The sequence below is a fragment of the Cupriavidus sp. FW305-27 genome (genome assembly GCF_058787995.1).
The window spans coordinates 54911-111245 of record NZ_JBYTAG010000007.1 but is presented as its reverse complement, the minus strand read 5'-3'; the positions used below and the strand labels follow the sequence as shown (position 1 = coordinate 111245).

Genomic DNA, 56335 nt, shown 5'->3' with positions numbered 1-56335 from the left:
CGCCACGGAACTTCTTCACATACTTGACGCCGACACCCACGCCGACACCAGCAGCCGCCACCAGCACCAGCGGCAGAGTGAACTTGCCAATAGTTGCGAGGGTGTCTGTCTTCGCCTGCGCAATAGCCGTGTCAATATCGGTGGCCTGTGCAAACGCAGCAGGAGCGCCGGACAGAGCCAGCACAGCACCGATGCCAGCAGCAGCAGCGGTCTTCTTGAGTTTCGGCGCAATGGCCTTGATGCGAGCTTTCATGATTTCTCCGTTGTGATGTCGCCCTGGCAGTGCATTGCAGATGGGCGACCGATCTGCAATTCGAAAAATCTCCGCGCGCGCGGCAGCCTGCGTTGAGGTCGAGACCTTTATCACTTCACACTCCGTGCCTTCGCTCACTCCGCTCCGCCGCTCGCTTCGGCCCTCCGGGTACTCCCGTTCAGCGCCGAAAGTGAGCCTCCCCCTGCGCTGCACTACGCTCCGTTCCGCTCCACTCCGTTCCGGCGCGGAAAAGTCGAGGAAAAACCGGTAAAACCCTCGCCCCTTCGGGGCGGCTCCGCCTCCAGCGTGGATAACTCCGCCCTCCGCGCATGGACAAGGCATTGACAGGCATGGACAACAACCAGCGCGTTGCCCACACCTGCCAACCCCTTGCCCACACGCTACGGACCCCCGCGAAGTTACCCACCCCTCCGGCTCCGCTCGACAAGCAAGAGACATTTTCCCCTTGGGAAAATGGCGACTTTTCCGCGCCTACACTCCGTTCCGCTCCACTGCGCTCCGTTCCGCTCCGGGTACTCCCGTTCGGCGCTGAAAGTGAGCCTCCCCCTACATGCCTGCACTCACTCTGTCACTTCGCTCCCTACGGCCCTACGCGTGCCCCGCTAATCAACGCTCGCACCTAATGCAGGATCGCGCGCGCGTCAGGCAACATCCTCAAATCGACGCATGTTGCGAATCGCAGCACCCAAGCCGTAGCCGATGAAGAACGAGAGCAGCACGACACCGATAACCGCCGTCATCGCAACACCCCCGCCACAACACCGACAGCAAACGCAATCGCGCAGCCCACATACAGCACCGTAGTGCGCAACTCCCGAACAGCCTCGACAACAGGGTCAGGTGCAGCCTGTGCCATGACAGACGAGCACAGGAGCAAAAGGCTGGTAGCTATCAAGGTCTTCATGACCCGTACCCCAAGCAAGCCACACACACATTCCGAGCGTCACCAGTGCGACGGTCAACGCTTCGGAAACATCCCGTCCCCGGAACATGACCGGTCGCCGGAGCGTCGAGACACATAGGCAAATCAACCCGAGTAGTACGAGCATCAGGAAGACTTGCATATGCGTCCCACAAAAAAACCGCCCCGCCGCCGACCGTGAGGCCAACGAGCAGGGCGAGGAAGTTAAGAGCAAAACGATTCACAGCAAAATTCACGCAGCCTTGGACTCAGCAGCGGGACCAGCACCCGGTTTCGGCGTAGCCTGAGGCGCGACGCTGCGCAGGGTACTGATACGGGCAGCGACAGTGTTATCGCGGCCCTGAATGAGATCGAAATCCGCCTCATACAGACCGGGAGGCGTTTCCTTGAGGTGATTGGCCAGCGTCATCACGCCGACGAACGGAGGGAGCGGGGCACCGGTTTCCTGATCCAGTCCCTTCGTTTGCACGATGCACTGTGCCTGGAACATTTCGTAGGCGTTGCCGGTCTTCCGGCTGGTGCCACGAATGGGGATGATCGAGATGATCTGCAGCGTTTGTTGAGCCTTCATGGTTTTTCCTCATGCGCTATCGACGCGAGATTTCGTTACAAAGGGCCCGGTTTACGGGGTGTTGTTTACGGCCTACACTTGCACTCACTCTGAGGTGGAGTATCACTCAGAGTGAGTGTGATCGAAGAATAGCAAAGGGACTCAATATGAGTGTAAAAGAGGCGATTGAATTTATTAAACTGCGAGGCGGGTTCAATAGCTACAAGGCATTGGCCGAGGCTGCAGGCGTTGACCTGCGCCGCATCGACAACGCCGTGGGCCGAGGCTCCGCACTCAATGCATCGGAAGAAATCGCACTGGGCCAAGCCGCAGGCATGAAGCCGATGGAAGCCATCCAACTGCTAGAACTGGCCTACGATCCGGCACGGGAGGCATTGCTCAAGGGTTTCCGAGGGCTGCTTAACGCCATGAAGAGGGGTGTCAGCTTGGCTCGCTGATGCTGCGTTAAGCAGTCTCAGGAGGGGTTCAAAAACGACCCTCTCCGCCAAAACAAGAAGCTGTCGGAATCGACCACCGGCAGGCAACAACAGTGTAGTAAAACTCAGGCCGACGCCCACGACAGTGCGCGTCGGTTTTGTTTTTTCCGCGGCCGGTTTTTCATGCGGCGGGCATGGGCCGCGGCACTGGCCCGCGTACCGGACGCGCTGCCGGGTGCACTATCATGGCGATCCGCAACGCAGGATGCCGCACCATGACACAGCCACCCGCCAGCCAACCCCCAGCACCGGCCTTCCACGGCGATCCGGCCGAACTGCCGGCCGACCCCAACCTGGTCGCCGGCATGCCGTACCGGCACTACAAGGGCGGCGCCTACACGGCAGTCGGCATCGGCCGCTTCGAGGCCGATCTCGCGCCCGTGGTGGTCTACCGCGCGATGCGCGATCCCTCATTGCTGTGGGTGCGCCGCGCCGATGTGTTCAGTGAACCGGTGGCCGCGCCGCAGGGCGAGGTGCCGCGCTTTGCGCCCGCCTGGCCCGCGGCGCTGGCGTGCCTGGACTTCCTGCCCCGCCAGGCGGTGCTCGATGTGCTGGCGCTGCACGATACGCCGTACCGGCACTACCACGACCGCCGCCATATCCTGGAGATGTTCGAGACCGCCCACGCGCGCGGCATTGCGCTGGACCGCGCGCAGGCGCTGGCGGTGCTGTGCCACGACGCGGTCTATGTGGCGGGGTGCGGGCACAACGAAGCCGCCTCAGCCGCGCTGATCGAAACGGTGGCGCCCGGCGAGGACCGCGCGGTGCTGGATCGTGCCGCGCAGATCGTGCTCGATACGCGCGGCCATGGCCCGAGCATTGCCGGCGCCGACACCGTGCTCGATCTCGACCTGCTCAGGCTGGCCGCGGCTTCGGAAATGTTCGATGCCCACAGCCTGGATGTGTTCGCCGAGAACCGCGCCATGCTGGCCGCCCGCACCGGTCTCCAGGGGGAGGCGCTGGAGACTGAATTCATGCGCCGCCGCGCGGCGTTCCTGGGCAAGCTGGCGCAGCGCCCGCGACTATTCCTGACCGACGCCTTTGCCGACTGCGAGGCGCCGGCGCGCGCCAATATCGCCCGCATCGTCGGCGCCGCGGGTGGGTCCCGTGATTGACGTGCCGGCAGGCGCGAGCGCCTTCGCCGAGGCCTGGCTCACGCCGGGCACGGCGCTCGGGCTGCTGGCGCTGTTCACGCTGGTGACGGTGCTGCTGCTGAGCCTGGTGCCGCTGCTGGTGGCGCTGTTGCGGCCGGTGGTGCGCTGGCTGGACCGGTGGCGCGTGTGGGGGGCCGGCGCACTGTCCGCGCGCGTGGCCGCACAGCCGCGCCGGCTGAGCACGCTCACGCTGCGCATGCTCGAGCGCGACATGGCCGAGCTGCTGGTGGTCCTGCTGGCCGGCGCCGTGCTGCTGGCCTGCGGCAGCGCCCTGTTCTGGCTGGCCGGCGAGGTCGCAGAAAGCGGGGGCGTGGTGCGCATCGACCAGATCGTGTTTGCATGGCTGCGTGCCCTGCGCACCGACTGGCTCGATATCGCGATGGTGGCAGTGACCGAACTGGGCGGCGCGCGCATTTCCCTGACGGTGGGCGTGGCGGTGTTCGCGTGGCTGTGCTGGCGGCGCGCCTGGACCGTGGCCCTGTACTGGGCCGCCGCGCTGCTAGGGGCGCGCGCCTGCGTGATGGCGCTCAAGCTGGGCATGGCGCGCATGCGCCCGGCCAGCATCTACAGCGGCCTGGAATCGTATTCCTTCCCCAGCGGGCACGCCACCAGCAGCATGGTCACCTATGGCTTCCTGGCCTTCCTGATGTGCCTGCGCCAGCCGTGGCGCGTGCGCATCCCGGTGCTGGCACTGGCCGTGGTGGCGGTGGCGGCGATCGGGGTATCGCGGCTGTACCTGGGCATGCACTGGCTGTCGGATGTCGCTGCAGGCTATGCGCTGGGGCTGGCATGGATCGCGCTGCTCGGCACGGCTTACCGCACGCTGCACGTGCCGGCGCCGAAGGAATCGGTGGCGCCATGGCGGCTGGGCGCGGTGGCGGCGGCAGCGGTGGTGGTGGCGTTCAGCTATGTGGCGTGGTTCCGGCTGCCGGATACGCAGGAGCGCTACCGGCAGGCCGTCGCGCCTACGCCAGCCGTGGCGGCGCTTCGGCTTCCGGCGCCTGCGGCAGGCGCGACACCAGCAGCTGGTCGATCTTGTGATGGTCGATGTCCAGCACTTCGAAGCGATAGCCCGCCACGGTGATCGACTCGGATTTCTTCGGGATGCGCTTGAGCGAATAGATCACCAGCCCGGCCGCGGTGTCGACATAGTCCTCGCCGGGCAGGGTGTCGAGATCCAGCGCCTTCTTCAGGTCCACCAGCGGGGTGAGGCCGTCGACCAGCCAGGAGCTGTCGTCGCGCCGCACGATCTGCTCGTCCTCGCTGGAATACAGGATGTCTCCCATCAGCGCGCCGACGATATCGTCCAGCGTGACGATGCCCACCACCAGCCCGTATTCGTTCATCACCACGGCAAAGTTCTGGTGCATCTCGCGGAAGCGCGTGAGCGCCTCGGACAGGGTCAGCGTGTCGGGGATCACCAGCACGTTCTTGTCGTGGTGGCGGCCGATATTGTTGATCACGGTGGCGCTCTCGTCGGCCAGCAGCAGCTGCAGGATGTCCTTGGAATCGATATAGCCCTGCACGTCGTCGAGGTCGTGCCCGCACACCGGGTATTGCGCGTGCGGCTGGTTGACCAGCTTGCGGCGCACGCTGTCGGCGGGTTCGTCGAGACTCAGGTAGACCACGTCGTCGCGCGGCGTCATGATCGCGGTAATGCTCTTGAACTCGAGCTCGAACACGTTTTCGATCAGGTGGAGTTCATGCTTGTGCAGCACGCCGGCTTCGGCGCCGGCATCGACCATCGCGGCGATGTCCTCGGTGGTGATCTGGTCGACCGGCTTGGTCGGCAGGCGCAGCAGCCGCAGCGTGGCATCGGCGGCGGCGTTGAAGATCCAGACCAGCGGCTTGAGCACGCGCAGCAGCGTCAGCATCGGGTCGATCACCGCCACCGCGCACCGCTCGGGGAAGGTCATGGCGATGCGCTTGGGGATCAGGTCGGCAAACTGGATGAACAGCAGCGTCACGATCAGGAACGAGCCGATATTGGCCACGCGCTGGGCGTGGACCACCTGCATATAGGGCGACAGCGTTTCCAGCAGCAGGTCCGATACATGCTTCTCGCCGAGGATACCGGCCAGGATGGCCACGCTGTTGACGCCGATCTGCACGATCGTGAAGAAATTCCCGGGCTCTTCCTTGAGCCGCAGTACGCGCGTGGCGCGGCCATCGCCGCGCTCCGACAGGACTTGCAGCTTGGTGCGGCGCGCGGCGGTCAGCGCGATCTCGGAGACCGAGAAAAAGGCGCTGACAAGGACAAGGGCGATCAGGGTCAGGACGAACATAGGCGGTTTGGCGCACGCAGGTTGTGCCTGCAGGCGGCTTGATGATGGTGCACGCCGCGCGCGGCTGTCAATCGGACATCAGTCAGACATCAGGCGGACCTCGATCGCGGCTCCGGGGCGTGGCGTCAAAGCTGGCGGCTGGCGCTTCCAGCCGCTGCGGCAGCGTTGCGGCCAGTTCCGCGGCGGCCAGCGCAAACTGCGCGCGCAGGTCGTCGGCCAGGCTGGAGCCGGCGCGATGGCTGGCGCGCAGCATCTGGACCTCGAACGGCAGCACTGGCGCCACGTCGTGCAGCGCGACCCGCTCGGGGCTGGCGCTGAGCGCGGTGTACTGGTCCAGCAGGGTCACGCCCAGCCCCGCATCGACCAGGGCCAGCGCCAGCGAATAGGTCTGCACCTCCAGCGTCGAGCGCGGCTCCAGCGCGTGCCGGGCCAGGGTCTGGCGCACCAGCAGCCCGAGCGAGCTGTTGTCGTCATAGCCGATGAAGGCGCGCTCCATCAGCCGCTGCATCGGCACCACCTGGCGGCGCCCGCCGGCGGGCAGCGGCTGGCCGCGCGGCACCGCCAGCAGCATGCGGCCGCTGGCCACCGGCTCGCTGGCGATGGCCTCGTGGCCCGGCGGCGCAAAGGCAAAGCCCAGGTCGATCTGGTTGGCCAGCAGCGCCCCGACGATCTCGTCGGTATGGTGGGTCAGCACCTGCACCTGCGTGTCCGGGTGGCGCGCGCAGAAGCGCCGCACCGCCGGCACCAGCAGCGGGTTGGCCAGGCTGGGGGTGGCGGCCACGCGCAGCCGCCCGGCGCCCTTGTGGCGCAGGCTTTCCGAGACCCGGCGCACGCGCTCGATCTCGCCATATAGCCTTTCGACATCGCCATAGAGCGCATTGGCCTCGGGCGTGGCCTGCAGCCGACCGCGCACCCGCTCGAACAGGCGAAAGCCGAGCGAGGCCTCGGCGTGCTGCAGCACGCGCGTGACCACCGGCTGGGACACGTGCAGCAGGCGCGCGGCCTCGCTGACGGTGCCGGTCAGCATCACGGCGCGGAAGACTTCGATCTGGCGCAAGCGCATGGCAATCCGGGAAGCGGGCAGGCATCCATAGCCTGATGGCATATTCTGGCACGTATTCGCATTGGGCAATCCGCGCCGCCTGCACTACGCTTTGCCGGATCGGGAAAAAGCAATCAAGGGATGGCAATGCAGGTAGTGATCGTGGGCGCCGGCGTGGTCGGCATGACGACGGCGTGGCGCCTGGCCGAGGACGGCCACCAGGTGATGGTGCTGGAGCGCCACGACGGGCCGGCCGAGGAGACCAGCTTTGCCAATGGCGGGCAGCTCAGCTACAGCTATGTGGCGCCACTGGCCGGGCCGGGCGTGATGGCCAAGGTGCCGGGCTGGCTGCTGCGGCGCGATTCGCCGATGCGCTTCCGGCCCGCGGCCGACCCGGCGCAGTGGCGCTGGCTGGCAGCCTTCATGGGCGCCTGCAATGCCGCCACCAGTGAAGCCACCACGCGCAAGCTGCTGCGGCTGGGGTTCTATTCACGCGACCTGATGCAGGCGTTCGTGGCCCGGCACCAGCATGACGATGTTGGCGCCGGTTTCGATTTTGCGCGGCGCGGCAAACTGGTTGTGCACCGCGATGCGGCGGCGTTCGATGCGGCCTGCCGGCTGCTGGACTACCAGGCCAGCCTGGGTTGCGAGCAGCAGGCGCTGGACCGCGATGCCTGCGTGGCGCTGGAGCCCGCGCTGGCCGGCATCCGCAACGAGATTGCCGGCGCCATCTACACGCCGAGCGAGGAAGTGGGCGACTGCCACCGCTTCTGCCTGTCGCTGGCACGGTTGCTGCAAGACGGGGCGCACGCCGGGGTGTCGATGCGCTTCGGCACCGTCGTGCAAGAGCTGGTGCAGCAGGGTGGGCGCGTGACCGGCGTGCGGACCGCCAGCGGCGTGGTGCCGGCCGACGTAGTGATCGTGGCCGGCGGCATCGGCAGCGTGCCGCTGCTGCGCCCGCTGGGCGTGCGGCCGATGCTGTGGCCGCTCAAGGGCTACAGCATCACGGTGCCGCTGGCCAGCGGCACGCGCGCGCCGCATATCAGCGTGACGGACTTTGCCAACAAGATCGTCTACGCGCGCATCGGCAATACACTGCGGGTGGCGGGCATGGCCGACCTGGTGCGCGGCGGCACCCGCATCGACCCGGAGCGGGTCGGCACGCTGGTGGCACAGACACGCGCGCTGTTCGAGGGCATCGTGCCCGAGCTGCCGCTGGCGCAGCTGCAGCCGTGGGCCGGGCTGCGCCCGGCCACGCCGGACGGCCTGCCGCTGGTGGGGCCGTCGCGGGTGTCCGGGCTATGGCTGAACCTGGGCCATGGCGCGCTCGGTTTTACGCTGGCGATGGGCAGCGCCGGCCTGCTGGCCGACCGGCTGGCAGGGCGCCGTCCGGCCATCGAAGCAGAGGATTTTGATGCTGCGTGCGCCTAGCGTCCTGTCCCGCTAGCGCCGCAGGCAAGTGTTGGCTCATGCCGTACCCGTGCGTCCGCAAGCCACGACGCCGTCCACGAAACATGCCTCAATGACCAAGCCCCACTACAAGGAGCGCCACATGCAATCACTGCACCCCCACCGATCCGCCACCCGCCGCGCGCTTGCGGCCGCCACGCTGCTGCTGGCCGCCGGCGCCGCCCATGCCGCCGATGGCGACACGCTGAAGAAGATCAAGGACAGCGGCGTGATCTCGCTTGGCTATCGCGAATCGTCGATCCCGTTCTCATACACCGACGGCAAGGAGGTCATGGGCTATTCGCACGAGATCCTGCTGCAGATTGTCGACAAGGTGAAGAGCGAACTGAAGATGCCCGGCCTGCAGATGCGCCTGACCCCGATCACCTCGCAGAACCGCATCCCGCTGGTGCAGAACGGCACCATCGACATCGAATGCGGCAGCACCACCAACAACCTGGAGCGCCAGAAGCAGGTGGCGTTCTCGAACAGCATGTTCGTCTACGGCATCAAGATGCTGACCAGGAAGGATTCGGGCGTGAAGGAGTTCACCGACCTGAAGGACCGCAATGTGGTCACCACCGCCGGCACCACCGGCGAGCGCCTGCTGGTCAAGATGAACGGCGAGAAGGCCATGAACATGAACCTGATCAGCACCAAGGACCACGGCCAGTCCTTCCTGATCCTGGAGACCGGCCGCGCCGCTGCCTTCGTCATGGACGAGCCGCTGCTGTACGGCGAGCGCACCAAGGCCAAGAGCGCGGCCGACTGGGTGGTGGTCGGCGCGCCGCTGCAGACCGAGAACTACGCCTGCATGTTCCGCAAGGACGATCCCTCGTTCAAGAAGCTGGCCGACGGCGTGATCGCAGACCTGCAGACCAGCGGCCGTGCCGAGAAGCTGTACAACAAGTGGTTCATGTCGCCGATCCCGCCGCGCGGCATCAACATGAATTACCCGCTCTCGGCCGACATGAAGGCGCTGTTCGCGGCGCCCAACGACAAGGCCTACCAGTAAGGGCAGGGCGCCACGGCCGGGCCGTATCAGGTCCGGCGGTTATTTAGCCATAATGAATCAGTATTTAGCGCTCGATAGTGTTTGCGGTAGTGTTGAGCCCGATATAGGCTCATAGCAGCACAACTGGCCGGCGGCCCTCACAAGCGGCCTCCGGCGCTGTCTGCCCCCCACACTGCTTATCCGCATCCACTGGAGAACATATGCGATCGATTCGTACTGGCTGGCTCAAATCCCTGCTGGCTGCCTCGCTGCTTGCCGGCGCCGGGCTGGCGTCCACCGCGGCGCAGGCCGCCGACCTGCTCGATACCGTCAAGCAGGCCGGCGTGCTAAAGATCGGCCTGGAGGGCACGTATCCGCCGTTCGGCTTCCGCGGCGCGAAGAACGAGCTGGAAGGGTTTGACGTGGACGTGGCGCGTGCGGTGGCGGGCAAGCTGGGGGTGAAGCCGGAGTTCGTCACCACCGAGTGGAGCGGCATCATTGCCGGCCTGCAGGCGGGCAAGTTCGACGTGATCGTCAACCAGGTCAACGTCACGCCTCAGCGCCAGCAAGTGCTGGACTTCTCCACGCCCTACGTCTACTCGGATGCGCAGCTGATCCAGCGCAAGGACGACAAGCGCCAGTTCAAGTCGCTGGAAGACCTGAAGGGCCACAAGCTCGGCGTCAGCCTGGGCAGCAATTTCAACGACCTGGCCAAGTCGGTGCCGGGCATCGACGTCAAGACCTATCCCGGCGCGCCTGAGTACCTGCGCGACCTCGCGGCACAGCGCGTCGACGCCGCGCTGAACGACCGGCTGATGGTCGCCTACCTGGTCAAGACCGCCAACCTGCCGCTGCGGCCGGGCGCGATCGTGGCGGGTGCCACCACGCAGGTGGCCATCCCGTTCCGCAAGGACAACCCCAAGTTCGCGCAGGCCATCAACCACGCGCTGGATGACCTGGGCAAGGACGGCACGCTTGGCAAGCTCTCGGTGAAGTGGTTCGGCACCGACGTGACCAGGCCCGCCGGTAAGCCAATCAAGTAAGCCAGTCAGGTAAGCCGGCCAGCAAGCCGGGCGGTATCATGTCGCGGCGCCGCGGTCTGCATGGCTGCCGCGCCGTTTTCTTTTTCATTCTTCTGCCGCCGCCACGCCCATGTCCGCTCTCCAGCTTGTCACCGATTCCCTGCCAGTGCTGCTGCAGGGCACGCTGCTGACCATCAAGTTCGCGTTGTGGTCGATGGTGTTCGGGCTGATGCTGGGCACGGTGGTGGCGCTGATGGGCATCAGCCATAGCCGCGTGCTCAAGGCGGCGGCGCGCACCTACGTCAGCATCATGCGCGGCACGCCGCTGCTGGTGCAGATCTTTGTCGTCTACTACGGGCTGCCGGGCATCGGCATCGCGCTGGAGCCCACGCCCGCGGGCGTGCTGACGCTGAGCCTGAACGTCGGCGCCTACCTGTCCGAGAGCATGCGCGGGGCCATCCTGGGCGTGTCGCGCGGCCAATGGCTGGCAGCCTACAGCCTGGGCCTGACGCCGGCGCAGGCACTGCGCTACGTGATCGGCCCGCAGGCGCTGCGGCTGGCGGTGCCAAGCCTGTCCAACAGCCTGATCAGCCTGATCAAGGACACCTCGCTGGTATCGGTCATCACCGTGACCGAGCTGCTGCGCACGGCGCAGGAGGTGATCGCGGCCACCTACCAGCCGCTGCCTCTGTACCTGGCGGTGGCGGCGATCTACTGGGTGCTGAGCACGGGGCTGTCGGGGGTGCAGCATATGCTGGAGCGGCGCTTGTCGCTGCCCGGGCGCCACTGATCGGCGCGCAAAGAAAAAGGCCAGCTCTGCGGAGCTGGCCTTTTTTTATCGCCGGGCCGGTCAGCCCTGCGCGATGCGGCTGGCGATATGCCCCAGCGCCTCTTCCACCTGGTCCACCAGGACCAGGCACAGGTCGCCCGGCTGCAGGTGCGACAGCGCGGTATCGATGGCGAGGAACTCGCCACGGATCTCCTCGACCTGGCCGGCGCGTTGCGCGCCCTGCAGGCCTTCGCGCAGCAGCGCCAGCACCTCGCCGTCGGCGCGGCCGCGCTGGCACTGGTCCTGGTACAGGATGACTTCATCGAACACGCCGCCCAGGATCTGGGTCTGGCGGCGGATGTCGTCGTCGCGGCGGTCGCCCGCGCCGCTGATCACCACCATGCGCCGCTTGGCCGGGATGGTCTCGACAGCGTTGCACAGCGCCAGGATGGCATCCGGGTTGTGGCCGTAGTCGGCGATCAGCGTGGCGCCGCGGTAGTCGAACACGTTGAAGCGTCCCGGGGCGGTCTGCGCGTCGTTGACGAAGGTGGCCAGGCCGCGGCGGATGGTCGGCCAGTCGATGCCCAGCGCCCACGCGGCGGCGATCGACGACATCGCGTTATCGACCTGGAAGCCGATGGTGCCGTTGCGCGTCAGCGGGATCTCGGCTACCGCGATGCGCACTTCAGTATCGCCTTCGGACGCCACGATGTCGGCGCCGTCCACGAACACCACGCGCTTGCCCTGCGCGCGGTGCGTGGCCATGGCCGGCTGGTTGGGATCGTGGGCGAAGAAGGTGACGCTGCCGGGGCAGGCGTCGGCCATGCGCACCACCATCGGGTCGGCTGCGTTCAGGACCGCCATGCCGTGCGGCGCGACGTTCTGCACGATCACGCTCTTGAGCACCGCCAGGTCTTCCACCGAGTTGATGTAGGACAGGCCCAGGTGGTCGCCTTCGCCCACGTTGGTCACCACCGCCACGTCGCAGCGGTCGAAGGCCAGGCCTTCGCGCAGCAGTCCGCCGCGCGCGGTTTCAAACACGGCGGCGTCCACGTCCGGGTGCAGCAGCACGTTGCGCGCGCTGCGCGGGCCGCTGCAGTCGCCGGTGTCGATGCGCTCGCCCTGGATATACACGCCGTCGGTGCCGGTCATGCCCATGCGCAGGCCGCTGGTGGCCATGATGTGGGTGATCAGCCGGACCGTGGTGGTCTTGCCGTTGGTGCCGGACACGGCCACCACCGGGATGCGGCCATCGTCGCCATCGGAGAACATGGTCGAGACAATGGCTTCACCGACCGCGCGGCCCTTGCCGTACGACGGCTGCAGGTGCATGCGCAGGCCCGGCGCGGCGTTGACCTCGACGATGCCGCCGGCCTGTTCCTCGAACGGCTTGAGCATGGTCTCGCACACGGCGTCGACGCCGGCGATGTCCAGGCCCACCATCTGCGCCGCCGCCACGGCACGCGCGGCGATGTCCGGGTGGACGTCGTCGGTGACGTCGGTGGCGCTGCCGCCGGTGGACAGGTTGGCGTTGTTGCGCAACACCACGCGCGTGCCGTTGGCCGGCACGGAATCGGCGGTCAGGTTCTGCTTGGCCAGCGTGGCCAGCGCGATGTCGTCAAAGCGGATCTTGGTCAACGAGGTCGCATGGCCTTCACCGCGGCGCGGGTCGCGGTTCACTTCCTCGACCAGCTGGCGCACGGTATGCACGCCGTCGCCGATGACCTGCGGCGGGTCGCGGCGCGCGGCCGCCACCAGCTGCTTGCCGACCACCAGCAGGCGGAAGTCATGGCCCGGGATATAGCGCTCGACGATTACGTCCGAGCTGATGTCCGAGGCGACCTCGTAGGCCGTCATCACTTCCTCGCGGGTGCGGATGCGCACCGCCACACCCTTGCCCTGGTTGCCGTCGCGCGGCTTGACCACCACCGGGGCGTCGATTTCCTGCGCTGCGGCCCAGGCCTCTTCGGCGCTGCGCACCGAGCGGCCCAGCGGCACCGGCACGCCGGCGGCGTGCAGCAGGGTCTTGGTCAGGTCCTTGTCCTGCGCGATCGATTCGGCCACGGCGCTGGTGCGGTCGGTCTCTGCGGCCTGGATACGGCGCTGCTTGCTGCCCCAGCCGAACTGCACCATCGAGCCCTGCGTCAGGCGCCGGTAGGGGATGCCGCGCGCCACGGCGGCGTAGACGATGGAGCCGGTGCTGGGCCCCAGGCGCACGTCCTCGTCCAGCTCGCGCAGGCGGTGCAGCGCGTCTGCCAGGTCGAACGGGGTGTCGTTGCGCGCGGCGCGGCACAGGGCCTCGGCCAGCTCGAACGCAAGCCGGCCGACTTCTTCCTCGCTGTATTGCACGATCACCTGGTAGGTGCCGGGCTCGACCGTCTGCGCGGTGCGGCTGAAGGTGACCGGGCAGCCGGCGGCGGCCTGCAGGCGCAGCGCCGTTACTTCCAGCACGTGGGCCAGCGACAGCTCGCCCGATTCCTCGTCCGGGCGCAGCGGCCCGATCTCAGGGAAACGGGCGCGCAGCCGGTCTTCAAAACCGGGCAGGGCCGACAGCATGTTGGTGGCATCCTGGCAGGCCACGATCGCCTCGATGGCGGTGTGGCGGCACCACAGGTTCGGGCCCCGCAGGGCCCGGATACGTGAGACTTCCATAGAACGGTTTCCGTGTCTTCTATGCGCGGTTGAGCTTGGGGCCGCGTCAGGCGCGGCGCGCAGGCTGGCCCATCCAGTGGTGCACCAGGTCGACGGTGGCGCCGGTGGCGGCCTCGTCGCACTGCAGTACCAGCAGGTCGCCCGGCACCAGCTGGCTGAGCGCGGTTTCAATGGCGCTGGCGCGCGTGCCTTCGTCGATGATCTTGGTCACGCGCCGGCCTTCGTACAGGCCCTGCTTGAGCAGCGCGCGCGCCTCGGCATCGGGCAGGGCGCGCTTGACGCTGCGGTCCTCGCACAGGAAGACGCGGTCGAAATGCTGCCCCAGCGCCATGCCCTGGCGCACCAGGTCTTCGTCGCGGCGCTGCATGCCGGCGCCGTAGACCACCATGCGGCGCTCGGCCGGGAAGCGCTCCAGCGCGGTCGCCAGGGCTTCCAGCGCGGGCGCGTTGTGGGCGTCGTCGACCACCACGGTGGCGCCGTTGCGCTCGAACAGCGTGAAGCGGCCCGGCACGTCGACCTGGCCGACATCGAAGGTCACCACGCCGGCGCGGATCAGGTCGTTGGAAATGCCCAGCGCCCAGCCCGCGGCCACGGCCGCCAGCACGTTCTCGACCTGGAACGCGACGCGTCCGGCATAGGTCAGCGGCACCGCGGCCACGTCCACCAGCGCGGTTTCGCTGCTGCCGGTGGCCAGCACGATCTTGCCTTCGCGCAGGTACACCGCGCGCTTGCCGGCGGCGCGGTGCGACACGATCGCGGGCAACTCCGGCGTCAGGCCGAAGAAGATCACGTCGCCGTCGCACAGCCCGGCCATCTCCACCAGGCGTTCGTCGCGCGCGTTGAGCACGGCCGCGCCGGTCTCCAGCACCACGTCGACCTGCGTGCGCAGCACGTTGTACATGCGGTCCTCGTCCTCGACGTAGTAGTCGCCGAGGTGGTCGGGCTGGTCGAAATTGGTGACCACGCCGACCTGGCAGCGGTCATAGGCCAGGCCTTCGGAGAGGATGCTGCCGCTGTCGTTCTCGAACACGGCGGCCTCGACCGCGCGGTTCATCAGGATGCGATGGCCCGATTCCCAGTTGGCGCGGTCGCCGCTTTCCACCTGGCGGCGGTCCAGGAACAGCCCGTCGCTGCAGGCCAGGCCGGTATGCTTGCCCGACAGCTGCAGCAGGCGCGCCACCAGGCGCGCGACCACGGTCTTGCCGTTGGTGCCGGTCACGCCCACCACCGGGATGCGGCCCTGGTCGTCATCGGACTCAGGGAACAGGTGGTTGACAATGGCGCGGCCGACCGGGCGCGGCGTGCCTTCGGCCGGCTTGATATGCATCAGCAGGCCGGGGCCGGCGTTGACCTCGACGATGGCGCCGCGCTGCTCGGCCAGCGGGCGCGAGATGTCCTCGGCCACCAGGTCCACGCCGGCGATGTCCAGCCCGACCACGCGCGCGGCCAGCGCCGCATGCGCGGCGACGCTCGGGTGCACACGGTCGGTGACGTCGAAGGCGACATTGCCGTTGCGCTGGATCAGCACGGTGCGGCCTTCGGGCGGTACCGAGCTAGCGTTCATGCCCTGGCGCTTCAGTTCCAGGCGCGCGGCCGAGTCCAGCCGCACACGGTTCAGCGGATGATCCTCGGTGGTGCCGCGGCGCGGATCGGAATTGATCTGCAGCTCGATCAGCTCGTCGATGGTGGACTTGCCGTCGCCGACCACGCTCGCGGTCTCGCCCATGGCGGCGGCCACCAGGCGGCCGCCCACCACCAGCAGGCGGTGCTCGTTGCCGGGGATGAAGCGTTCGACGATGACGCCGTTGCCTTCGTCGATGGCCACGCCGTAGGCGGTCTCGACTTCCTCGCGGGTCATCAGGTTGGTGAACACGCCGCGGCCGTGGTTGCCGTCATAGGGCTTGACCACCACCGGCACGCCGATGTCCTCGGCGGCGTCCCAGGCGTCTGCCGGGGAATCGACCATGCGGCCCTCGGGGACTGGCACGCCGCAGGACTCCAGCAGGCTCTTGGTCAGGTCCTTGTCGCGCGAAATGCTTTCGCCGATGGCGCTGGTGCGGTCGGTCTCGGCGGTCCAGATGCGGCGCTGGCGCGCGCCGTAGCCCAGCTGCACCAGGTTGCCGTCCGACAGGCGGATCGCCGGGATGTCGCGGTCGTCCGCGGCATCGACGATGCAGGCGGTGCTGGGGCCCAGGCAATGCTCGTCCACCAGGCGGCGCAGGTTGTCCACGGCGGCGGGGACGTCGAAGGGACGGTCCTCGATCGCGGCCATGACCAGGTCGCGGGCGGTGAACAGGGCGACGCGGGTGACTTGCTCGTGCCAGGCGCGCACGATCACCTTGTAGACGCCGCGCACCGGGGTCTCGCGCGCCTTGCCGAAGCCGCCGGGCATGCCCGCCAGGTTCTGCAGCTCAAGCGTCACGTGTTCCAGGATATGGCCGGGCCAGGTGCCGTCCTTCACGCGCTGCAGGAAGCCGCCGCGCTCGCCGATACTGCAGCGATGCTCGATCAGCGACGGCAGCCAGGCCGACAGGCGCTCGTGGAACCCCGGAATCGTGTTGGAGGGAAAGTCCTCCAGTTCCCCGATATCGACCCATGCCTCCAGTACGGGCCGATATGTCCACATATTCGGGCCGCGCAGCGACATGACATCGAAAATCTCAATGTCCTTCTTTTTCATTGAATTAGCTTGAGGCAGTGGGCGGAACCGCCCGAGAAATGGAAGCCTAACCTTTCAGTAACGTTACAGCACAGAGCGGGTTGACTTTCTTCGTGTAAAAGTGATTGTGCAGTGCATCAGGAGTACCCGCGCGTTCGTCGTTATGTATACTGCGGGCGAATTCGCGGGCCGCCAGAGCGTGCCCGGCCTAAATTTGTTTCAAGTTATGTCCGTACCGCTTGGACGCACGCCGCGCCATCCATGACCCAGTCCTCCCTGCCTGTCCCTACCGCCCCTGCTTCCGACGAGCCCTGGCGTACCGAATCCGGATCGTGGCTCCGACCCGGCGAGACCGTCCTGGCCGGACTGGCTCTGGACCTCGACGCGAAGCTGCATTTTACCCAAGGGTGGCTGGTTGTGACCGACCAGCGCATCGTTGCCCGGGCTCCCGGTGAAAAAAATGTGCGGGAATGGAACATCGGGACCTCCCTGCGCCTGTCGCACACCGACCACGCGGGCGTGGGCGCGCTGGAACTGAGCGGTCCAGAAGGCCGGCTGGCGAGCTGGCGATACACGCTTGGTTACAATCCGGCCGCGCTGCGGCTGGCCGACCAGTTCGAATTCCAGCGCGATGCCGCCGGCGCGCGCCCGGCGGGCGGGGCGGGCGAAGTGCTGTGCCCGACCTGCAAGGCGCCGCTGCCGCCGGACGAGGAACAGTGCCCCCAATGCAGCCGGGAGCTGGAAACCCCGCCGTCGACCTGGGCGCTGCTGCGCCTGTGGCGCTTTGCCCGGCCGTACCAGTGGCAGCTGCTGGCGGGCTTCCTGCTGACGCTGCTGTCCACCGCGGCCACGCTGGTGCCGCCGTACCTGACCATGCCGCTGATGGACAAGGTGCTGATCCCGTTCCAGAACGGGGTGCCGATCGACTACGGGCTGGTGCGTCTGTACCTCGCGGGATTGCTGGGGGCGGCGCTGGTGGCCTGGTCGCTGGGGTGGGCGCGCACTTACCTGCTCGCGCGCGTATCGGAGCGTATCGGCGCCGATCTGCGCACTACCACGTACGAACATCTGCTAAAGCTGTCGCTGGAATACTTCGGCGGCAAGCGCACCGGCGATCTGATGGCGCGCATCGGCTCGGAAAGCGACCGCATCTGCGTCTTCCTGTCGCTGCACCTGCTGGACTTTGCCACCGACGTGCTGATGATCCTCATGACGGCGGTGATCCTGGTGTCGATCAACCCGTGGCTGGCATTGGTCACGCTGGTGCCGCTGCCGTTCATCGCCTGGATGATCCACCTGGTGCGCGACCGCCTGCGCCACGGCTTCGAGAAGATCGACCGGATCTGGTCCGAGATCACCAATGTGCTGGCCGATACCATCCCCGGCATCCGCGTGGTCAAGGCCTTTGCCCAGGAAAAGCGTGAGGTGTCGCGCTTCCGCGAGGCCAACAAGCACAACCTGGCGATCAACGACCGCGTCAACGCGGTATGGTCGCTGTTCACGCCGACGGTCACCCTGCTGACCGAGATCGGCCTGCTGATCGTGTGGGTGTTCGGCATCTGGCAGGTGTCGCACAGCGCCATCACGGTGGGTGTGCTGGTGGCGTTCCTGACCTATATCAGCCGCTTCTATACCCGCCTGGATTCGATGAGCCGGATCGTCTCGGTGACGCAGAAGGCCGCTGCCGGCGCCAAGCGCATCTTCGACATCCTCGACCATGTCTCGAGCGTGCCGGAGCCGGTGCGCCCGGCGAAGCTGGACAAGGTCGAAGGCGCCATCGACATGAGCGACCTGGGCTTCCGCTACGGCAACCGCGCGGTGATCCGCGGGCTGAACCTGTCGATCGAGCCGGGCGAGATGATTGGCCTGGTGGGGCACAGCGGCTCGGGCAAGAGCACGCTGGTCAACCTGATCTGCCGTTTCTACGATGTTTCCGAGGGCGCGATCCGCGTCGACGGCGTCGATATCCGCTCGCTGCCGGTGTCGGAGTACCGCCGCCATATCGGCCTGGTGCTGCAGGAGCCGTTCCTGTTCTTCGGCACGATTGCCGACAATATTGCCTATGGCAAGCCCGACGCCACGCGCGAGGAGATCATCGCCGCCGCGCGCGCCGCGCATGCGCACGAGTTCATCCTGCGCCTGCCGCACGGCTATGACTCGCTGGTCGGTGAGCGTGGCCAGGCGCTGTCAGGCGGCGAGCGCCAGCGCATCTCGATCGCGCGCGCGCTGCTGATCAACCCGCGCATCCTGATCATGGACGAGGCCACCTCGTCGGTCGACACCGCCACCGAGAAGGAAATCCAGAAGGCGCTCGACAACCTGGTGCAGGGCCGCACCACCATCGCCATCGCGCACCGCCTGTCGACACTGCGCAAGGCCGACCGGCTGGTGGTGATGGACCGCGGCCAGATCGTCGAAGTCGGCAGCCATGATGAGCTGCTGTTGCGCGAAGGCGCATACTACAAGCTGTACCAGGCGCAGGCGCGCAATGTCGACACCGAGGACGGCGAAGACGAAGCGATCGAAACGCCGGAGGCCGCCAATGCCCAATGACGTTCCCGCCACCACGCCGACACCCATGTTTACGCTAGATCGCAATCGTTTTGGCCGCCTGGTCCTGATCGCCGAAGACGGCACCGTCCACGAAGGCGTGGTGCCGGTGCGCGCCTTCCCGATTTCCGCGCCGCAGGGCGGCATCGGCCTGATGAGCACCGACGGGCATGAGGTGGTGTGGATTCCGCGGCTGGAGGATGTGCCGCAGGCAGAGCGCGACATGATCGAAGCGGAACTCGCCTCGCGCGAGTTCATGCCGGAGATCCAGCGTATCGTCAGCGTGTCGACCTACGCCACGCCCAGCGTGTGGACGGTGCAGACCGATCGCGGCAAGACCGAGCTGGTGCTGCGCGGCGAAGAGGCAATCCGGCGCCTGGCCGGCAGCACGCTGCTGATATCGGACACGCACGGCATCCACTACCTGATCCGCGACCTGACGGCGCTGGACAAGCACAGCCGCAAGATCCTCGACCGCTTCCTCTGAGGTGTCGCTGGCGACGCCGAAACCCGGGCCGGCGCGCTGCCGGCCGGGTTCCTGATCCTTGTTCCTAGTGCAGCATCTCGGATGCGTCGTCTTCGTCGTCCCAGTCATCGTGCATGACCGGCACGTCAGGCGCCATGTCGAACACCATCGAGTGGTAGCGCACGCTGAACCACTCGCGGAACATCTGCAGCGACAGTTCCTCGGGCCACATCGAGTCATCGAACCACTCGCCCAGCATGAATTCAAAGAATTCCTGCCAGCGCTTCTCGACCCAGCGCAAGGCGTTGTCGTGCGTATCGGCCAGCTCTTCCGGCAGCAGAAACACGCTCTGGTCCTCGCGCACCTGCTCTAGCGTGAGGCCGGCCACCGGCTGGGGATCGACCGCCTGGATCCAGTCCAGGAACGGTTGTTCCGGGACCAGCGCGACCATGGAACGGTTGATGGTGAAGCGGGGATGGTCAGACATGGCGAAAGCCTTCAAGGACTGCAACCGCCTATTGTAGTCCTTCGCCGTGCGGCTTCCGTGCGCGCTACTGATAATCCATGGTAAAGATCATCGCGCTTGATACCGTCCCCGGGGAGGGCGTGCCGCCAAGGCCGATGTAGCGCGCGCCGAAGCGGTATGTGGCGGGGACGTTGGCCGTGATGTTGCCCATCGCATTGCGCACCTGCAGGGGTACAGGCTCGGTGCCGCTCGCATTGACGATCTGCACGCCTGCGCCGCTGGCCATGCCGCCCGTCCCGGCAGTGACGATACCAAGGATGCCATTCGCGGCCGAGGCTACCGGCGTGCCTATGGCCCCGTCCAGTGTCATGCCAACAATCGCCGCGCCACTGCAGGTCAGCTGGATGGCGAAGGGCGTATTGCCGCCCGCGCCCTGGTTTGCGAGTGTCGTGGCACTGATTGCAGGCAGGTTGACCACGGGGGGATAGTTGGTGTTGCAGGCAATTTCCCGCGGTGTCACGTTGCCGCTGAAGCCGATATAGTTGTCGACGCCACCCAGTCCCCCTGCCGTGCTGCCCTTGTAGACGCCGAAGCCGAAGCGGGTCTGGGTGGGATCAAGATTGCCTGAAGTGATCGTCCCGGTCTTCACGAATTCCACCGATACCGACACCGAATAGTTCAGGCTGGCGTCCAGGTAGCCAAGGTTTGCGCTGCGGGTATCGCAGTTCAAGCCGGCTGCGTTGGTCATGGGCTGGCCCGCTGCATTGCGCAGCCGGATGCCGATGCCGGCGACTCCGGTGGAGTAGACGCCGGGCATGACTTCAGTGCCGCTGCCGTAGTAGCAGGAGATGATGGGAGCGCCGGCCACCACGTACGGCGGCACGTTGGTACAGGTGCCGCTGAATGAGTAGTAATGCACTGTTCCGGGAATGGTGCTGCCGACGGCGAGGTTGGCGGCGACTGCCATGTTGCTGAGTGCCTGCAGATATGGCATCGCCGGCGTGGAGCTGCAGGCCGCATGAGCCAAATGCGGGACCGCAAAGCATGCAAGTACCACCAGCCAGTGGCGCAGGGTGCTGATTAGCTGTTTTCCGTTCATGGCAGGGCTCGCGGTGATGGCATGTGCGGCGCGCACAAACGGCCAGGTTGTGCGGCCCTCCGGCTTTCCGGCTTTCCGGCATGCCGGTTAAAGTTGCGCTACTACGATACGTGTGGCGCATTCCCGGCAGCAATAAGGCTTGCCTTAAATCTGGGTCAGAGATTTCATGCCACCGGAACGGAAGAACTGCCCAACAACCCCATGATCCACACCGTGTCGCAAGGCTCTGTGATCCGGACTTCCCGCTTTCGTGCAGCCATTGAGGAAAACGACAAGCGCATTGCCGCCGGTTGCTGGCTATAGTCTGCGAGGGGCTGCAGGCAGGCCATGCGGTCTGATGCGTGCAAGGCATGAATCAATTCTTGCCCGTCATGAATCGGGCGCCTGCCGACAAGGCAAAAGCCCGGCAAGGAGAAGTCATGGATACGTATGTCGACCTGCAGCGGGCCATACTGAACAACATACCGGACCAGGCCTGGTTGAAGGACGCCGGCTCCCGCTACGTCCTGGTCAATGACGCCTTCATGGCCGCATGCGGGCGGTCCGAGGCCGAGATTCTGGGCAGCACGCCGGACAAGGTGTGGTCGGAGGAATGGGGACAGGTCTACCTGGACACCGACAAGGCGGTGGTGGCCAGCGGCATCCGCCGGCGTTATGAGGAATGCCGTCACGGCCAGGACGGCAGCCTGCGCTGGTTCGATACCATCAAGATGCCGATTCGGGGCCAGGACGGCGCGGTCGTCGGCACGGTTGGCATCTCGCGCGACATTACCGACCGCAAGCGCTCCGAGCAGGAGTTGCTGGAATCGCGCGCGCAGCTGCGTGAGCTGTCCGCCTACCTGCAGTCCGTGCGCGAGGCGGAGCGCACCCGGATCTCACGCGAGCTGCACGATGAGCTTGGGCAGTCCCTGACGGCATTGCGCCTGGGACTCAGCTTTATCGAAGCGCAGCAGGGCCCCGATGCCGGCGACGCGTGCCGCAAGCATTTGCAGATGCTCAAGCAGATCGCGGATTCGACGGTGGACGCGGTGCAGCGCATCGCGGCAGACCTGCGCCCGCCGCTGCTGGATGAGCTGGGGCTGACCGCGGCGATCGAGTGGCTGGCCGAGTCTTTTTCCGAGCGCGGCGGCATCGCCTGCGAGCTGGCGCTGCAGCCCGTCGGCGAGCTCAGCGCCGAACTCAGCACCGCGGTCTTTCGCATCGCGCAGGAAGCGCTGACCAATGCCTGCCGCCATGGCCGCGCCGATCGCGTGCGGGTGGAGCTGAGCGCGGCCGGCGGGACCTTGCGGCTGGTGGTTGCCGACAACGGCCGCGGCATCGATGCGTCCAGGGCCGGGCATCGCCGCAGCCTGGGTTTGCTGGGGATGCGCGAGCGTGCGCTGATGCTGGGCGGCAAGCTGGCGGTAACCAGCGAGAAGGGCGGCGGCACCCGGGTCGAGGCGCAGATCCCCAATGCCGGCGCTGCCGGCAACGGAGGCGCAAGATGATCCGCCTGATGCTTGCCGACGACCACACCATCATCCGCGACGGGCTCAAGAAGATCTTCTCCACCGTGCCCGACATGCAGGTGGTGGCCGAAGCCGCCGACGGCTGCGAAGTGTTGGCGCTGCTGCGCGCGCAGACGCCGGACGTGCTGTTGCTGGACATGTCGATGCCGGGGCGCAGCGGCATCCTGCTGATCCAGCAGATACGGGCCGGCTATCCGGCGCTACCGATCCTGGTGCTGAGCATGTACCGCGAGTCGCAATATGCGGTGCAGGCTATCCGCGCGGGCGCGGCTGGCTACCTGACCAAGAATGTGGAGTCCGACCAGCTGCTCGGTGCCATCCGCAAGGTGGCGCGCGGCGGTACCGCGGTCTCGCCGGCGATTGCCGACAAGCTCGTCAGCCAGGCCCGGCAGCCCGATGCCATGTTGCCGCATGCACGCCTGACGGCGCGTGAACTGCAGGTGTTCCAGATGCTGGCAGAGGGGCTGGGCATCAACGAGGTCGCCGCGGCGCTGTCGCTCAGCGCCAAGACGGTGAGCACCCACAAGGCCAACATCCTCGGCAAGATGGATATCGCATCGACGGCCGGGCTGGTGCACTACGCCATCCGCCACGGCCTGCTCGCCGAAGCCGGGGACGCGGCCTAGTCTGCTGCGGTGCGTCTAGGAAAATCCTTAGGTCGAATTCAGCCAATCCTGATGTAGTGATGCCGCCCCGGCACCTACGCTTCAGGTAGCGAAGCCCTGACTTCGCCTGCACAACAAGACCTGAGGAGACAAGCCATGCAGCTGGACCTGCTGATCCGGGACGCCTGCGTACGCGACGACGCGCCCCTGACCGATATCGCCATCCGCGACGGCCGCATCGTCGCCATCGAGCCCGGCATCGACGTGCCGGCGCATGAAGTGATCGAGACCGGCGGCCGCGCGGTCATCCCGGGGCTGGTCGAAGCGCACCTGCACCTGGACAAGGCTCTGCTGCACCGCCGCCTGCCGGCGCGCTTCGGCACGCTGGACGAAGCCATCCGCGTCACCGGCATCCTGAAAAGCAAGCAGCAGCGCCAGGATGTGCTGGACCGCTCGCGCCAGGTGCTGGACATGGCGGTCAGGAACGGCACGGTGGCGATCCGCGCGCATCCCGATGTCGACCTGATCCAGGGGCTGATCGGGGTGGAGACGCTGCTTGAGCTGAAATCGGAGTACCACGATCTGCTCGACCTGCAGATCGTGGCCTTCCCGCAAGAGGGCATCCTGAAATCGCAGGGCACCCGCGAGCTGCTGACAGAAGCCATGGACATGGGCGCCGATGTGGTCGGCGGCTGCCCGTACAACGAGCTGAGCTGGGCCGACACCATGCGCCATATCGACATGGTCTTCGAACTGGCGCAACGCTATGACGCGCCGGTCGACATGCATGCCGATTTTGCCGACGACACCGGCGACCAGCGCTTTGCCGCAGTGTCATATATCGCGCAGAAGACCATCGAAGCCGGCTACCAGGGGCGCGTGTCGCTGGGCCATGTCACGAGCCTGGGCGCGCTTGACGCGGCGCAGCTGCAGCCGCTGATCGAGCAGATCCGCGAGGCCGGCATCAGCATCGTCACGCTGCCCGCCACCGATCTCTATCTCGGCGGCCGCAAGGACGTCCAGAACCAGCGCCGCGGGCTGGCGCCGGTGAAGGCCCTGCACAGCGGCGGCGTCAACGTGGCGTATTCCTCGAACAATATCCGCAACGCCTTCACGCCGTTCGGCAAGGCCGACATGCTGCAGATCGGCAACATGCTGGCGCACGTGGCCCAGTTCGGCGTGCCCGAGCACCAGCTCGCGGTGCTCGACATGGGCACGCACAACGCCGCGCGCGCGATGGGCCTGCACGACACCTATGGCCTCAAGGTCGGGCGCCAGGCTGACCTGGTCGTGCTCGATACCTTCCAGGTGGCCGATGCGCTGATCGACATCCCGCCGCGGCTGTGGGTGGTCAAGCGCGGCAAGATCACCGTAGTCACGCAGCATCGCTGCGAGATCCATCGGCACCGGTGCTGCCCACACTGACCGCAATGCCCGTTTCCCGTCCATCAAGGAGTCGATCATGAGAAAGCTGCCCGCCGAAGTCGTGGCTTCACTGCTTGCCATCACCACCGTTCCCATCGCCGCGCATGCCTCGCACCTGCCGCCATGGGCCATCTTCATCAGCTGGGCCGCGACCTTTGCCATGGGCGGTCCCACGCCGGAGAACCTGAAGAAGATCTGGCCGACACTGCCGGTGGGCTCGCTCTTTGCCTTTGTCATCGTGCTTTGCTTCCGCCAGGCGGCCGAGCAGTTCTCCGGGCCAGCGCTGATCGTGGCGGAGATGGTGATCCTGTTCGCGCTCAACGCTTCGATGATGTATCTCGCTCGCGTGTTCGTCACGCTGCGCTTCATCCCCGGCATGTTCTTTGGCTTTGCCTCGTATTTCGCCACGCTGTTCGGCGGCTTCGGCCCGGTGCCGGGCGATCCCGTTGTCGCGCTTGGCGCGGTGATCGCCATGAATGCGCTCGGACCGGCCTATGCCTGGATCAAGCATCACTACGCGGCACCGGAATCCGTTGCCGAACGCCCATGGCAAGGCTGGAAGACCGAGACCTGAGCCGACGCGTCCTGCCGGGTTTGCGTGCCAGGCGCAGCATGACCCGGCGCCATCATCGAATCGTTATCGCGGCTGCCAGCGTGGGCCGGCCGCGCGTATCCGGGGGAAGTGGGTATGGAATTTCTGGGTGAAGTGGATCCTTGCGGCACCGGCACGTCGCGCCGGGCATTCCTGGCCGGCTCGGCCGCGCTGGCGGGCAGCACCATATTGCCTGCCGTCGGCCAGGAACTGGCGCAGGAGCCGGCGCAATCCGGGCGCGCAGGGCTGGCGCATTCGTCCGCGGGCATGGTCACCAGCCCGCATGGACTGGCCAGCCAGGCGGGGCTGGAGGTATTGAAGGCCGGGGGCAACGCCATCGAGGCGGCGATTGCCATCGGCGCGGTGCTGAGCGTGACATACCCGCACTTTACCGGCCTGGGGGGCGACGCCTTCCTGGTGGTCAGCGACCGCGGCGGCAATGTGCGCACGTTCTCCGGCATCGGCCAGGCGGCGTCCGAGACCTCGGGCTATGCCGGCACGATTCCGCTGCGGGGCCCGGCAGCGGCACTCACTGCCGCCGCCACCGTTGCGATCTGGGACCGCGCCTTTGCCTTCAGCCGGGACCAGTGGGGCGGCACGCAGTCGTGGTCGGCGCTGCTGGCGCGGGCCACCGAGTACGCCGCCAACGGATTCCCGGTCACGCCGTCACAGTGCTTCTGGCAGGAGTTCCGCTCGGCGGACCTGTCAGGCTGGGATGGCTTCGGACAGGTCTTCATGCCAGACGGGCGCATGCCCAGGCCCGGCCAAATGTTCCGCCAGCCTGAGCTGGCCCGCACCCTGGACCGGGTGGCGACACAGGGCGGGCGCGAATTCTACGAGGGCGACCTCGCCGGTCGCCTTGCCGCCGGGCTGGCCAAGGCCGGCTCGCCGTTGCGCGAACAGGACCTGGCGCGCTGCCAGGCGCGCGAAGAAGTGCCGCTGCGCGTGGCCTACCGCGACGGCGAACTGCTCGGCCTGCGTCCGCCCACGCAAGGCGTGACCACGCTGGAGATCATGGGCATCCTCGACCGGTTCGATCTGTCCGGTATCCAGGAAGGCAGCGCAGACTATTACCACCTGCTGGTCGAGGCCGTGAAGCTGGCGTTCCTGGACCGCAACCGCTACGTCGCCGATCCCGATTTTGTCGACGTGCCGCTGGAGCGGCTGTTGTCCAGGTCCAATCTCGACGCCCACGCGCGCCGCATCCGCATGGACCGCGCCATGGCGTGGCCGCATGTGTTCAAGCCCGGCGACACCGTCTACATCGGCGCCGCCGACCGCGAGGGCCGCTGCGTGAGCATGCTGCAGACCGTCTATTTCGACTGGGGCAGCGGCCTGGTCGTCGGCGACACGGGGGTGCTCTGGCACAACCGCGGCGCATCGTTCAGCCTCGATCCCGCCAGCCCCAACGTGCTGCGCGGCGGCAAGCGGCCATTCCATACCCTCAATCCCGGCATCTACCTCAAGCAGGGCCGGCCGCACCTGCTGTACGGCACGCAAGGCGCCGACGGCCAGCCGCAGACACTGGCCGCGGTGCTGACACGGATGATCGACTACGGCATGGATCCGCTGACGGCTCTGCGCCGCCCGCGCTTCCTGCTGGGCAAGACCTTCTCGGACAGCCGCGACAGCCTCAAGCTGGAACAGGATGCCGGCCTGCCGGTGTTCAACGAGCTTGCCGCGCGCGGCCATCAACTGAGCCCGATCCCTGCGCAAAGCCAGCTGGCCGGTCATCCGGGCGCGATCCGGATCGATACCGGCGGGCAGCTTAGCGGCGCGCACGACCCGCGCAGCGATGGCCGGGCGCTGGGGGTATAGCGCGCGGCGCCCGGCGCCGGCGGCGCTTCCCGGTGACGCTGCGTTGTACCGGTGCGTCACCCAAAGAAAGAGCCCTCGGCCAGGGAGGACGAGGGCCACAAGTGGTAGCGGGCGAGTCGCAGTACGCCCGCATACCATGATGGCGCCGCTACGCGATCCGGGCATCCCCAATTCTGGGGATGTTGCTTTCCAGTGCGCGCTGACAGCACCAACCATCAATGGAGCAAAGGGACGTGCAATTCCCTGAAATCGAACGCGTCCGATTTGTCATTGATGCCATGAATGGTCAGGACGGCATCGTGGGTCATCGCCAGCTGCAGGCCTGCGGCAATCGCGGCATCGCGTGACGGGTAGACCGGTCCCGGGTTGTCGGGGTCGTATTCGAGGGCCCACTGCGCGTCTCGGGTGAGGATGACCTCGATGGACTTGATTGGCATCGCCAACTCCGTTTCTTGTGGACGATGTGCGGTCGCGCCGGCGTGGAGAAAGGGCCTGGCAACGGGGAGCCGGTGCCAGGCGTCCGCCTGTGGAGCACTGTGATGCTGATGCCGTGCATGGCCCGGCCTGCAGCGATTCCAGCGTAGACCAGGGCTGGGGACATGACTGTAAACAACTGCAAAGGCTGCGGTGCGATTTGGTTACCGTCCTGGAAAACAGATGGCGGGGTATCCGCTGCCAAAGAAAAAACCCGCGAAGCCTTCGGCTATCGCGGGTTTCTAGACCTGCAGGTGCTGCATCGGACTGAATACTGGTGGAGCCGGCGGGAATCGAACCCGCGTCCGTAAGCCCTCCACAGAGAGTTCTACATACTTAGTTCTGTCATTTGATTTAACCGGCGCATCGCGGACGAACACGCTCTACGACGGCGAGTCACTAGGTTTTCGTCCCCGGCTTCGTGACCCTTCCGGAGCTTATCTGACGTAAATGACCTCGCGTGGTCTTGCGACCCTAGCCCGTCAGCGAGCCAGTGCGAGGACGGCCGCAATTAAGCGGCCAGTGCGTAACGTTCGTCGTTAGCAGTTATTGCATTCCCATTGATTAACGAGGTGACGGGTCCTCGGTATGCCCTCCACTGCTTTGTAACCCACGTCGAAACCAGGTCGGCCCCAGTGAGGAAGCTGGATTGTACCCGGTTGGACGCAAGCTGTCGCGGGGAGTTCCGGGAACGGCCAGGATACCCCTGCGACACAATCAGGCGACCACGGCGGGCAACAGCAGCGGGATCAGCTCGGCCGGGTGGCGGATCAGGTGGTCGGCGCCCCAGGTCTCGGGCGGCTCGGCGTCGCCGCAATAGCCATAGGCGGCTGTGACGGTGATCATGCCGGCGGCCTTGCCGGCCTGGATGTCGCGCAGGTCATCGCCCACATAGACGCACTGGCGCGGGTCGACGCCGGCGCTTGCCGCGGCATGCAGCAGCGGGGCGGGGTGCGGCTTGGCGTGGGGCGTGGTGTCGCCGCTGACGACCGCGCTGGCGCGCGGGGCCAGGCCGATCGCGGCGACCAACGGCACGGTGAAGCGGGCGATCTTGTTGGTGACGATGCCCCACGGGATGCCCGCTGCCTCGAGCGCGGCCAGCACTTGCGGCATGCCGTCGAACAGGCGCGTGTGCACCGCGATGTCGGCCTCGTAGTAGTCCAGGAAGACATCGCGCAGCGCCGGGAACTCTGCATCCTCCGGACGCAGGCCGAAGGCTGCACCCAGCAGTCCACGCGCGCCGTGCGAGGCGACGGGACGCAGTTTTTCATAGGCCACCGGCGCCTGGCCGCGCTCGACGACCAGCCGGTTGGCCGCCGCCGCCAGGTCCGGCGCGGTATCTGCCAGCGTGCCGTCCAGGTCGAAGAAGACCCCTGCGATGCCGGCGCTCATGCTGCCACCCGGCGGAACGCCATCATGTAGTTCACATCGGTGTCGCTGCCCAGCGCATACACCTGCGACAGCGGGTTGTAGGTCATGCCGCGCATTTCCACCAGGTCCAGCCTGGCCTGGCGGGCAAAGCGCGCGAGCTCGGACGGCGTGATGAATTTGTCGTAGTCGTGCGTGCCGCGCGGCAGCATGTTGAGCACATATTCCGCGCCGACGATGGCCAGCAGGTAGGCCTTCAGGTTGCGGTTGATGGTCGAGAAGAACACATAGCCGTCGGGCTTGACCAGCGTGGCACAGGCTTGCACGATCGACGCCGGATCCGGCACGTGCTCCAGCATCTCCATGCAGGTCACCACATCGACGCTGGCCGGTTCACGTGCGGCCAGCGCTTCTGCGGCGATCTCTTCATAGGTCACGGCAACCCCGGTCTCCAGGCTGTGCAGGTCCGCTACCTTCAGTGCCTTGGTCGAGAGATCGATACCGCGCACCGTGGCGCCCAGGCGTGCCATGCTTTCGGACAGGATGCCGCCGCCGCAACCCACGTCGACCACGCGCTTGCCGGCCAGACCGGCGATGCCGTCGATCCAGCGCAGGCGCAGCGGGTTCAGCTCATGCAGCGGCTTGAACTCGCTTTCCGGGTCCCACCAGCGGTGGGCCAGTTCGCTGAACTTGTCGATTTCCTTCGGATCGGCATTGCCGCGCGGCAGGTCCTGATTGGCGGCGCCGGCTGCGGAAAGGGTTTGCGATTGCAACGTCATCGTATGCGGGGCCGGCGGCACTAGCCGCGCCGGCGGTGTGAAGGGAAGAGAGGGACAGTCCGGGCAACTGTACCAAAAAAAAAGCCCAGCTTGCGCTGGGCCTTTCGTCGTCGGAAAGAATCCGATTAACGTGCGCTGCGGGTGCCGACCACTTCGACTTCCACGCGGCGGTTCGGCTGCTGGCAGGCGATCTGGGACTTGCGGTTGCCCTTGCACGACTTCGGATCGACCTTCAGCTGGCGCTTGCCCTTGCCTTCGGTGTAGACGCGGTTGGCTTCAACGCCCTTGCTCACCAGGTAAGCCTTGACCGATTCAGCACGACGGATCGACAGGCGATCGTTGTACTTGTCCGAACCGAACGAGTCGGTGTGGCCAACGGCGATGATGACTTCCAGGGTGATGCCTTGCAGCTTCGAGACCAGGTCGTCCAGCTTGGCCTTGCCTTCCGGCTTCAGGACAGCCTTGTCGAAGTCGAACAGGGTGTCAGCAGCGAAAGTGACCTTCTCGCTCGAGACGACCGGAGGAGCCACCGGAGCCGGTGCCGGTGCCGGTGCGGCCGGGGCCAGGGCGCCGTCGCACAGCGCGTTGGCGGTGGCCGGGGTCCAGGAGCTGTCGCGCCAGCAGAGCTCGTTCGTGCCATTCTTCCACACGTACTCGCTCGTACCGTTGCCCCAGTTGTCGTTCACTGCCTTCTTTTCATAAGGGACGGACTGAGCTTGAGCGGATGCAGCCATTACTGCGGTAGCTGCAACGAGCGCGAGCTTGGCAAATTTTTTCATATTTCTCCTCTCAGGATGAGATCACCGCAGGGTTACTGCGAGCAAATGGACGAAAACAAGTCATACATTCTTCGGAGTATAACATTCTCGATGTGGTGGATGCTCCACTTCGAACAATGTCTGGCTCTTCGCTGGGGAATTGTGCCACAAGGGTCGTTTCCTAAGAAGTAAATATATTCGATTCGCCGCATGGGTTTTGGGCCTGTGGTGTTTGTGCAACATAGGTCTTGTGTCGCCCGCAAAGCCTTGTGGCATCAGGGATTCCGGGTTTCAGTGAGGGCCTCGGGAGGTGTGCGCAAGGGCTATCCGGAGAGCGGCAGGCGGGGGGTGGCGGCATGTTAGAATGGCACGTTGCCCAGCCGTCAGGCGCCCACTGTGCCGCGCGCTAAAGGGCCTGTCATTCGCTTAAACCTGCCGCATAAACCACGCCGCAATGGATCCATTCGCAAAAGAAACCCTTCCGGTCTCCCTCGAAGAGGAAATGCGCCGCTCCTATCTCGATTACGCCATGAGCGTGATCGTGGGCCGGGCGCTTCCTGATGTGCGGGACGGCCTGAAACCGGTGCACCGGCGCGTGCTGTTTGCGATGCACGAGCTCAACAACGACTGGAACCGACCCTACAAGAAGTCGGCCCGTATCGTCGGTGATGTGATCGGTAAGTATCACCCGCACGGCGATACCGCAGTCTACGACACCATCGTCCGCATGGCGCAGGACTTCTCGCTGCGCTACATGCTGGTCGACGGCCAGGGTAATTTCGGTTCGGTCGACGGCGATAACGCCGCGGCCATGCGTTATACCGAAATCCGCCTGGCGAAAATCGCCCACGAGATGCTGTTCGACATCGACAAGGAAACCGTCGATTTCGACAGCAACTACGACGGCTCTGAAAAAGAGCCTTCGATTCTGCCGGCGCGTATTCCCAATCTGCTAATCAACGGTTCGTCCGGTATTGCGGTGGGCATGGCCACCAATATCCCGCCGCATAACCTGAATGAAATCGTCGATGGCTGTCTGCACCTGCTGCGCAACCCGCAGGCGACGGTGGATGAACTGATTGAATTGATTCCGGCGCCTGATTTTCCGACCGCCGGGATTATCTATGGCATCCAGGGCGTTCGCGAAGGCTATCGCACCGGCCGCGGCCGCGTGGTGATGCGGGCCAAGACGCACTTCGAGGACATCGACCGCGGCCAGCGCCAGGCGATCATCGTCGACGAGCTGCCCTACCAGGTCAACAAGCGCACCTTGCTCGAACGCATCGCCGAACTGGTCACTGAAAAGAAGATCGAGGGCATTTCCGACATCCGCGACGAGTCGGACAAGTCCGGCATGCGCGTGGTGATCGAGCTCAAGCGCAACGAGGTGCCCGAGGTTGTTCTCAACAACCTATATAAGAACACCCAGCTGCAGGACACCTTCGGCATGAACATGGTGGCGCTGGTCGACCGCCAGCCGCGCCTGCTGAACCTGCGCCAGATGCTGGAGTACTTCCTGGCGCACCGGCGCGAAGTCGTCACCCGCCGCACGGTATTCGAGCTGCGCAAGGCGCGCGAGCGCGGCCACGTGCTGGAAGGCCTGGCCGTCGCGCTGGCCAACATCGACGAATTCATCGCCATCATCAAGGCCGCACCGACTCCGCCGATCGCCAAGCAGGAACTGATGGCGAAGGCATGGGATTCGGCCCTGGTCCGCGAAATGCTTGCGCGCGCCGAAGGCGAGACCCCGGGCGGCCGCGCCTCCTATCGTCCGGACGGGCTGCCGCCGGTGTTCGGCATGCAGGCAGACGGCCTGTACCGCCTGTCGGATGGCCAGGCGCAGGAAATCCTGCAAATGCGCCTGCAACGCCTCACCGGGCTCGAGCAGGACAAGATCGTCCAGGAATATCGCGACATCATGGCGGTAATCACCGACCTGCTGGATATCCTGGCGCGGCCGGAGCGTATTACTGCCATCATCGTCGACGAACTCACCGCTATCCGCGCCGAATTCGGCGATGAGCGCCGTTCGCAGATCGAGCTGAACGCGACCGAGCTGGACACCGAAGACCTGATCACCCCGCAGGACATGGTGGTCACGCTGTCGCACAGCGGCTATATGAAGAGCCAGCCGATTTCCGAGTACCGCGCGCAAAAGCGTGGCGGACGCGGCAAGCAGGCGGCAGCGACCAAGGAAGACGACTGGATTGACACGCTGTTCGTGGCCAATACCCACGACTACATCCTGTGCTTCTCCAACCGCGGCCGGCTCTACTGGCTGAAGGTGTATGAGGTGCCGCAGGGCTCGCGCAACTCGCGCGGGCGCCCGATCGTCAACATGTTCCCGCTGTCCGAAGGCGAGAAGATCAATGTGATCCTGCCGGTCAAGCAGTTTGACGCCGAGCACTTCATCTTTATGGCCACCGCCCGCGGCACGGTCAAGAAGACCGCGCTGACCGAGTTCTCCAATCCGCGCAAGGCCGGCATCATCGCGGTCGACCTGGACGAGGGCGACTACCTGATCGGCGCGGCCGTGACCGACGGCCAGCACGATGTGATGCTGTTCTCCGATGCCGGCAAGGCCGTGCGCTTCGACGAGAACGACGTGCGTCCGATGGGCCGCCAGGCGCGCGGCGTGCGCGGCATGAACCTGGAAGACGGCCAGACCGTGATCGCCATGCTGGTGGCGCCGGCCGAGACCGCCGAAGAGGCTGAGGCGGGCATGCGCGGCAGCGTGCTGACCGCGACCGAGAACGGCTACGGCAAGCGCACCCCCATTGCTGAGTACACTCGACACGGTCGCGGCACCAAGGGCATGATTGCGATCCAGACGAGCGAGCGCAATGGCCGTGTGGTGGCGGCAGCACTGGTTTCGCCCGAGGATGAGATCATGCTGATCACCACCGGTGGCGTGCTGATCCGTACCCGCGTGGCTGAAATCCGCGAAATGGGCCGCGCCACGCAGGGTGTCACGCTGATCAACGTTGACGAAGGCACCAAGTTGTCCGGGCTGCAGCGCATCGTCGAAAGCGATGCCGATAACGGTGCCGGTGGCGACGAGGCTGAAGACGCCGACGGTGCAGAAGGTGCTGCCGGGGCCGACTTGGACGCTAATCCGTAAGACAAATCGTAAATTGTTGCAACAATAGGACGCCCGCCGGAACTCGCGTCGCGGCTGTCCGGACTAAAACGGACGTATTTACCAGGGAGTCACAATGCTCAAAACCTATCGACGTATCGCAGTTCTGGCCGCTTTCGTTCCGACCTTCATGATGGCGCAGCACGCCCATGCGCAGGATGCGGAAAAGACAGCAGCCATCAAGGAACTGCTTTCCGTCATGCAGGCAGACCAGGCTGTCAAGGGCCAGGCCGAAAACTGGCAGCAAGGCGCCAAGCAGGAAGCTCCGCTGGTGCTGGAACAAGTGCTGGTCGAGAACAAGACCCTGAACGACAAGCAGAAGCAGGCCGCTGTCGAAAAGCTGAAGAAGAACGGCGCGGTCCAGCGCATGGTTGACGGCGCCGGCTCGGCCTTCAGCACCGATGGCTTCCGCAAGGACGCGATCCAGGCGCACTACGATGCCTTCGGCAAGTACTACTCGACGGCGGAACTCAAGGACCTGACCACCTTCCTGAAGTCGCCGACCGGCCAGAAGTTCATGGCCAACCAGGGCAAGGCGACCCAGGAGATCTGGGGTTCGATGATGCAGAAGTACGGCCCGCAGGTCGGCAAGTCGATGCGCGACGCCGCAGAGAAGGAAATCACCGCCGCTTCGAAGTGATGCTGGCGTGATCCGCCACTGAATCAGACCGCCGTCCGCCTGCAGCCTTGCAGGCAAGTGCGGCCCCGGGGCCTGGCCCCGGGTGCCCAACGGGGCGCGGGTTTGAGGGATAATGGCTGCTTGGGTAACACCGGCAGCCATTTTTCCATTCCCCGTCTCATGAACGATCCCCAGAATCCCGCTCTTGCCGGCATGATGCAGCGTGCATTGGCCGAACGTGTCTACAACTTCTCCCCTGGCCCGGCGGCGCTGCCCGCCGAAGTGCTGCAGCAGGCTGCCGAGGAGATGCTGTCCTGGCACGGGACCGGGGTTTCGGTGATGGAAATGAGCCACCGCAGCCGCGAATTCGAAAGCATCCATAACGAAGCGATCGCTGACCTGCGCGAGTTGCTGCACATCCCCGCCAATTTCAAGGTGCTGTTCCTGCAAGGTGGCGCCATTGGCGAAAACGCCATCGTGCCGCTGAACCTGATGCGGCTGCGCAGCGCCGAGCAGCCCAAGGCCGATTTCGTCGTCACCGGCACCTGGTCGGTCAAGACCGAGCAGGAAGCCCGCCGCTATGGCGCGGTCAATATCGCGGCCACCAGCGAGGCGGAGAAATTCCACCGCATTCCCGACATTGCTGACTGGAAGCTGTCGGACGATGCCGGGTACGTGCACCTGTGCACCAACGAGACCATCGTCGGCGTGGAGTTCCAGGACATTCCCGATATCGGCCAGGTCAAGGGCGACCGCGTGGTGGTGGCGGATGCTTCCAGCCATATCCTGTCGCGCCCGATCGACTGGTCGCGCGTGCAGGTGGTCTACGGCGGCGCGCAGAAGAATATCGGCCCGGCCGGCGTCACCATCGTGATCGTGCGCGACGACCTGATCGGCCATGCCCACCCGCTGTGCCCGTCGGCATTCAACTGGCGCCTGGTGGCCGAGCACAACTCGATGTACAACACGCCGCCGACCTATGCGATCTATATCGCCGGCCTGGTCTTCAAGTGGCTCAAGCGCCAGGGCGGCGTGCCCGCGATCGAGCAGCGCAATATCGCCAAGGCGTCGGCGCTGTACAACTACCTGGACCAGAGCGATTTCTATCGCAACGAGATCCATCCGAGCTGCCGCTCGCGCATGAACGTGCCGTTCTTCCTGGGCGACGAATCGCGCAATGAGGTGTTCCTGCAACAGGCGCGGGCCAACGGCCTGGTGCAACTCAAGGGACACAAGACCGTTGGCGGCATGCGCGCCAGCATCTATAACGCGATGCCGCTGGAAGGCGTGATGGCGCTGGTCGATTTCATGCGCGAGTTCGAGCGTACGTCCGCCTGACGCGCATTCCCGCTGGCTGCCCGCGCACCTCAGGCACAGTGCGCCGGCAGGCAGAGGTCAGTTTTTCTCCGGCCGCCGCGCCCCGGCGGCCCACCGGATTCATACAAAATGACAAGCCAAGACCGCACCCCCGCGCGCGAGGAGACGCCGCCCAACGAGCAGCAGAACGACACCCACCTGAGCGAAGCCGAGCGCAAGCTGTCGGTCGAGCTGAGCCCGCTGCGCGAGCAGATCGACACCGTTGACCGCGAACTGCTGGCGATGCTGAACCGCCGCGCCAAACTGGCACTCGAGGTCGGTGAGGTCAAGAAGAAGTACGGTGCGCCGGTGTTCCGCCCGGAGCGCGAGCTGCAGGTGATCCGCAAGGTGCAGGGCGCCAACCCCGGCCCGCTGCTGGGCGAAAGCGTTGCGGCGATCTGGCGCGAGGTGATGTCCGCCTGCCGCGGGCTGGAAAAGCCGCTGGAAGTGGCTTTCCTCGGCCCGGCCGGCACGTTCTCCGAGCAGGCGCTGTATGCGCACTTCGGCCATGAGGTGTCGGGCGTGCCTTGCCCGAGCATCGACGAGGTGTTCCGTGCCGTCGAGGCGGGCACGGTCGAGTACGGCGTGGTGCCGGTCGAGAACTCCACCGAGGGCGCGGTGTCGCGCACGCTCGACCTGTTCCTGCAGACCTCGCTGAAGATCAGCGGCGAGATCGCGCTCAAGGTGCACCACAACCTGATGGCATCCACGCCCGACATGCAGGGCGTCACGGTGGTGCGCGCGCATGCGCAGGCACTGGCGCAGTGCCAGCACTGGCTGACCGCCAACTATCCGCACCTGGAGCGCCAGGCGGTGTCGAGCAATGCCGAGGCCGCGCGCATGGCCAGCGAAGACCCGACCGTGGCCGCGATTGCCGGCGAGTCCGCCGCCAACCGCTATCACCTGCATATCGTGCGCACGCATATCCAGGACGATCCGCACAATCGCACGCGCTTTGCCGTGATTGGCCGCTATGAGACCGAGCCGTCGGGCAGCGACCAGACCTCGATGATCCTGTCGGTACCTAACAAGGCCGGCGCGGTGTACCAGCTGCTGGCGCCGCTGGCGGAGAACGGTGTGTCGATGTGCCGCTTCGAGTCGCGCCCGGCGCGCAGCGGCGCGTGGGAGTACTACTTCTACGTCGATGTGGAAGGGCACCAGCATGAGCCGGCAGTGGCGCGCGCCATCGAAGAGCTGCGGCGCAACGCGGCTTACCTGAAGGTGCTGGGCTCGTATCCGTCGAGCAAGTAAGGCAGCCAGGCAAGAACAAGGAGACGAGATGGCGGAGCAGGGTAAGCAAGGCGGCACGGTGTTCGGACCCGGCTATGTGCGGGCGATTTCGCCGTACGTGGCCGGCAAGCCGATTTCGGAAGTCGCGCGCGAGTTCGGCCTGGACGAGGCCGGCATCGTCAAGCTCGCCTCCAATGAGAATCCGCTCGGCATGCCCGAGTCGGCCCGCCGCGCGGTGGCCGATGCGGTGGCTGAACTCGGCCGCTACCCGGATTCCAACGGCTTTGCGCTGAAGGGCGAGCTGTCGGCGCGCTTCGGCGTGCCCGCCGACTGGCTGACGCTGGGCAATGGCAGCAACGACATCCTGGAGCTGGCCGCGCATGCGCTGGTGGAGCCGGGTCAGTCGATCGTCTATGCCGAGTACTCGTTCGCGGTCTACGCGCTGGCCACGCAGGAGATCGGCGCACGCGCCATCGAAGTGCCCGCGCGCGACTACGGCCATGACCTGGAGGCGATGGCCGCGGCGATCGCGCCCGATACGCGCCTGGTCTTTATCGCCAACCCGAACAACCCGACCGGCACGTTCGTGCCGGCCGCGCAGATCGAAGCCTTCCTGCAGCGGGTGCCGGCCAATGTGGTGGTGGTGCTGGACGAGGCGTACAACGAATACCTGGATGCCGACCAGCAATACGATTCGCTCGCCTGGGTGCGCCGCTACCCGAACCTGATGGTGTCGCGCACGTTCTCCAAGGCCTATGGCCTGGCGGGCCTGCGCATCGGCTACGCGGTGGCGCAGCCGGAGCTGTCGGACCTGCTGAACCGCATCCGCCAGCCGTTCAACGTCAACAGCGTGGCGCAGGCCGCGGCCATCGCCGCGCTGGGCGATGCCGGGTTCCTGCGCCGCAGCGCCGAGCTGAACCGTGCCGGCAAGCGCCAGCTGACCGATGCCTTCGACCGGCTCGGGCTGGAATACGTGCCGTCTTCCGGCAACTTCGTGATGGTGCGCGTGGGCGATGACGACGGCGCCGGCGCGCGCGTCAACCTGGCGTTGCTGAAGCAGGGCGTGATCGTGCGGCCGGTGGGCAACTACAACCTGCCGCGCTGGCTGCGCGTGACCATCGGCCTGGCCGAGGAGAACGCGGCCTTCATCGCGGCGCTGGAGCGGGCGTTGGCGTGAGCGCGGCTACAATCGCGGCGTTTCGCTGCAGGCTGCTTGCCTGCCTCGTTGCCAATCATCGATTTACCTCGGCCTGGTCCGAGCCACTGCCCCTAGCGGCCTGAGATTGTGAGTGCATTGCATTTTTCCCGTGTTGTCATTGTCGGTGTCGGCCTGATCGGCGGCTCGCTCGCGCTGGCGCTCAGGCGCGCCGGCGTGGTGGGCACGGTGGTCGGGGTGGGGCGCTCGCCGGCGTCGCTGCAGAAGGCGCTGGACCTTGGCGTGATCGACGAGGCCGCGACGCTGGCGGATGCCGCGCGCGGCGCCAGCGTGATCGTGCTGTGCGCGCCGGTGGCGCAGAACTTTGCGCTGCTGCACGCGCTGGAGCCGCACCTGCAGCCGGGCACCATCGTCACCGATGCCGGCAGCACCAAGTCAGACGTGATCATGGCGGCCAAGACGGCGCTCGGCGACAAGGTCGCGCAGTTCGTGCCGGCACACCCGATCGCCGGGCGCGAGCTCAACGGCGTGGAGGCGGCGCTGCCGGACCTGTACCTCGGCAAGAAGACCGTGCTGTGCCCGCTGCAGGAAAACTCGCGCGCCGATGTCGCCGCGGTGCGCGCCATGTGGGAAAGCGCCGGCGCAGAATGCCATGTGATGTCGGCAGTGCAGCACGACGCGGTGTTTGCCGCGGTCAGCCACCTGCCGCACGTGCTGTCGTACGCGCTGGTGGCGCAGGTCGCCAATGCGGAAGATGCCGCGCTGAAGCTGGGCTTCGCCGGCGGCGGTTTCCGCGATTTCACGCGCATCGCGGCCTCGTCGCCGGAAATGTGGCGCGATATCTGCGTGGCCAACCGCGACGCGCTGCTGCGTGAGCTGAATACCTACCAGTCGGTGCTGGCGCACCTGAAGGCGCAGATCGAGAAGGGCGACGGCGACGCGCTCGAACGCATCTTCGCGCGCGCCAGCAAGACCCGGCTGGCCTGGGGCGCAGAGCGTGCCGCGGGCAACCATACCGAACCCTGAACCAATCGCCTGACCGCGGCGCCCCGGCGCCCACGAGAACCATGGAACACCTGACGCTAGGCCCCCTGACCCGCGCCAACGGCACCGTCCGGCTGCCGGGCTCGAAGAGCATCTCCAACCGCGTGCTGCTGCTGGCCGCACTGGCCACGGGCGAGACCCGCGTGCGCGATCTGCTCGATTCCGACGACACCCGCGTGATGCTGCAGGCGTTGCGCACGCTCGGCGTGGCGTGGCGGCAGGAAGGCGACGACTACATTGTCACCGGCGCCGGCGGCAATTTCCCGAACAAGTCGGCCGAGCTCTTCATGGGCAATGCCGGCACCGCGATCCGCCCGCTGACTGCCGCGCTTGCGCTGCAGGGCGGCAACTACAAGCTGTCGGGCGTGCCGCGCATGCATGAGCGGCCAATCGGCGACCTGGTCGACGGCCTGCGCCAGGTGGGCGCCGTGATCGACTACCTTGGCAATGAAGGCTTTCCGCCGTTGCATATCCAGCCGGCCGGCATTCGCATCGATGCGCCGATCCGCGTGCGCGGCGATGTGTCGAGCCAGTTCCTGACCGCGCTGCTGATGAGCCTGCCGATGGCGCAATCCGACAGCGGCCGCATCGAGATCGAGGTGGTGGGCGAGCTGATCTCCAAGCCGTATATCGAGATCACGCTGAACCTGCTGGCGCGCTTCGGCATCGAGATCGAGCGGCAGGGCTGGGAGCGCTTCGTGCTGCCGGCCGGCGCGGCTTACCGCTCGCCGGGCGAGATCTTTGTCGAGGGCGATGCGTCGTCCGCTTCCTACTTCCTGGCGGCCGGCGCGATCGGCGGTGGCCCGGTCCGGGTGGAAGGCGTGGGCATGGCCAGCATCCAGGGCGATGTGCGCTTCGCCGAGGCGCTCAACCGCATGGGCGCCAATGTGATGGCCGGTGACAACTGGATCGAAGTGCGCGGCACGGAACGCGACGACGGGCGCCTGCACGGCATCGAACTGGACTGCAACCATATCCCCGATGCGGCGATGACGCTGGCGGTGGCAGCACTGTTTGCCGAAGGCACGACCACGCTGACCAATATCGCCAGCTGGCGCGTCAAGGAAACGGACCGTATCGCGGCGATGGCGACGGAACTGCGCAAGCTCGGCGCAGTCGTGGAAGAGGGGGCAGACTACCTGCGTGTGACGCCGCCGCAGCCGTGGCAGACTCCGGCCGACGGCATTGGCACCTATGATGACCATCGCATGGCGATGTGCTTCTCGCTGGCAGCCTTCGGGCCGCTGCCGGTGCGGATCAATGATCCGGGCTGTGTGGCGAAGACGTTCCCGGATTACTTCAGCGTGTTTGCGGGCGTGACCGGCTAGGCGCCGGCCAGGTTGGCGTGGTTGCGCTGCGCCGCGGCATGATTGCGGGCAGTCCCGGCTTGGCGGCGCTCGCGCTTCTCCCAGTAGCGGTCGAAGAAGTAGTGGGCCACGGTATTGACGGCCGGCTCGATGAAGGTGATGGCACCGCTGATGGCGAGGCTGCCGGTCAGCGCATACGTCACGCTGAACGCGATGCCGAGGTGCATGATGCCGAACGTCAGGGTTTTTGCCATGTTAGATTGCCTCGCGACTGGGACGGGAAGGGCACCGTGCCGCGACTGCGGTCAAGCGCCATGAATCAAATAATAATGATTCTCAATTGAATTCACAATCAATCGTTTCTTTTGGCTTTATAAACAATGACTATCGTCAACGTCATCGCCATTGACGGGCCGACTGCCTCGGGCAAGGGCACTGTCGCGCACAAGGTTGCGGACGCCGTGGGCTTTCACCTGCTCGACAGCGGCGCCCTGTACCGGCTCGTGGCGCTGGCCAGCGACCGCGCCGGGATTGACCTGGCGGACGTGGACGCGCTTGCAAAGATCGCTTCCCGCCTCGATGTGAAGTTCGGCCCTGACCGCGTCTGGCTGCAAGGCGAGGAAGTCAGCCTGGCAATCCGTGCCGAGGCGATCGGCAACCGGGCCTCGGCCATCGCCGTGCACCAGCCGGTGCGCGATGCGCTGACCCAGCTGCAGCGCAGCTTCCGCAAGCTGCCCGGGCTGGTCGCCGACGGCCGCGACATGGGCACCGTGATCTTCCCGGATGCGCCGCTCAAGGTGTTCCTGACCGCAAGTGTTGAGGCGCGCGCTCGCAGGCGCTATAAACAATTGATTGATAAGGGAATTTCTGCTAATATTGAAGACCTTTTGCGTGACCTTGAAGCGCGCGATGTACGGGATCGCACCCGCACCGCCGCGCCGCTTCGTCCCGCCGAGGATGCAAAGCTGCTGGATACCTCCGATATGACGGTGGACCAGGCAGTGGCGCAGGTGCTGGAGTGGTTTGCCGCTGTGCGGCCCGATGCATGAGATGCATGCGGGCGCATCAGTAGAAGCGGCGTACCCCGACGGCACCAGATGGCGCCAGCCCGGGCAAGACTTGTGGCTGGCTTGTGTCAAACCTGACCCCGCTGCACTGGCAGACTGAGCGCGATAGTCGCGCCGGCCAGCGTATTGCGGATTTCACCTTACGTTTATGTCCGACCTGCAAACTAACGAATCCTTTGCCGCACTGTTCGAGGAATCCGTCGCCCGCTCCAATATGAAGGCTGGCGAAGTGATCTCCGCTGAAGTCGTGCGCATCGACCACAATTTCGTGGTCGTCAATGCCGGCCTCAAGTCCGAGGCATTCGTGCCGGTGGAGGAGTTCCTGAACGACCAGGGCGAACTCGAAGTGCAGGCCGGCGACTACGTCTCCGTGGCCATCGATGCGCTCGAGAACGGCTATGGCGACACCATCCTCTCCCGCGACAAGGCCAAGCGCCTGGCATCGTGGCTGAACCTCGAGAAGGCGCTGGAAGACGGCGAGATCATCTCGGGTACCGTGACCGGCAAGGTCAAGGGCGGCCTGACGGTGATGGTCAACGGCATCCGCGCGTTCCTGCCGGGTTCGCTGGTTGACGTGCGCCCGATCAAGGACACCACCCCGTACGAAGGCAAGACCCTGGAATTCAAGGTCATCAAGCTGGATCGCAAGCGCAACAACGTGGTGCTGTCGCGCCGCGCCGTGGTCGAAGCGACCCTGGGCGAAGAGCGCCAGAAGCTGATGGAAACCCTGAAGGAAGGCGCCATCGTCAACGGTATCGTCAAGAATATCACCGACTACGGCGCGTTCGTGGATCTGGGTGGCATTGACGGCCTGCTGCACATCACCGACCTGGCCTGGCGCCGTGTCCGCCACCCGAGCGAAGTGCTGTCGGTTGGCCAGGAAATCACCGCCAAGATCCTCAAGTTCGACCAGGAAAAGAACCGCGTCTCGCTGGGCGTGAAGCAGCTGGGCGAAGATCCGTGGGTCGGCATCTCGCGTCGCTACCCGCAAGGCACCCGCCTGTTCGGCAAGGTGACCAACCTGACCGACTACGGCGCGTTCGTCGAGATCGAAGCCGGCATCGAAGGCCTGGTGCACGTGTCGGAAATGGACTGGACCAACAAGAACGTTGCCCCGTCCAAGGTTGTCCAGCTGGGCGACGAAGTCGAAGTCATGGTGCTGGATATCGACGAAGACAAGCGTCGTATCAGCCTGGGCATGAAGCAGTGCAAGGCCAATCCGTGGGACGATTTCTCGCGTAACCACAAGAAGGGCGACAAGCTGGCCGGCCAGATCAAGTCGATCACCGACTTCGGCGTGTTCATCGGCCTGCCGGGCGGCATCGACGGCCTGGTGCACCTGTCGGACCTGTCGTGGCAAGAGACTGGCGAAGAAGCCGTTCGCAAGTACAAGAAGGGCGACGAAGTCGAAGCCGTGGTTCTGGGCATCGACGTCGACAAGGAACGCATCTCGCTGGGCATCAAGCAGCTGTCGGGCGATCCGTTCAACAACTTCATCTCGGCCAACGACAAGGGTTCGCTGGTTCAGGGCACCATCAAGGCGGTTGACGCCAAGGGCGCCGTGGTCCAGCTGGCTGACGATGTGGAAGGCTACCTGCGTGCTTCGGAAATCTCCGCTGACCGCGTGGAAGACGCCCGCAACGTGCTGAAGGAAGGCGAGCAGATCACCGCCCTGGTGGTGAACGTCGACCGCAAGTCGCGCAACATCAACCTGTCGATCAAGGCCAAGGACAGCGCAGAGCAGCAAGAAGCGATGCAGAAGTTCCAGGCTGACACTGGCACGGCTGGCACGACCAACCTCGGCGCCCTGCTGAAGGCCAAGCTCGGCCAGGACAACCAGTAATCGCAGGCCCCCGCGCTTGCGCGTATGCCCATGACCAAGTCGGAGCTCGTCGAAAAACTGGCTGCCCGCTTCCCCCAGCTGCTGCTGCGGGACGCGGACATCTCGGTCAAAACGATACTCGACGCGATGTCGGAGGCGTTGGCCGATGGCCACCGCATCGAGATTCGCGGATTCGGCAGTTTTGGTCTGAACAAGCGTCCGCCTCGCGTGGGGCGCAATCCCAAGTCCGGCGAGCGTGTGCTGGTGCCCGAAAAACGGGTGCCGCACTTCAAGGCGGGCAAGGAATTGCGCGAACGGGTTGACCGCAGCCAGCCGGCGCCTCCGGGCGCCAATGGCAACGGTCATGCCGCCGGCACGGCCCAGGCCGTGCCGGGCAAGGTAGGCCAGGGCAGCGCTCCCGCCGCAGCGGCGGGATTGCACGAGGGTGGGCTGAATTTTGTCCGCTCTTCCTGATTGCCGGGTTTTGCCTGCTGCTTGTGTGGTTGAAAAAAGCGCCCCCTTAGGGGCGCTTTTTTTATTGCTGCCGGCCTTGCGTGCGCACCGAGACGGGTGGCGCATCGTGCGCAAGCGGCTTGCCGGCGTCTGGCGCCGGGCCGCAGCCCGGGCCGCATTACGGCCCGGTTACCGAATAGGTGAAGCGTATCCGTTACAATGCCGGGGTCTTTGCCGGACCTCGCGCGAGTGCGCCGGTGCCGCTTCCACGTCACGCTGAAACGCTGCCAACCGCATGAAACTGTTCGCCTGGATCGTCCGCATCGTCGTATTCGTGCTGCTGTTCGTGCTGGCGCTGCGCAATACCGCCGAAGCCTCGCTGCAGCTGTTCTTCAACGCCGTCTGGCATGCCCCGCTGATCCTGATCCTGTTCGCGGCCTTCGTGCTCGGCGCGGTCGCGGCACTGGCATCGATCGCGCCCAACCTGATGCGCCAGCGCATGGAGCTTGCCCGGCTGCGCCGCGCCCTGGCCGATGCCGGCGCGCAGGCGAGCGCGTCAGCGGCATCGCCGCCGTCGCCAACGTCGGCAGCCGCCGCCGCGCCGCGCGACGGCAAACCTGTTCCCTATAACGTAGTCGGCCCGAAGGTCTGATCCATGATGTTTGAAACCTGGTGGCTGCTGGCGCTGCCACTTGTCTTTGGCCTTGGCTGGATGGCGGCGCGCTTCGATGTGCGCCAGCTGATCAGCGAGCAGGGCGCCTTGCCGCGCTCGTATTTCAAGGGCCTCAACTTCCTGCTCAACGAGCAACCCGACAAGGCCATCGACGCCTTTATCGAGGTCGCGCGGCTGGACCCGGAAACCACCGAGCTGCACTTCGCGCTGGGCGCGCTGTTCCGCCGCCGCGGCGAAACCGAGCGTGCCATCCGCGTGCACCAGAACCTGGCGACCCGCCCCGACCTGCCCGAGCCCGAGCGTGAGCATGCCTTGTTTGAACTGGGCGAGGACTTCCTGCGCGCCGGCCTGCTGGACCGCGCCGAGGAATCGCTGCGCCGGCTGATGTCGGGCCCCTACGCGGCGTCGGCCAAGCGCGTGCTGCTTGAGCTCTATGAAGTGGAAAAGGAGTGGCAGAAGGCGATCGAGGCTGCGCGCGAGCTGCAGACGCTGGAGCAGACCAGCTACAGCCTGCAGATTGCCCAGTTCTGCTGCGAGCTGGCGCAGGACGCGCTGCAGCGCAAGCGCCCCGAAGATGCGGTGAAGTGGCTGAACCAGGCCGTTGCCGAGAATCCTGCCAACGTGCGTGCCCCGATCCTGTTGGGCGACGTGGCCGCGGCGGCGGGCGATGCCCGCGCGGCGCTTGGCCACTGGCTTGGCATCGAACGGCAGGATGCATCCTTCCTGCCGCTGGTGGCGGACCGCGTGGTCAAGGCCTACGCCAGCCTGCAGGAGGAGGGCGCCGCACTGGAATGGCTGCGCGGCCTGCTCAAGGGCAAGCTGGCGCCGGAGGTGCTCGATACCGCCTACAAGGCAGAGCTGGAAGTGAATGGCCCGGAAGCCGCCGCGCGCCTGATGCGCGAACAGCTGCGCCGCCAGCCCACGCTGCTGGCGCTGACCAAGTATTTCGAGGCGCAGGCGGCGGTGGTCACGGCCGGCGCCCCGTCCGCGCAGCCGGCGGGTGCCGATGCCCCGGCAGAGGGTGCCGAGGGCGCCGACGGCAACGGCGAGCAAGCGCAGGAAACCACGGCCATCCGTGACCTGCTGCAGCTGCGCACGCGCAACCTCGCGCGCTACACCTGCCGCGAGTGCGGCTTCCGCGCCCGGCTTTTCTATTGGCAATGCCCGGGATGCAACCGCTGGGAAACCTACGCCCCGCGGCGTTCCGAGACGCTCGGCTGATCCCGGGCGGCCTGTGCAACAGAATTGAATTGACGCTATGAAAGTCACGATCATCGGCAGCGGCTATGTCGGCCTTGTCACCGGCGCCTGCCTGGCGGAACTTGGCAACGACGTGTTCTGCCTGGACCTGGACGAGCAGAAGATCGCGCTGCTTAACGCAGGCGGGGTGCCGATCTACGAGCCGGGCCTGCAGGAGCTGATCCAGCGCAACCGGGCCGCCGGGCGGCTGACCTTTTCCACCGACGTGGCGGCCAGCGTCGAGCACGCCGACGTGCAGTTCATCGCCGTGGGCACGCCCCCGGACGAAGACGGCTCTGCCGACCTGAAGTACGTGTTGGCGGCGGCGCGCAATATCGGCCGCCATATGACCGGCTTCAAGGTCGTGGTCGACAAGTCCACCGTGCCGGTTGGCACCGGCGACCGCGTGGCCGCCACGATCCGCGCGGAGCTGGCCGCGCGCAGCCTGGAAGACCTGCAGTTCTCGGTGGTGTCGAACCCCGAGTTCCTGAAGGAGGGCGCCGCGGTCGAGGACTTCATGCGCCCGGACCGCATCGTGCTGGGCTGCAACGCCGACGTCGCCGGCCGCCACGCGCAGGCCACCATGCGCCAGCTTTACGCGCCGTTCAACCGGCACCACGAGCGCACCTTCTACATGGACGTGCGCTCGGCCGAGTTCACCAAATACGCCGCCAATTCGATGCTGGCCACGCGCATCTCGTTCATGAACGAGCTGGCCAACCTGGCCGACGAGGTCGGCGCCGATATCGAACTGGTGCGCATGGGCATCGGATCGGACCCGCGCATCGGCTACAGCTTCCTGTATGCCGGCGCCGGCTATGGCGGTTCATGCTTCCCCAAGGACGTGCAGGCGCTGATGCGCACCGCCGCCGACCATGGCAAGCCGATGCGCGTGCTGGAAGCGGTGGAATCGGTCAACGGCGCACAGAAGCGCGTGCTGGGCGACAAGGTCGTGCGCCGCTTCGGCGATGACCTGACTGGCCGCACCTTTGCGGTGTGGGGCCTGGCCTTCAAGCCCAACACCGACGACATGCGCGAGGCACCGTCGCGGGTGCTGGCACGCGAACTGGTGTCGCGCGGCGCGTCGCTGCGCATGCACGACCCGGTGTCGATGGCCGAAGCCCGGCGCGTGCTGGATGCCGACCTGGCCGACCTGCCGGGCGGCGCCGCGCGCGTGAGTTTCCACGAGAACCAGATGGATGCGCTGGACGGCGCCGACGCGCTGGTGATCGTGACTGAATGGAAGGTGTTCCGCAGCCCAGACTTCGGTCAGATCAAGCGGCGCCTGAAGGCCCCGGTGGTCTTCGACGGGCGCAACCTGTATGAGCCTGAGGCCATGGTCGAGACCGGCGTGGAGTACCACGCCATCGGCCGCCCGACCCGGCAGGCCGTGAACGAATGAGGCGCCGGCGGGTCAACGGACTCATCAACCGATAAGCTAACGCGGCGGCCGCGGCCGGCGCGATATTGCCAAGGATCTTCATGAACAAGACCGTCATTCCGCAGGAGCAGATCCGGCAGTCCCATATCCTGGTGGTCGGCGACATGATGCTGGACCGCTACTGGTTCGGCGATGTGGAGCGCATCTCGCCGGAAGCACCGGTGCCGGTGGTCCAGGTCAAGCGCAGCGACGAGCGCCTGGGCGGCGCCGCCAACGTGGCCCGCAATGCCGCGGCACTGGGCGCACGCGTGGGCATGCTGGGCGTGGTCGGCGACGACGAGCCGGCCCGCACGCTTGAAGCGCTGCTGGGCGAGAGCCATGTGCAGCCCTACCTGCACCGCGATCCCAAGCTCAACACCACCATCAAGCTGCGCGTGGTGGCGCACCAGCAGCAGTTGCTGCGCGTGGATTTCGAGAGCGCGCCGGCGCATGAAGTGCTGGCCGCGGTACAGGACCGCTTCCTGGCCCTGATCAACGACTACCAGGTGCTGGTGCTGTCCGATTACGGCAAAGGCGGTCTGACCCACGTCACGCGCATGATCGACGCCAGCCGCGCGGCCGGGCGCAAGGTGCTGATCGATCCCAAGGGCGACGACTACTCGCGCTACCGCGGCGCCACCCTGATCACCCCCAACCGGGCCGAGATGCGTGCCGTGGTCGGCGCCTGGAAGACCGAGGCCGACCTGACCATCCGCGCGCAGAACCTGCGCCGCGGGCTGCAGCTGGAGGCGCTGTTGCTGACGCGCTCGGAAGAGGGCATGACGCTCTACACCGAGGCCGAGGTGCTGCACGTCTCCGCCCAGGCGCGCGAGGTCTATGATGTATCGGGTGCGGGCGATACCGTGATCGCCACGCTCGCCACCATGCTGGGTGCCGGCGTGCCGCTCAAGGAAGCCGTGCAGCATGCCAATCGTGCCGGCGCCATCGTGGTGGGCAAGCTTGGTACCGCCGTCGTCTCTTATTCTGAATTGTTCGGCGCCGCCCCGTGAGGCGTGGCGCCCCCATCCTGATCCGACCATGACCATCATCGTCACCGGCGCCGCTGGCTTTATCGGCAGCAACCTCGTCAAAGGCCTGAACGACCGCGGCGAGACCAACGTCATCGCTGTCGACAACCTGACCCGTGCCGACAAGTTCCACAACCTGGTCGACTGCGAGATCTCCGACTACCTGGACAAGCAGGACTTCCTCGCGCGCTTTGCCCGCGGCGAGTTCGGCAAGGTGCGGGCGGTATTCCATGAGGGCGCGTGCTCCGACACCATGGAGACCGACGGCCGTTACATGATGGAGAACAACTACCGTTACACGCTGTCGCTGATGGAGAGCTGCCTGGAACAGGGCACGCAGTTCCTGTATGCGTCGTCGGCGGCTACCTACGGTGCTTCGCAGGTGTTCCGCGAAGACCGCGAGTTTGAGCGCCCGCTGAACGTGTACGGCTACTCCAAGTTCCTGTTCGACCAGATCGTGCGGCGCCGGCTGCCGTCGGCGCTGTCGCAGATCGTGGGCTTCCGCTACTTCAACGTGTACGGCCCGCGTGAAACGCACAAGGGCCGCATGGCCTCGGTCGCCTTCCACAACTTCAACCAGTTCCGCGCCGACGGCACGGTGAAGCTGTTCGGCGAGTACGGTGGCTATGCCCCCGGCATGCAGAGCCGCGACTTTATCTCGGTCGAGGACGTGGTCAAGGTCAACCTGCACTTCTTCGACCATCCGGACAAGTCCGGCATCTTCAATCTCGGCACCGGCCGCGCGCAGCCGTTCAACGACATCGCCGCCACCGTGGTCAACACCCTGCGCGAGGCCGAAGGCAAGCCGCGCCTGTCGCTCGATGAACTGGTGCAGGAAGGCCTGCTCGAGTACGTCAAGTTCCCCGATGCGCTGCGCGGCAAGTACCAGTGCTTTACGCAGTCGGATGTGTCGAAGCTGCGCAGCGCCGGCTACAGCGAGCCGTTCCTGAGCGTCGAGGAAGGCGTGGCGCGCTACTGCCGCTGGCTGATCGAACGCGCCGGCTGACAATCGGCGCGCAGCCGGCCGACACGCTTTCGTGCGGCCGGTGTCAACTTTTGTTGCCGCATGGGCCGCCGCTGCGGCCCGCCCCTATCCTGACCTGACCTCGCCGCCCCGGCGGGGGTGGTACCTCAGACCATCCACAGGAAAGGAGAGCCTTCATGTTCAAGCATTGGGTCCGGCAACTTGCCCGGCGTTTTTCCCTGGTATTCCTTGCTGCAACCATCTGCCTGTTCGCAGGCGGTGCCGCGCATGCCGCCATCGATGTCAACACGGCGGACGAGGCGGCGCTGACCTCGGTCAAGGGCGTGGGAGCCGCCACCGCCCGCAACATCATCGACGAACGCAACAAGCGTGGGCCCTACAAGGACGCCGCGGACCTGGCCGAGCGCGTCAGCGGCATCGGGCCGAAGTCCGTGGCGAAGCTGCAGGACGCTGGCCTCGCCATTGGCCCGAAGGGAGCCGCAGCAGCGGCCCCGGCCAAGGCCGCCAAGGCAGCGCCCGCGGCGGCCACCAAGCCGGCGCGCTAGCAGGCGCAGGGGCTGGCGCCCGGCTGCCGCGTGGCCGGGCGCTCTCCTTGCTGGTATGGGTTGTGCTAGACCCTTGCCGCTTCGCACGCCCCGTGGCGGCGGAGTATCATGCGGACGCCGCGCCGGCAGGATCTGCCGCGCGTGACTGCCGACAGGCACGCATCTACCAAACAACCAGGCACAAACGCGGCGGCCGCCGACCAGGCGGCCAGCCCGGACCACAGGGAGCAGAACAATATGGCGAATGGCGAGGACGCGGGATTCCTGCCGCAGTGGCGGCTCAAGACCGAAGGTGTGATCGGGCCGGATGAGCGGCTGCCCGCCGGGCAGACGCTGCTGGCCGGCATCCAGCACGTGGTGGCGATGTTCGGCTCGACCGCCATTGCACCGATCCTGATGGGTTTCAACCCGAATATCGCCATCCTGTTTTCCGGCATCGGCACGCTGATCTTCTTCCTGTGCGTGCGCGGGCGGGTGCCGAGCTATCTTGGCTCCAGCTTCGCCTTCATCGCCGTGGTGATCGCCGCCACCGGCTACGCGGGCAGCGGCCCCAACCTCAATATCCCGGTGGCACTGGGCGGCATCATCGCCGCCGGCGCGCTGTACACGGTGATCGGCCTGATCGTGCAGGCGGTGGGCTACGCCTGGGTCGAAAAGCTGATGCCGCCGGTGGTGACCGGCGCCATCGTCGCGGCGATCGGGCTGAACCTGGCCCCGGTAGCGGTCAAGGCGGTCAGCGGGGCGGCCCTCGATACCTGGGTGGGCCTGCTGACGGTGGTGGCCGTGGGGCTGGTGGCGGTGCGTGCGCCCGGCATGATCGGGCGCCTGCCGGTGCTGATCGGCGGCCTGGCCGGCTACCTCGCCTACTACCTGGGCACCAATATGATGGGGCTGGGCAAGCCGATCGACTTCTCCAGCGTGGCAGCGGCCAGCTGGTTCGGGCTGCCGGCGTTCACGGCGCCGACCTTCGAGCTCAGCGCCATGCTGCTGATCGCCCCGGTGGCGATTGTGCTGGTGGCGGAGAACCTGGGCCATATCAAGGCCATCGGCGTGATGACCGGGCGCAACCTGGACCCGTATATCGGCCGTGCCTTCATCGGCGACGGCATCGCGACCATGCTGTCGGCCAGCGGCGGCGGCACCGGCGTGACCACTTATGCCGAGAACATGGGCGTGATGGCGGTCACCAAGATCTACTCGACGCTGATCTTCGTGGTCGCGGCCGCGGTGGCCATCCTGCTGGGCTTCTCGCCCAAGTTCGGTGCGCTGATCCTGACCATCCCGGGTCCGGTGATCGGCGGGCTGACCATCGTCGTGTTCGGCCTGATCGCGGCGACGGCGGGCCGGATCTGGGTGCAGAACAAGGTGGACTTCTCCAGCTCGCGCAACCTGATCACGGTTGGCGCCACGCTGACGGTGGCCGCCGGCGACCTGACGCTGAAACTGGGCGGCATGACGCTGGGCGGCATCGGGACTGCCACCTTCGGCTGCATCCTGCTGTACCACCTGTTGGGCGAAGGCAACCACGAAGAGGGCTGAGCCAGGGCAGGATGGGCGCAGGCGGGCGGGTGGCAGCGTAAATCCCGCCTGCCGGCGAGGGATAGGTGTCTGGATTACAATGGCCGGCGAATTGGAATCCCCCGTTTGCGACCCCCTTTCGCGACCCCTCGCTCCATGGCCTACAAGACAATTGAAGACACCATCGGCAATACGCCGCTGGTCAGACTGCAGCGCATCCCCGGTGCCGCCAACGACGCGCGCGGCAATGTGATCCTCGGCAAGCTCGAAGGCAACAACCCGGCCGGTTCGGTCAAGGACCGCCCCGCGGTGTCGATGATCGCCCGGGCCGAGGCGCGCGGGCGCATCAAGCCGGGCGACACCCTGATCGAGGCGACTTCCGGCAATACCGGCATCGCGCTGGCCATGGCGGCCGCCATCCGCGGCTACAAGATGGTGCTGATCATGCCCGAGGACCTGAGCCTCGAACGCCGCCAGAGCATGGCGGCCTACGGTGCCGAGATCATCCTGACCCCGGTCAAGGGCGGCATGGAGTACGCCCGCGACCTGGCGGATTCGATGGAGCGCGATGGCAAGGGCGTGATCCTCGACCAGTTCGCCAACCCGGACAACCCGCAGGCGCACTACGAGGGCACCGGGCCGGAGATCTGGCGCGATACCGACGGCCGCATCACCCACTTCGTTTCGGCGATGGGCACCACCGGCACCATTACCGGCGTGTCGCGCTACCTGAAGGAACAGAACCCGGAGATCCAGGTCATCGGCGCGCAGCCGGCCGAAGGCTCGCGCATCCCGGGCATCCGCAAGTGGCCCGAGGCGTATCTGCCCAAGATCTACGATGCCAGCTACATCGACCGCACCGAGCCGGTGAGCCAGGGCGATGCCGAGCACATGGCGCGGCGCATGGCGTCCGAAGAGGGCATCTTCTGCGGCATTTCGGCCGCGGGCGCGCTCTGCGTGGCGCTGCGCATTGCCGAGGAAGTGGAGAACGCCACCATCGTGTTCGTGGTGTGCGACCGCGGCGACCGCTACCTGTCGACCGGCGTGTTCCCGGCGTGACCTGAACCGGTGCCAACAAGAAAGGCCTCGCAAATGCGAGGCCTTTCTTGCTTTGGCGGGCAGCTGGCGTCAGCCCATCGCCGCCTTGACCGCCTCGCCCAGCTGGTACACCGCCAGCGCATAGAAGAAGCTGCGGTTGTAGCGCGTCAGCACGTAGAAGTTGCGCAGGCCGAGCAGGTACTCGGTCGGCTGGTCGGGGGTGGGCAAGTCCACCACCAGCACGCCAGTCTCGCCTTCGCGCGCGGGGTCGATCGGCTCGTCCACGCGCAGGCCGGCGCGGGTCAGCTGGTTGAGCGTGCGCGTGGGCCACGGCTCACCGTCGGCCGCGGCGGTGGCGATACCCAGGCTGCCGGCGTCGCCGGCAATGCGCCACACCACCGGGCGGCCCGGCTCCCAGCCGTGCAGCTGCAGGAAGCGCGCGACACTGCCGATGGCGTCGGTAGGGCTGTTGCGCAGGTCGATGCGGCCGTTGTTGTCGTAGTCGATGGCGTATTCGCGCAGGCTGGTCGGCATGAACTGCGGGATGCCGATCGCGCCCGCGAAGGAGCCCAGCACCGAGTACACGTCGGTGCGGGTGTCGCGGCACCACAGCAGGTAGTCGGCCAGCTGGTTGCGGAACAGCGTGGTGCGGGCTTCGCGGTTGGGCGTGTCCGGGTAGTCGAAGGCGAGCGTGGACAGCGAATCGAGCACGCGGAAGGTGCCCATGTCGCGGCCATAGATGGTTTCCACGCCGATGATGCCGACGATGACCGATGCCGGCACGCCGAACTCGGCTTCGGCGCGGCGCAGCGTGTCGCGGTTGTCCTGCCAGAAGCGCACGCCCGCGTTGATGCGGATCGGCTCGATAAAGCGCGAGCGGTAGGTGCGCCAGCTTTTGCGGCCGGTGGTGGCGGGCGGCATGATCAGACGCACCACGGTGGCGGAATAGACCGCCTGGCCAAACCACTCCTGCAGCATGCCACGGTCAAGGCGGTGGCGGGCGACCATCTCGTCGATAAATGCGCGGGTCTGCGGATTGTCGCGGTAGCGGCCGGGTTCGATCTCTTCCTCGCGCATGCTGACGCGGCGCTTGCCCGCGGCGAGCAGGCTGGGGGAGAGGCCGCAGAGTCCGAGTGCGGCAGCGGAAAGCGCGGCGCCCAGCAGGGGGCGTCGCAGTGAGCGCTGGGTGTCGGTCATGATGTCCTTTGCAAGTCGCACCGAGTATAGCGGATGCCACTGCGGCAACTGCCGGCAAGCCGTCACGAGATGGCGCGCCGGCGCCGCTGGGTGGCTTGGGCTGGCGTGTGCTAACGTAGCGATTGGAGACAACATCGCGACGATAAGAGATGCCGACAGGCTATTACACGCACCCCGAGTTCCAGCGGCACGAGATGGGGCATTTCCATCCGGAGTGCCCGGAACGCCTTCAGGCGATCGAGGATCACCTGATTTCGCACGGCCTGGACGGGCTGCTGGAGCGCCGCGAAGCCCCGCCCGCCACGCGCGAGCAGCTTGAGCGCGTGCACCGGCCCGACTATGTCGATTCACTCGAGCGCGCCAGCCCGGCCAGCGGCTATCACGCGATCGATCCGGATACCTCGATGAACTCGCACACGCTTGCCGCCGCCACGCTGGCCGCGGGCGCGGCGGTGGCGGCCACCGATGCGGTGATCGCCGGCGAGTTCGAAAACGCGTTCTGCTGCGTGCGCCCGCCCGGCCACCACGCCGAGCCCGACCGCGCGATGGGCTTCTGCTTCTACAACAACGTCGCCATCGCCGCGCGCCACGCGCTGCGGGCGCACGGGCTGGAGCGCGTGGCCATCATCGATTTCGACGTGCACCACGGCAATGGCACCGAAGCGGCATTCCGCGGCGACGAGCAGGTGATGATGTGCAGCATTTTCCAGCACCCGTTCTATCCGTACAGCGGCACCGAGCATCTCGCGCCCAATATGGTCAACATACCGCTGCCGGCCTATACCAACGGCATGGCCGTGCGCGAAGTGGTCGAGACCATCTGGCTGCCGCGGCTCAATGAGTTCCGCCCGCAGATGCTGTTTATCTCCGCCGGCTTTGACGCGCACCGCGAGGACGACCTGGGCCAGATGGGCCTGGTGGAGCAGGACTACGCCTGGATCACCGGCCAGCTGGTGGACGTTGCGCGCGCCCATGCGCAGGGCCGCATCGTCAGCTGCCTGGAAGGGGGCTACAACCTGAGCGCGCTGGGCCGCAGCGTGCTGGCGCACCTGAAGGTGCTGCTGGAACGATAGGAGAGCATGGCCATGGCCGAGACCGATGCGCGCGTGGACGCGCCGCTGCTGACCGAATCGCGCGACACCGCGGGCGTGGTGCGGCTGACCATGAATCGGCCGCAGGCGTTCAATGCACTGTCAGAAGGGCTGCTCGACGCGCTGACCGAAGCCCTCGGCCGGCTGGCGTCGGACCATACCGTGCGCGTGGTGGTGCTGGCCGGCGCCGGCAAGGCCTTCTGCGCCGGGCACGACCTGCGCGAGATGCGGGCCTCTCCGTCGCACGACTACTACCGGCGCCTGTTCGACCGCTGCACGCGCATGATGATGGCGATCCAGAAGATGCCGCAGCCGGTGCTTGCGCGCGTGCAGGGCATTGCCACGGCGGCGGGCTGCCAGCTGGTGGCCATGTGCGACCTTGCGGTGGCCGCCGACGATGCGCGCTTTGCGGTGTCCGGCGTCAACCTGGGCCTGTTCTGCTCGACGCCCGGGGTGGCGTTGTCGCGCAACCTGCACCGCAAGCAGGCGATGGAGATGCTGCTGACCGGCGACATGATCGACGCCGAAACCGCCCGTGAGCGCGGGCTGGTGAACCGGGTGGTGCCCGCTGGCCAGCTCGACGAAGAGGTGGCGCGCCTGGCCGCCAGCATCTGCGCCAAGCCGGCCGCCGCGGTGGCCGCCGGCAAGTGTCTGTTCTACCGCCAGCTGGAAATGGGCATCGAGGCCGCCTACCAGCTGGCCGGCCAGACCATGGCCTGCAACATGATGGACGAGTCGGCGCTGGAGGGGGTGCAGGCCTTCATTGACAAGCGTTCGCCGTCCTGGCGTGGCTCATAATCGACTTTCTTGCCCCTTATATGCCGGGAACGTATAAAGACATCGGTAAAAAGTCGTTTATGGTATGAAGCGAATCGCATAAAATACGCGCTTCAGAAAAATAACGAGCGGCAACAGCGCTGGAGATCCCTCGCCTGTTGCCGTTTTTCTTTTGGTCACCTTTCCATGATCGAACTGCAAGGACTGTCGCAGCGCTTCCCGGGCGCGTCTGGCGACGTGCATGCATTGCGGGACGTCAGCCTGTCGATAGCGGCGGGCGAGGTCTTCGGCATTATCGGCCGCAGCGGCGCCGGCAAGAGCACGCTGGTACGCGCCATCAACCTGTTGAACCGGCCCTCGAGCGGCCGCGTGATCGTCGCGGGCCAGGAGCTGACCGCGCTGGACACGGGCGCGCTGCGCCTGGCACGCCGCGAGATCGGCATGATCTTCCAGCACTTCAACCTGCTGTCGTCGCGCACGGTGTATGAGAACGTGGCGCTGCCGCTGGAACTGGCCGGCAAGCCCAAGGCTGAGATTGCCGCGACGGTGCTGCCGCTGCTGGACCTGGTGGGCCTGTCGGCGCTGAAGGGCCGCTATCCGGCGCAGATCAGCGGCGGGCAGAAGCAGCGCGTGGGCATTGCGCGCGCCCTGGCCAGCAAGCCCAAGGTGCTGCTCTCGGACGAGGCCACTTCCGCGCTGGACCCGGAAACCACCCGCTCCATCCTGGAACTGCTCAAGCAGATCAACCGCGACCTGGGCCTGACCATCGTGATGATCACGCACCAGATGGAAGTCATCAAGCAGGTCTGCGACCGCGTGGCCGTGCTTGAAGCCGGCCAGGTGGTGGAGACCGGGCGCGTGATCGACGTATTCCTGCGCCCGCAGCACGACGTCACCCGCGCCATGATCGGCGACGTCATCTCGCAGGAACTGCCGGCCAGCGTGCTCAAGCGCGTGGAGAGCCGGCTCGGCAACGGGCGCGACCATGTCTACCGCCTGGCCTTCACCGGCGAGGGCGTGGACCAGCCGGTGCTGGCCCAGGCGATCCGCCGCTACGGGCTGGACTTCAATATCCTGCACGGCCATATCGACGAGATCCAGGGCCAGGCTTTCGGCTCGCTGGCGATCATGGCCACGGGCGAACTGGCCGACGTGAAGGCGGCGATGGAATACCTGCAGGCGCAAGGCGTCGTGGTGGAGGAGTTCGAGCATGTGGTCTGAAATGTTTGACCTGTTCCTGACCTCGTTCAACGAGACCCTGCTGATGGTGGCGATCTCGGGCGTGGTCGGCTCGCTGCTGGGCGTGCCGCTGGGCGTGCTGTTGCACCTGACCAACCGTGGCGGCGTGCTGTCGCACCCGCTGTTCAACCGCGGCATCGGCGTGGTGGTCAACGCCGTGCGCTCGATCCCGTTCATCATCCTGCTGGTGGTGGTGATCCCGTTCACGCGCTTTA

General features: G+C 66.2%; 51 protein-coding genes and 1 other RNA gene (2 of these 52 cut by a window edge). 37 read left to right on the top strand and 15 right to left on the bottom strand.

Translation table 11 applies throughout. The features are described from left to right. Positions 1–253 carry the 5' portion of a hypothetical protein gene (locus AC3WRI_RS05220; protein WP_492292700.1) on the bottom strand. Its footprint begins 8 nt before the window's first position, so the window shows 253 of its 261 coding nt (coding positions 1–253); it begins with the start codon at positions 251–253; the stop codon falls past the left edge of the window. A 1175-nt stretch (positions 254–1428) separates the two neighbouring features. Further along, on the bottom strand, positions 1429–1767 hold the full coding sequence (locus AC3WRI_RS05215) for a hypothetical protein (protein WP_492292698.1): 339 nt from the start codon (positions 1765–1767) through the stop codon (positions 1429–1431). Between the two features lie 146 nt (positions 1768–1913). Between AC3WRI_RS05215 and AC3WRI_RS05210 the strand changes: the two genes are divergently transcribed. The 3 genes from AC3WRI_RS05210 (at position 1914) to AC3WRI_RS05200 (ending at position 4481) form a co-directional block, all read left to right on the top strand. Continuing rightward, a complete protein-coding gene (locus AC3WRI_RS05210; protein ID WP_492292696.1) occupies positions 1914–2204 on the top strand; it encodes a hypothetical protein in 291 nt (96 codons plus the stop codon). Positions 2205–2428: 224 nt separating this feature from the next. Beyond that, positions 2429–3358, top strand: a complete 930-nt coding sequence (locus tag AC3WRI_RS05205) for a DUF1653 domain-containing protein (RefSeq protein WP_492292694.1) — start codon at positions 2429–2431, stop codon at positions 3356–3358. Beyond that, positions 3351–4481: a phosphatase PAP2 family protein gene (locus AC3WRI_RS05200; RefSeq protein WP_492292720.1), complete on the top strand. Its 1131-nt coding sequence runs from the start codon at positions 3351–3353 to the stop codon at positions 4479–4481. Before AC3WRI_RS05205 ends, AC3WRI_RS05200 begins: the two co-directional genes overlap by 8 nt. Here the strand turns inward: AC3WRI_RS05200 and paeA are convergent. Together paeA and AC3WRI_RS05190 are read right to left on the bottom strand one after the other, a co-directional pair. Then, positions 4363–5682, bottom strand: coding sequence for a polyamine export protein PaeA (gene paeA / locus AC3WRI_RS05195; protein ID WP_010812984.1), 1320 nt, complete (start codon positions 5680–5682; stop codon positions 4363–4365). The two genes, AC3WRI_RS05200 and paeA, sit on opposite strands and share 119 nt — an antisense overlap. A gap of 82 nt (positions 5683–5764) precedes the next feature. Then, positions 5765–6745, bottom strand: coding sequence for a LysR substrate-binding domain-containing protein (locus AC3WRI_RS05190; protein WP_010812983.1), 981 nt, complete (start codon positions 6743–6745; stop codon positions 5765–5767). Positions 6746–6871: 126 nt separating this feature from the next. Between AC3WRI_RS05190 and AC3WRI_RS05185 the strand changes: the two genes are divergently transcribed. The 4 genes from AC3WRI_RS05185 to AC3WRI_RS05170 all read left to right on the top strand — a co-directional run bounded on the left by AC3WRI_RS05185 (position 6872) and on the right by AC3WRI_RS05170 (position 10979). Next, positions 6872–8155: a D-amino acid dehydrogenase gene (locus AC3WRI_RS05185; protein ID WP_037023958.1), complete on the top strand. Its 1284-nt coding sequence runs from the start codon at positions 6872–6874 to the stop codon at positions 8153–8155. 121 nt (positions 8156–8276) lie between these two features. Then, on the top strand, positions 8277–9188 hold the full coding sequence (locus AC3WRI_RS05180; protein WP_011614688.1) for a glutamate/aspartate ABC transporter substrate-binding protein: 912 nt from the start codon (positions 8277–8279) through the stop codon (positions 9186–9188). Positions 9189–9388: 200 nt separating this feature from the next. Continuing rightward, positions 9389–10210 (top strand): transporter substrate-binding domain-containing protein, encoded by an 822-nt coding sequence (locus AC3WRI_RS05175; protein WP_011614689.1) that lies wholly within the window; start codon positions 9389–9391, stop codon positions 10208–10210. 109 nt (positions 10211–10319) lie between these two features. Beyond that, positions 10320–10979: an amino acid ABC transporter permease gene (locus AC3WRI_RS05170; protein ID WP_010812979.1), complete on the top strand. Its 660-nt coding sequence runs from the start codon at positions 10320–10322 to the stop codon at positions 10977–10979. Positions 10980–11039: 60 nt separating this feature from the next. On the opposite strand, the gene cphA (AC3WRI_RS05165) is transcribed toward AC3WRI_RS05170, so the two are convergent. Further along, complete coding sequence (gene cphA, locus AC3WRI_RS05165) at positions 11040–13610, bottom strand: cyanophycin synthetase (protein ID WP_010812978.1); 2571 nt, start codon at positions 13608–13610, stop codon at positions 11040–11042. Positions 13611–13656: 46 nt separating this feature from the next. After that, positions 13657–16290: a cyanophycin synthetase gene (gene cphA / locus AC3WRI_RS05160; RefSeq protein ID WP_011614691.1), complete on the bottom strand. Its 2634-nt coding sequence runs from the start codon at positions 16288–16290 to the stop codon at positions 13657–13659. A 240-nt stretch (positions 16291–16530) separates the two neighbouring features. On the opposite strand from cphA (AC3WRI_RS05160), the gene AC3WRI_RS05155 reads away from it, so the two are divergent. Beyond that, on the top strand, positions 16531–18822 hold the full coding sequence (locus AC3WRI_RS05155) for a cyanophycin metabolism-associated ABC transporter (protein WP_492292692.1): 2292 nt from the start codon (positions 16531–16533) through the stop codon (positions 18820–18822). After that, on the top strand, positions 18812–19306 hold the full coding sequence (locus tag AC3WRI_RS05150) for a cyanophycin metabolism-associated DUF1854 family protein (RefSeq protein WP_010812975.1): 495 nt from the start codon (positions 18812–18814) through the stop codon (positions 19304–19306). The genes AC3WRI_RS05155 and AC3WRI_RS05150 overlap by 11 nt, the downstream gene beginning before the upstream one ends. 64 nt (positions 19307–19370) lie before the next feature. On the opposite strand, the gene AC3WRI_RS05145 is transcribed toward AC3WRI_RS05150, so the two are convergent. Both AC3WRI_RS05145 and AC3WRI_RS05140 read right to left on the bottom strand, forming a co-directional pair. Then, positions 19371–19772, bottom strand: coding sequence for a hypothetical protein (locus tag AC3WRI_RS05145; RefSeq protein WP_010812974.1), 402 nt, complete (start codon positions 19770–19772; stop codon positions 19371–19373). A gap of 64 nt (positions 19773–19836) precedes the next feature. Continuing rightward, positions 19837–20850 (bottom strand): fimbrial protein, encoded by a 1014-nt coding sequence (locus AC3WRI_RS05140; protein WP_010812973.1) that lies wholly within the window; start codon positions 20848–20850, stop codon positions 19837–19839. A 419-nt stretch (positions 20851–21269) separates the two neighbouring features. Here AC3WRI_RS05140 and AC3WRI_RS05135 point away from each other — a divergent pair, with 419 nt between their 5' ends. From AC3WRI_RS05135 to AC3WRI_RS05115, 5 genes are all read left to right on the top strand, one after another. Next, positions 21270–22337 (top strand): sensor histidine kinase, encoded by a 1068-nt coding sequence (locus tag AC3WRI_RS05135; RefSeq protein WP_010812972.1) that lies wholly within the window; start codon positions 21270–21272, stop codon positions 22335–22337. Beyond that, positions 22334–22984, top strand: a complete 651-nt coding sequence (locus AC3WRI_RS05130) for a response regulator (RefSeq protein WP_492292691.1) — start codon at positions 22334–22336, stop codon at positions 22982–22984. Before AC3WRI_RS05135 ends, AC3WRI_RS05130 begins: the two co-directional genes overlap by 4 nt. A gap of 135 nt (positions 22985–23119) precedes the next feature. Beyond that, entirely contained in the window at positions 23120–24388 is a 1269-nt protein-coding gene (locus AC3WRI_RS05125) for an amidohydrolase family protein (protein WP_492292689.1), read from the top strand. Between the two features lie 37 nt (positions 24389–24425). Next, positions 24426–24962 (top strand): DUF1097 domain-containing protein, encoded by a 537-nt coding sequence (locus tag AC3WRI_RS05120; protein ID WP_010812969.1) that lies wholly within the window; start codon positions 24426–24428, stop codon positions 24960–24962. Positions 24963–25076: 114 nt separating this feature from the next. Then, complete coding sequence (locus AC3WRI_RS05115; protein ID WP_010812968.1) at positions 25077–26798, top strand: gamma-glutamyltransferase family protein; 1722 nt, start codon at positions 25077–25079, stop codon at positions 26796–26798. A 215-nt stretch (positions 26799–27013) separates the two neighbouring features. On the opposite strand, the gene AC3WRI_RS05110 is transcribed toward AC3WRI_RS05115, so the two are convergent. After that, on the bottom strand, positions 27014–27235 hold the full coding sequence (locus tag AC3WRI_RS05110; RefSeq protein WP_010812967.1) for a hypothetical protein: 222 nt from the start codon (positions 27233–27235) through the stop codon (positions 27014–27016). A 162-nt stretch (positions 27236–27397) separates the two neighbouring features. Here AC3WRI_RS05110 and AC3WRI_RS05105 point away from each other — a divergent pair, with 162 nt between their 5' ends. After that, entirely contained in the window at positions 27398–27583 is a 186-nt protein-coding gene (locus AC3WRI_RS05105; RefSeq protein WP_153018154.1) for a hypothetical protein, read from the top strand. On the opposite strand, the gene ssrA is transcribed toward AC3WRI_RS05105, so the two are convergent. The 4 genes from ssrA to ompA all read right to left on the bottom strand — a co-directional run bounded on the left by ssrA (position 27548) and on the right by ompA (position 30198). After that, positions 27548–27906, bottom strand: a transfer-messenger RNA (tmRNA) gene (gene ssrA / locus AC3WRI_RS05100). The two genes, AC3WRI_RS05105 and ssrA, sit on opposite strands and share 36 nt — an antisense overlap. 83 nt (positions 27907–27989) lie before the next feature. Next, positions 27990–28664, bottom strand: a complete 675-nt coding sequence (gene gph, locus AC3WRI_RS05095) for a phosphoglycolate phosphatase (protein ID WP_010812966.1) — start codon at positions 28662–28664, stop codon at positions 27990–27992. Beyond that, the gene (gene ubiG, locus AC3WRI_RS05090) at positions 28661–29419 is read right to left on the bottom strand and encodes a bifunctional 2-polyprenyl-6-hydroxyphenol methylase/3-demethylubiquinol 3-O-methyltransferase UbiG (protein WP_492292687.1); all 759 of its coding nucleotides are present in this window, start codon (positions 29417–29419) and stop codon (positions 28661–28663) included. Before ubiG ends, gph begins: the two co-directional genes overlap by 4 nt. A gap of 125 nt (positions 29420–29544) precedes the next feature. Next, positions 29545–30198, bottom strand: a complete 654-nt coding sequence (gene ompA, locus AC3WRI_RS05085; protein WP_010812964.1) for an outer membrane protein OmpA — start codon at positions 30196–30198, stop codon at positions 29545–29547. Between the two features lie 433 nt (positions 30199–30631). Between ompA and gyrA the strand changes: the two genes are divergently transcribed. The 7 genes from gyrA (at position 30632) to aroA (ending at position 40049) form a co-directional block, all read left to right on the top strand. Further along, the gene (gene gyrA, locus AC3WRI_RS05080) at positions 30632–33298 is read left to right on the top strand and encodes a DNA gyrase subunit A (RefSeq protein ID WP_011614697.1); all 2667 of its coding nucleotides are present in this window, start codon (positions 30632–30634) and stop codon (positions 33296–33298) included. 94 nt (positions 33299–33392) lie between these two features. Beyond that, positions 33393–33956: a DUF2059 domain-containing protein gene (locus tag AC3WRI_RS05075; RefSeq protein WP_010812962.1), complete on the top strand. Its 564-nt coding sequence runs from the start codon at positions 33393–33395 to the stop codon at positions 33954–33956. A gap of 159 nt (positions 33957–34115) precedes the next feature. After that, positions 34116–35273: a 3-phosphoserine/phosphohydroxythreonine transaminase gene (serC, locus tag AC3WRI_RS05070; RefSeq protein WP_051398460.1), complete on the top strand. Its 1158-nt coding sequence runs from the start codon at positions 34116–34118 to the stop codon at positions 35271–35273. Positions 35274–35381: 108 nt separating this feature from the next. Further along, on the top strand, positions 35382–36542 hold the full coding sequence (gene pheA, locus AC3WRI_RS05065; RefSeq protein ID WP_011614699.1) for a prephenate dehydratase: 1161 nt from the start codon (positions 35382–35384) through the stop codon (positions 36540–36542). Positions 36543–36570: 28 nt separating this feature from the next. Continuing rightward, a complete protein-coding gene (gene hisC / locus AC3WRI_RS05060) occupies positions 36571–37698 on the top strand; it encodes a histidinol-phosphate transaminase (protein ID WP_010812959.1) in 1128 nt (375 codons plus the stop codon). Between the two features lie 108 nt (positions 37699–37806). Next, a complete protein-coding gene (locus AC3WRI_RS05055; RefSeq protein ID WP_011614700.1) occupies positions 37807–38703 on the top strand; it encodes a prephenate dehydrogenase in 897 nt (298 codons plus the stop codon). Positions 38704–38744: 41 nt separating this feature from the next. Then, a complete protein-coding gene (gene aroA / locus AC3WRI_RS05050) occupies positions 38745–40049 on the top strand; it encodes a 3-phosphoshikimate 1-carboxyvinyltransferase (RefSeq protein WP_010812957.1) in 1305 nt (434 codons plus the stop codon). Here aroA and AC3WRI_RS05045 read toward each other — a convergent pair. Next, on the bottom strand, positions 40046–40282 hold the full coding sequence (locus AC3WRI_RS05045) for a DUF2061 domain-containing protein (RefSeq protein ID WP_011614701.1): 237 nt from the start codon (positions 40280–40282) through the stop codon (positions 40046–40048). The genes aroA and AC3WRI_RS05045 overlap by 4 nt on opposite strands. Before the next feature lie 126 nt (positions 40283–40408). Here AC3WRI_RS05045 and cmk point away from each other — a divergent pair, with 126 nt between their 5' ends. The 11 genes from cmk (at position 40409) to cysM (ending at position 51837) form a co-directional block, all read left to right on the top strand. Further along, positions 40409–41077 (top strand): (d)CMP kinase, encoded by a 669-nt coding sequence (gene cmk, locus AC3WRI_RS05040; protein ID WP_010812955.1) that lies wholly within the window; start codon positions 40409–40411, stop codon positions 41075–41077. Positions 41078–41243: 166 nt separating this feature from the next. Beyond that, positions 41244–42938 carry a 30S ribosomal protein S1 gene (rpsA, locus tag AC3WRI_RS05035; protein ID WP_010812954.1) on the top strand — a complete coding sequence of 565 codons (1695 nt, stop codon included), beginning with the start codon at positions 41244–41246 and terminating at the stop codon, positions 42936–42938. Positions 42939–42968: 30 nt separating this feature from the next. Next, positions 42969–43391 (top strand): integration host factor subunit beta, encoded by a 423-nt coding sequence (locus AC3WRI_RS05030; protein ID WP_010812953.1) that lies wholly within the window; start codon positions 42969–42971, stop codon positions 43389–43391. Between the two features lie 274 nt (positions 43392–43665). After that, positions 43666–44022, top strand: coding sequence for a LapA family protein (locus AC3WRI_RS05025; protein WP_010812952.1), 357 nt, complete (start codon positions 43666–43668; stop codon positions 44020–44022). 3 nt (positions 44023–44025) lie between these two features. After that, complete coding sequence (gene lapB, locus AC3WRI_RS05020; RefSeq protein WP_010812951.1) at positions 44026–45264, top strand: lipopolysaccharide assembly protein LapB; 1239 nt, start codon at positions 44026–44028, stop codon at positions 45262–45264. A 37-nt stretch (positions 45265–45301) separates the two neighbouring features. After that, complete coding sequence (locus AC3WRI_RS05015; protein ID WP_010812950.1) at positions 45302–46684, top strand: UDP-glucose dehydrogenase family protein; 1383 nt, start codon at positions 45302–45304, stop codon at positions 46682–46684. Between the two features lie 80 nt (positions 46685–46764). Further along, on the top strand, positions 46765–47712 hold the full coding sequence (rfaE1, locus tag AC3WRI_RS05010; RefSeq protein WP_010812949.1) for a D-glycero-beta-D-manno-heptose-7-phosphate kinase: 948 nt from the start codon (positions 46765–46767) through the stop codon (positions 47710–47712). 28 nt (positions 47713–47740) lie between these two features. After that, complete coding sequence (rfaD, locus tag AC3WRI_RS05005; RefSeq protein ID WP_010812948.1) at positions 47741–48736, top strand: ADP-glyceromanno-heptose 6-epimerase; 996 nt, start codon at positions 47741–47743, stop codon at positions 48734–48736. A gap of 155 nt (positions 48737–48891) precedes the next feature. Next, positions 48892–49260 carry a ComEA family DNA-binding protein gene (locus AC3WRI_RS05000; RefSeq protein WP_010812947.1) on the top strand — a complete coding sequence of 123 codons (369 nt, stop codon included), beginning with the start codon at positions 48892–48894 and terminating at the stop codon, positions 49258–49260. 237 nt (positions 49261–49497) lie between these two features. Then, positions 49498–50799 carry a solute carrier family 23 protein gene (locus AC3WRI_RS04995; protein WP_010812946.1) on the top strand — a complete coding sequence of 434 codons (1302 nt, stop codon included), beginning with the start codon at positions 49498–49500 and terminating at the stop codon, positions 50797–50799. A 135-nt stretch (positions 50800–50934) separates the two neighbouring features. After that, on the top strand, positions 50935–51837 hold the full coding sequence (gene cysM / locus AC3WRI_RS04990; protein ID WP_010812945.1) for a cysteine synthase CysM: 903 nt from the start codon (positions 50935–50937) through the stop codon (positions 51835–51837). 69 nt (positions 51838–51906) lie between these two features. On the opposite strand, the gene mltB is transcribed toward cysM, so the two are convergent. Next, positions 51907–53013 carry a lytic murein transglycosylase B gene (gene mltB, locus AC3WRI_RS04985; RefSeq protein WP_010812944.1) on the bottom strand — a complete coding sequence of 369 codons (1107 nt, stop codon included), beginning with the start codon at positions 53011–53013 and terminating at the stop codon, positions 51907–51909. A 149-nt stretch (positions 53014–53162) separates the two neighbouring features. On the opposite strand from mltB, the gene AC3WRI_RS04980 reads away from it, so the two are divergent. From AC3WRI_RS04980 to AC3WRI_RS04965, 4 genes are all read left to right on the top strand, one after another. After that, a complete protein-coding gene (locus tag AC3WRI_RS04980) occupies positions 53163–54086 on the top strand; it encodes a histone deacetylase family protein (RefSeq protein WP_010812943.1) in 924 nt (307 codons plus the stop codon). A gap of 12 nt (positions 54087–54098) precedes the next feature. Beyond that, positions 54099–54902 carry an enoyl-CoA hydratase gene (locus AC3WRI_RS04975; protein WP_174549455.1) on the top strand — a complete coding sequence of 268 codons (804 nt, stop codon included), beginning with the start codon at positions 54099–54101 and terminating at the stop codon, positions 54900–54902. Between the two features lie 165 nt (positions 54903–55067). After that, positions 55068–56102 carry a methionine ABC transporter ATP-binding protein gene (locus AC3WRI_RS04970; protein WP_010812941.1) on the top strand — a complete coding sequence of 345 codons (1035 nt, stop codon included), beginning with the start codon at positions 55068–55070 and terminating at the stop codon, positions 56100–56102. Beyond that, positions 56092–56335, top strand: the beginning of a protein-coding gene (locus AC3WRI_RS04965) for a methionine ABC transporter permease (protein WP_011614705.1). 410 nt of this gene lie beyond the right edge of the window; only the first 244 of its 654 coding nucleotides appear in the window; the start codon lies at positions 56092–56094; its stop codon lies off the right edge, out of view. Before AC3WRI_RS04970 ends, AC3WRI_RS04965 begins: the two co-directional genes overlap by 11 nt.

Excerpts from the sequence above, each read along its gene's own strand:
- cphA (WP_011614691.1), bottom strand. The coding sequence starts at position 16,290 with ATGAAAAAGAAGGACATTGAGATTTTCGATGTCATGTCGCTGCGCGGC.
- paeA (WP_010812984.1), bottom strand. The coding sequence starts at position 5,682 with ATGTTCGTCCTGACCCTGATCGCCCTTGTCCTTGTCAGCGCCTTTTTC.
- AC3WRI_RS05030 (WP_010812953.1), top strand. The coding sequence starts at position 42,969 with ATGACCAAGTCGGAGCTCGTCGAAAAACTGGCTGCCCGCTTCCCCCAG.
- AC3WRI_RS05105 (WP_153018154.1), top strand. The coding sequence starts at position 27,398 with ATGACTGTAAACAACTGCAAAGGCTGCGGTGCGATTTGGTTACCGTCC.
- pheA (WP_011614699.1), top strand. The coding sequence starts at position 35,382 with ATGACAAGCCAAGACCGCACCCCCGCGCGCGAGGAGACGCCGCCCAAC.
- gph (WP_010812966.1), bottom strand. The coding sequence starts at position 28,664 with ATGAGCGCCGGCATCGCAGGGGTCTTCTTCGACCTGGACGGCACGCTG.
- AC3WRI_RS05110 (WP_010812967.1), bottom strand. The coding sequence starts at position 27,235 with ATGCCAATCAAGTCCATCGAGGTCATCCTCACCCGAGACGCGCAGTGG.
- AC3WRI_RS05175 (WP_011614689.1), top strand. The coding sequence starts at position 9,389 with ATGCGATCGATTCGTACTGGCTGGCTCAAATCCCTGCTGGCTGCCTCG.
- cysM (WP_010812945.1), top strand. The coding sequence starts at position 50,935 with ATGGCCTACAAGACAATTGAAGACACCATCGGCAATACGCCGCTGGTC.
- gyrA (WP_011614697.1), top strand. The coding sequence starts at position 30,632 with ATGGATCCATTCGCAAAAGAAACCCTTCCGGTCTCCCTCGAAGAGGAA.
- rpsA (WP_010812954.1), top strand. The coding sequence starts at position 41,244 with ATGTCCGACCTGCAAACTAACGAATCCTTTGCCGCACTGTTCGAGGAA.
- AC3WRI_RS05115 (WP_010812968.1), top strand. The coding sequence starts at position 25,077 with ATGGAATTTCTGGGTGAAGTGGATCCTTGCGGCACCGGCACGTCGCGC.
- AC3WRI_RS05125 (WP_492292689.1), top strand. The coding sequence starts at position 23,120 with ATGCAGCTGGACCTGCTGATCCGGGACGCCTGCGTACGCGACGACGCG.
- rfaD (WP_010812948.1), top strand. The coding sequence starts at position 47,741 with ATGACCATCATCGTCACCGGCGCCGCTGGCTTTATCGGCAGCAACCTC.
- cmk (WP_010812955.1), top strand. The coding sequence starts at position 40,409 with ATGACTATCGTCAACGTCATCGCCATTGACGGGCCGACTGCCTCGGGC.
- AC3WRI_RS05190 (WP_010812983.1), bottom strand. The coding sequence starts at position 6,745 with ATGCGCTTGCGCCAGATCGAAGTCTTCCGCGCCGTGATGCTGACCGGC.
- AC3WRI_RS05185 (WP_037023958.1), top strand. The coding sequence starts at position 6,872 with ATGCAGGTAGTGATCGTGGGCGCCGGCGTGGTCGGCATGACGACGGCG.
- rfaE1 (WP_010812949.1), top strand. The coding sequence starts at position 46,765 with ATGAACAAGACCGTCATTCCGCAGGAGCAGATCCGGCAGTCCCATATC.
- mltB (WP_010812944.1), bottom strand. The coding sequence starts at position 53,013 with ATGACCGACACCCAGCGCTCACTGCGACGCCCCCTGCTGGGCGCCGCG.
- AC3WRI_RS05025 (WP_010812952.1), top strand. The coding sequence starts at position 43,666 with ATGAAACTGTTCGCCTGGATCGTCCGCATCGTCGTATTCGTGCTGCTG.
- AC3WRI_RS05215 (WP_492292698.1), bottom strand. The coding sequence starts at position 1,767 with ATGAAGGCTCAACAAACGCTGCAGATCATCTCGATCATCCCCATTCGT.
- AC3WRI_RS05015 (WP_010812950.1), top strand. The coding sequence starts at position 45,302 with ATGAAAGTCACGATCATCGGCAGCGGCTATGTCGGCCTTGTCACCGGC.
- AC3WRI_RS05075 (WP_010812962.1), top strand. The coding sequence starts at position 33,393 with ATGCTCAAAACCTATCGACGTATCGCAGTTCTGGCCGCTTTCGTTCCG.
- AC3WRI_RS05210 (WP_492292696.1), top strand. The coding sequence starts at position 1,914 with ATGAGTGTAAAAGAGGCGATTGAATTTATTAAACTGCGAGGCGGGTTC.
- AC3WRI_RS05135 (WP_010812972.1), top strand. The coding sequence starts at position 21,270 with ATGGATACGTATGTCGACCTGCAGCGGGCCATACTGAACAACATACCG.
- AC3WRI_RS05140 (WP_010812973.1), bottom strand. The coding sequence starts at position 20,850 with ATGAACGGAAAACAGCTAATCAGCACCCTGCGCCACTGGCTGGTGGTA.
- AC3WRI_RS05170 (WP_010812979.1), top strand. The coding sequence starts at position 10,320 with ATGTCCGCTCTCCAGCTTGTCACCGATTCCCTGCCAGTGCTGCTGCAG.
- AC3WRI_RS04970 (WP_010812941.1), top strand. The coding sequence starts at position 55,068 with ATGATCGAACTGCAAGGACTGTCGCAGCGCTTCCCGGGCGCGTCTGGC.
- ompA (WP_010812964.1), bottom strand. The coding sequence starts at position 30,198 with ATGAAAAAATTTGCCAAGCTCGCGCTCGTTGCAGCTACCGCAGTAATG.
- AC3WRI_RS04975 (WP_174549455.1), top strand. The coding sequence starts at position 54,099 with ATGGCCGAGACCGATGCGCGCGTGGACGCGCCGCTGCTGACCGAATCG.
- AC3WRI_RS04980 (WP_010812943.1), top strand. The coding sequence starts at position 53,163 with ATGCCGACAGGCTATTACACGCACCCCGAGTTCCAGCGGCACGAGATG.
- ubiG (WP_492292687.1), bottom strand. The coding sequence starts at position 29,419 with ATGACGTTGCAATCGCAAACCCTTTCCGCAGCCGGCGCCGCCAATCAG.
- AC3WRI_RS05205 (WP_492292694.1), top strand. The coding sequence starts at position 2,429 with ATGGCGATCCGCAACGCAGGATGCCGCACCATGACACAGCCACCCGCC.
- aroA (WP_010812957.1), top strand. The coding sequence starts at position 38,745 with ATGGAACACCTGACGCTAGGCCCCCTGACCCGCGCCAACGGCACCGTC.
- AC3WRI_RS05120 (WP_010812969.1), top strand. The coding sequence starts at position 24,426 with ATGAGAAAGCTGCCCGCCGAAGTCGTGGCTTCACTGCTTGCCATCACC.
- cphA (WP_010812978.1), bottom strand. The coding sequence starts at position 13,610 with ATGGAAGTCTCACGTATCCGGGCCCTGCGGGGCCCGAACCTGTGGTGC.
- AC3WRI_RS05180 (WP_011614688.1), top strand. The coding sequence starts at position 8,277 with ATGCAATCACTGCACCCCCACCGATCCGCCACCCGCCGCGCGCTTGCG.
- AC3WRI_RS05130 (WP_492292691.1), top strand. The coding sequence starts at position 22,334 with ATGATCCGCCTGATGCTTGCCGACGACCACACCATCATCCGCGACGGG.
- hisC (WP_010812959.1), top strand. The coding sequence starts at position 36,571 with ATGGCGGAGCAGGGTAAGCAAGGCGGCACGGTGTTCGGACCCGGCTAT.
- AC3WRI_RS05155 (WP_492292692.1), top strand. The coding sequence starts at position 16,531 with ATGACCCAGTCCTCCCTGCCTGTCCCTACCGCCCCTGCTTCCGACGAG.
- AC3WRI_RS04995 (WP_010812946.1), top strand. The coding sequence starts at position 49,498 with ATGGCGAATGGCGAGGACGCGGGATTCCTGCCGCAGTGGCGGCTCAAG.
- AC3WRI_RS05150 (WP_010812975.1), top strand. The coding sequence starts at position 18,812 with ATGCCCAATGACGTTCCCGCCACCACGCCGACACCCATGTTTACGCTA.
- AC3WRI_RS05000 (WP_010812947.1), top strand. The coding sequence starts at position 48,892 with ATGTTCAAGCATTGGGTCCGGCAACTTGCCCGGCGTTTTTCCCTGGTA.
- lapB (WP_010812951.1), top strand. The coding sequence starts at position 44,026 with ATGATGTTTGAAACCTGGTGGCTGCTGGCGCTGCCACTTGTCTTTGGC.
- AC3WRI_RS05145 (WP_010812974.1), bottom strand. The coding sequence starts at position 19,772 with ATGTCTGACCATCCCCGCTTCACCATCAACCGTTCCATGGTCGCGCTG.
- serC (WP_051398460.1), top strand. The coding sequence starts at position 34,116 with ATGAACGATCCCCAGAATCCCGCTCTTGCCGGCATGATGCAGCGTGCA.
- AC3WRI_RS05045 (WP_011614701.1), bottom strand. The coding sequence starts at position 40,282 with ATGGCAAAAACCCTGACGTTCGGCATCATGCACCTCGGCATCGCGTTC.